We start from the raw sequence: 57,333 nt of genomic DNA, 5'->3' as shown, positions 1-57,333 counted from the left end.
GATGAGCGACTTCAAAAATGAAGGCGTCGTGGCCTCCAGCGCCTGGCCGTATCAGGCGAATGCGCTGAAGGCTGAGAACCAGCCCGTTGCTACCGTCTTCCCGAAAGAGGGAGTGACCGGCTGGGCGGACACCACCATGCTGCACGCCCAGGCAAAGCACCCGATGTGCGCCTACAAGTGGATGAACTGGTCGCTGACGCCGAAAGTGCAGGGCGATCTGGCGGCATGGTTTGGCTCCCTGCCCGTGGTTGCAGAAGGGTGTAAGGCCAGCACGCTGCTGGGTGATAAAGGCTGCGAAACAAACGGTTATAACGAGTTCGACAAAATCATGTTCTGGAAAACCCCCATCGCCGAAGGCGGCAAATTTGTCCCATACAGCCGCTGGACGCAGGATTACATCGCCATCATGGGCGGTCGTTAATTGCCCGGGAGCAGAACATGACGTACGCGGTAGAGTTTAACAACGTTTCCCGTCTGTACGGCGACGTACGGGCGGTGGATGGGGTCACCATTGCTATTCGTGACGGAGAATTTTTCTCCATGCTGGGGCCTTCGGGCTCCGGCAAAACCACCTGCCTGCGTCTGATAGCGGGTTTTGAACAGCTGTCAGGCGGCACGATTTCTATCTTCGGCAAAGAGGCGAGCGAACTGCCTCCCTGGGAGCGGGATGTGAACACCGTCTTTCAGGACTACGCGCTGTTCCCGCATATGTCGATCCTCGACAATGTTGCCTACGGGCTGATGGTCAAAGGCATCGACAAGAAAAAACGCCATGCGCAGGCCCGTGATGCCCTGGAAAAAGTGGGCCTGAGTTTTGCCGTTGCCCGCAAACCTTCGCAGCTTTCCGGCGGCCAGCGGCAGCGTGTCGCCATCGCCCGCGCGCTGGTCAATGAGCCGCGCGTCCTGCTGCTGGACGAACCCCTTGGTGCGCTCGATCTCAAACTGCGTGAACAGATGCAGTTCGAGCTGAAGAAGCTTCAGCAGGAACTCGGCATCACCTTTATTTTTGTCACCCACGATCAGGGCGAGGCCCTTTCCATGTCAGACCGGGTGGCGGTGTTCAATAACGGGTGCATCGAGCAGGTGGACACCCCACGCGATCTCTACATGCGTCCGCGCACGCCGTTTGTCGCCGGTTTTGTCGGCACCTCTAACGTCTTCGATGCGGGCCTTGCGCAGAAAATATGCGGCATGGAAGGCAGCTATTCCCTGCGTCCGGAACATATTCGCCTTGATGAGGGCGGAGACGTTCAGGTTCAGGGTATCGTGCAGGCCGTTCAGTATCAGGGGGCGGCCACGCGGCTGGAGCTGAAACTTGCCGACGGTGCCAAGCTGCTGGTGAGCCAGGCCAATCTCAGTGAAACCTCGTCGCTGAGCGGCATTGCGCCGGGGCAGGCGGTGATGGCGTCGTGGTCACGCGAGGCGATGATTCGCCTGCACGAGGAGAGGTGAAATGTCTATGAGCGTTGCGCATCCTCCCGCCTCGCACGGCCGCTTAAGCCGCATGACGGCGCTGTTCTGGCGTAAACCGTCGCTCGGCCTGTTCCTGCTTCTGCTCGCACCGCTGATGTGGTTTGGCATCGTCTATTTAGGATCGCTTCTGACGCTGCTGTGGCAAGGGTTCTACACCTTTGACGATTTCACCATGGCCGTCACGCCGGATCTGACCCTGGCGAACATTCAGGCGCTTTTCAACCCGGCCAACTACGACATCATCCTGCGCACGCTAACGATGGCGATTGCGGTGACGATTGCCAGCGCCATCCTGGCCTTCCCGATGGCCTGGTACATGGCGCGATACACCCGCGGCAAGTGGAAAGCGTTTTTCTATATCGCTGTAATGCTGCCAATGTGGGCGAGCTACATCGTCAAAGCCTACGCCTGGACGCTGCTGCTGGCGAAGGACGGGGTGGCGCAGTGGTTTCTCAACCATATGGGGCTGGAGCCGATCCTGACCTCACTCCTTACGCTCCCGGCGATTGGCGGCAATACCTTGTCCACCTCCGGGCTGGGGCGGTTTCTGGTCTTCGTCTACATCTGGCTGCCGTTTATGATCCTGCCGGTTCAGGCGGCGCTGGAACGCCTGCCTGCCTCGCTACTGCAGGCCTCAGCCGACCTTGGCGCGCGCCCTCGCCAGACCTTTCGCTACGTCGTTCTGCCGCTGGCGATCCCGGGTATTGCGGCAGGTTCAATATTCACCTTTTCCCTGACGCTGGGGGATTTCATCGTTCCGCAGCTGGTGGGGCCGCCGGGTTACTTCATCGGTAACATGGTCTACTCGCAGCAGGGTGCCATTGGCAATATGCCCATGGCCGCCGCGTTCACGCTGGTGCCCATCGTGCTGATTTCACTCTATCTGGCGTTCGTGAAACGTCTGGGAGCATTCGATGCACTCTGAACGCGCACCGCTGTTCCTGAAAGTGGCAGCCTGGGGAGGCGTTATCTTCCTGCACTTCCCGCTGCTGATTATCGCGACCTATGCCTTTAATACCGAAGACGCTGCCTTCAGCTTTCCGCCGCAGGGGCTGACGCTGAAGTGGTTTAGCGTGGCGGCGGGGCGCGGCGATATTATTGAATCCGTGACGTTGTCACTTCAAATTGCCGCGCTATCCACCGCGATTGCCCTTGTGCTTGGCACGCTTGCTGCAGCGGCGCTGTGGCGAAGCGAGTTTTTTGGCAAGAATGCGATCTCGCTGTTGCTGCTATTGCCGATTGCGTTACCGGGGATCATCACCGGTCTGGCGCTGCTGACGGCATTCAAAACGATCGACCTTGAGCCGGGCTTTTTCACCATCGTGGTGGGACACGCCACCTTTTGCGTGGTGGTGGTGTTTAACAACGTGATTGCCCGTTTCAGACGCACCTCCTGGAGCCTGGTGGAAGCGTCGATGGATCTCGGGGCCGACGGATGGCAAACCTTCCGCTATGTGGTGCTGCCCAATCTGGGTTCCGCGCTGCTGGCCGGGGGAATGCTGGCGTTTGCCCTGTCGTTTGACGAGATAATCGTCACAACGTTTACGGCGGGACACGAGCGCACGTTACCGCTGTGGTTGCTCAATCAGCTCGGTCGTCCGCGCGACGTGCCGGTCACCAACGTCGTAGCACTGCTGGTGATGCTGGTGACAACTATCCCCATTCTGGGAGCCTGGTGGCTAACCCGCGACGGCGAGAACATCGCCGGCAGCGGGAAATAACAGTGAATTCAACAGGAAAATGCTATGCAAACACAACTGCTGATAGAGGGAAAACTGGTAACCGGAGAGGGAGAAAAACAGCCGGTCTATAACCCGGCCACTGGAGAACTCCTGCTGGAGATTGCTGAGGCGTCAGCGGCTCAGGTCGACGCGGCGGTTCAGGCGGCCGACCGTGCTTTTGTGGAGTGGGGACAAACCACGCCGAAGACCCGCGCCGAGTGCCTGCTGAAGCTGGCGGATGCGATTGAAGCGCATGGGGAGGACTTTGCCCGGCTCGAATCCCTCAACTGCGGCAAGCCGCTGCACTGTGCTCTGGGTGATGAAATTCCGGCGGTGGTTGACGTTTTCCGTTTCTTCGCCGGGGCCGCCCGCTGTCTTAACGGGCTGGCCGCCGGGGAGTACCTTGACGGCCACACGTCGATGATCCGCCGCGATCCGGTGGGCGTGGTTGCCTCTATTGCCCCCTGGAACTATCCGTTGATGATGGCGGCATGGAAACTGGCGCCCGCGCTGGCGGCAGGGAACTGCGTGGTGATTAAGCCCTCAGAGATCACGCCGCTGACCGCGCTGAAGCTGGGAGAGCTGGCAAAAGATATCTTCCCGGCAGGCGTCCTGAACGTGCTGTTTGGCCGGGGAAAAACGGTCGGCGATCCGCTTACCGGACATGAAAAAGTTCGTATGGTCTCGCTGACCGGTTCGATTGCTACCGGGGAACATATCATCGGCCATACGGCATCCTCCATTAAACGCACCCACATGGAGCTGGGCGGTAAAGCGCCGGTTATCGTCTTTGATGATGCCGACCTGGATGCGGTTGTCGAAGGGGTGCGGACGTTTGGTTTCTACAATGCCGGGCAGGACTGTACGGCGGCCTGCCGTATTTATGCCCAGAAGGGCATTTATGCCGCGCTGGTGGAAAAGCTGGGCGCAGCGGTCGCCAGCCTTAAAATGGGTGCGCCGGAGGATGCCTCGACCGAACTGGGCCCGCTCAGCTCCGCCGCCCATCTTTCACGCGTCTGTCAGGCCGTCGATGACGCGAAAGCGCTCGGTCATATCCGCGTTGTCACGGGCGGGAGCAAAAAAGAGGGGGCAGGCTACTACTTCCAGCCAACCCTGCTGGCGGGGGCAAAACAGGACGACGCCATCGTTCAGCGGGAGGTGTTTGGCCCGGTGGTGAGCGTCACCGAGTTTGATGACGAGGCGCAGGTGCTGGCCTGGGCGAACGATTCGCAGTATGGCCTGGCGTCATCGGTCTGGACCAAAGACGTGGGCCGCGCCCATCGCCTGAGCGCGCGGCTGCAGTACGGCTGTACCTGGGTGAATACCCATTTTATGCTGGTGAGCGAAATGCCGCACGGCGGCATGAAATTATCCGGCTACGGTAAAGATATGTCGGTCTACGGGCTTGAGGATTACACGGTCGTGCGGCATGTCATGATCAAACACTAAGCCCGTCATGCCTGGTCGCATGCGCGGCCAGGCGTTCGCCACGCCCGCCATGAGTGTTACGCAAGATACTCAATTGTTATTATCCGTAATCTTTAAGTGGTTATTCTGTAACGAAAAAACTTGATCTGTATCAACATATGACGCATATTGCGTGCGGTTATTTTTTCGGCTCTGGTATACAGAATGACGTTGTATCAAAAGATGTTGGTTTTTTACGCAATCATGGCTTCAATCTGCGCATTAATTACCTGGTTCCTCTCTAAAGACCGCAAACGTATCCGCCTGCTCAGCGCTTTTCTGGTGGGGTCAACCTGGCCAATGAGCTTTCCCGTTGCGCTGCTGATCTCGCTTTTCTGAAGCACGCTTCCATTTTTAAAAATGAATATGGCATTCCAGATACGGCAACTGTATAAATACACAGTACATCGTAAAAGGAGTGCTTATGAACAGTTTTTACTCGCAGCAGGCCGGTTGTACCGTGCGCTGGCATGACCTGCCCGGCACCGGCGATCCCATGGTGTTCATTCACGGGCTGGGCTGCGCCTCTTCCTATGAATATCCCCGTGTCGTTCATGATCCGCTGTTTGGCGCGCGCAGAGCGATTCTCATCGACTTGCCCGGCAGCGGCTACAGCGACAAGCCTGAGCACTACAGCTATAAAACCACCGACCAGGCGCACGTTGTGGCGGAACTGATTGACCACCTTAAGCTGGATGCCTTCTGGTTATACGGCCACAGCATGGGCGGCAGCATTGCTATCGAAACGGCCGGGCTGCTGGCGTCGCGCGTGAAAGGGCTGATGGTGTCAGAGCCCAATTTTCATTCGGGTGGAGGGATGTTCAGCCGGTCTATTGCAGCGCAAACCGAGCAACAGTTCCTGAGCCAGGGCTATGACGCCATGCTCAGCGCGGAAAAAACGGCGTGGGCGGGATGTCTGAAGAGCAATGCGCCGTACGCCGTCTGGCGGGGCGCATCGAGCCTGGTGGCGGGCGTTGAGCCCGAATGGGAAGCACAGTTCCTGTCACTTCCTTGCCCGGTAACGTTGATTTTCGGCGAACTGTCTCTGCCGGATGACGATGTGGACAATCTGAAGCAAAAGGGCGTTGAGGTAAAAATCATCCCTGCGGCGGGGCACTCGATGTCGTGGGAGAATCCGTCTGCGCTGGCACAGACGTTAGCCGGGTGTATGACGGAGTGATGTGCGCAAAAGTTTCGCCCGGCGGCGCTACTCTTGTTCGGGCCTGACAACGATGAAGAATGTAGGCCGGGTAAGCGGCAGCGCCACCCGGCAAGAAATGCGGCTACATTGTTAATCAGCGTTCAGCGCAATAACGCGTGTAAGGCCTGACGCGCACCGGGCTGAACATCATGCGGATGCTGGTAATCAATGTTCTCTATCGCGCGGCTATAGAGTGCGACCAGCCAGTCGTATACGTACGCGGTGGCCGCATGCACAGGCTGTTCTCCCAGTCGCGTCAAGCGAGGCTCGGCGCTGCTGACCACTGGCGTAACGAAGATTGCCTGCCCCTTGCGGATGCGGCTTGCCGGACGTACCGCCACGGGCGTTTGGTCGTAACCCAGCCAGCCAATGAAATTGCCCATCACGGCATGCAGCTGTGCAGCGCTGCTTTTATCCGCTTCGACGATACGCTGAAGCTGTTGAGGCAGATCGAGCCGGTAGCTGGTGACCACCAGCACATCCGCGATTTGCTGTAACACCGCAGGCTCCAGCCCAAGGCGCGCGGCCGTGGCCTCATTGCGGCTCCACTGACGCAGATGATTTATCCAGACTCTGTGCGCCAGACGCGCTTTGTCTTTTGTCTGGAACAGGCCGGTGCTTTCCTGGGTATTCTCGGCAAACAGGTCAATAGTGTCCGTAAACAGCCCGTTCACGTGCTCCTCGCGCGGCTGCTGAACGGGGAGCAGCGTTTCAAAGGCTTTCAGCGGCGGCAGGAGGCCTTCAAGCAGTTCGCCGTGGCGGGCGGCGCTGTTTTGCAGCGTGCGCACCATGCTTTCGGCCTGAACACGCCTTGTCCCCGGTTCCTCAACCAGCGGTGCCAGATAGCTCTGCATCAGCGATGAGAGCTCCTGTCGCAGCAAGCCTTTCAGCGTGCTGAGACGCTTCTGTCGCTGGGCGGGCAGCGTGGCCTGAGACAGCCATTCGATGACACGCTGCATGCTATGGCTGTCCAGCGCCTGAAGAGTGCCCCAGCGTAAACCCGGCTTTCCGAGCAGATGCTGTACGGCTTCATCGAGATTCTGTCGGGTGGTAAAGCGGGCATCGTGTGGGGTAATCGCCCATACCAGGCCGGGCAGGGCAGATTCTTCAGCAGGCTGCGTCTCCTTGACCCAGTTCATCAACACTTTTGCTTTTTTGGCCGTCTGCTCGTGCTGCGCCGTCGCATTGCAAATCACCAGCACATCCGGCTGAAGCTGCTGACGGTAATGCTCGAGCAGCCACTGGGACTTCGCCTGGCGTAGCGGGTCGGCACGGTTATCTTCAAAAACCGGAATATCAATAATATCGACGTTATCCAGCGCGCCGTTCTCAACCGGCAGCACCAGCTCGCGGGTCAGGAAGGCCAGCACGTCGACGGGGATGCTGATGGCGTTTAGCATTTCACCGCTGTTCAGCGGATGAAGCAGCGTCTCCTGCGCGTCCTGCAGATCTAACGTGCCGTCGTGCGTCAGGAACCCTTCACCCGGCAGGCCAAAGCTGTCCACCAGCAGGCTAAGCGGAGCAGCAAGCTCGCCGGCATGGCTGGTCTGGTGCAGCACATGGGCCAGTTTTAACCACTGCTGGGTCAACTCCTGCTGCTCGCCCCACAGCAGCGACCAGACGCTGGCCCGCGTGCTGAGATCGAGAGAAGGCACCAGCCGGGCGAACTCATGCCACAGGGCATCATCAATTTGCTGTTTCGCGGCGGGTACGGTGCTTTGCCAGAAGCGGGCAATCGCACCCACTTCCTGAGCCGTGATGCCGGGCACGCCCTGCGGCTGGCGCAGCCCGCGCCATTTCTCCAGACGTGTCTCAATGACCGCCTTATCTACCGCGCGCATCTGCGGATGCAGCGTTGTGCGGGCAATAAACAGCTGTACCAGCTCGGCCTCGGTGACCAGGCTCAAACGCAGCGGGAACGCCTCATCCGCCACCTCCGGGCTTTCCGGCGTGAAGCGGACGGCCATGTTGGTCAGGGCATGTCCCGGATTGATATGCGAAAAATAGTCAAAGGTGCGCTGGCCCGGCGTCACGTTCAGGCGTCCATTACCGCTGCCGCACAGGGATAACAGCAGATGGGCTTTCGCGCTTTGCGAATGACCGTAAAGCCCAATGCTGCTCTGGCGCGTCATGGCGCGTTCAATGGCCTGCTCCCGCGCCTGCGCCGCGTTGATGCGAGCAAGCAGGGCGTCAGCATCGTTATCCAGCACAGGGGCGTTCAGGCGCGTCTCATTAATCCACCCGATTAAGGCCTGAGTGGTGGTCGTCGTCGCTGTCATTTCAGGTATACGCTCCCGCTGTCGATCCAGTAGTGGCTACCGCTGTGTCGGCGATCGGCCAAAGTATTCAGTTTGAAGGTTAATGCGTCAGGGGCAACCGGCGTGCCGTCCTGCAGCCAGGCATCGCTCAGCTCGAAGGCCTCAGGGCCTTCCTGCTTGCTGCCGCCGCAGAGCTTCAGCCGCACGTTCAGCACGCCGTCACCGGCAATGGCTTTCGCCAGTTCAGCCGAGTTGATGCTGAGCGTGTAGAGCGGCGTGGCAGGCCAGCGCGCGTTCGCCAGCTGGCGGAAGCCGAGGGTGACATTACCGCGCAGCGGGAAGTGCAGACGCGCGTCGAGCTTCGCGCCCGGCTTATCGAGGTCGATATCCTGATACCAGACGTTTTCTTCGCGCAGGGTATTAACAGTGTTATCCAGCACGCCGAGATACCGTACGGTGGAATACGCGCCAATGTCCGCGGCTTTAAAGTTGAAGCGCGGCAGACGCAGGTCGAGCGCCAGGCTGCAGAGCATTGCTCCCACGGCGGCCGTCGATTTCGGGTTGCCAATGCGCCCCTGCTGGCTGAACGGATACCACTCGTGCACCTGGTATTTATCCAGCCAGACGATGCGGTTAACCGGCACCGGCTGCAGATGGCGAATGAGCGCCTGAACGCCAGGCAGGCAGCCGGGGCGTCCGGTGATCAGCAGAATATCGCAGCTGTAATGGGATATCGCCTCGCACACCGAGTGAAGCGGCGAGGCCAGCGTAAACTGCCCGGCCAGCATCGCATCCTGCATTTCGCGGAAATTCACGTGCAGCGGCACCGCGAACAGGTCAAAAGCGTCTGAACCCGCAGGCAGGGCATGGTCGATCGCCTGCTGCAGATAATTCATTACGTTACGGGTCGGTTTCTGCGGCAGGAGATCGCCAAAGGTGGCATGCAGACCGGCCAGCGGATCGTCAACGTCGCTCGATTCCCACGCGGCAAGAATAGCGTGGCCAATCGGCATAAAGAGCTGAAGCGTCGTTTGCTGACGGAGTACCGCCTGGGTATCGATGCGCCCGGAGTCACCGAATAGCGACGCCATAAGCAGCGAAGCGTCCGCGATACCGGATTTTTGCAGCTGCGTTTGCAGCGCGGGCAACACGTAGCGCTGAATCACGTCCAGAAGCGTGTCGTCGCCCGCGACTTTAAAGCCTTCACGGAACAGCAGCTGCGGGGTGATTTTGACGTTATTGCCGGAACCGTCATCCAGCTGATAATGGGTGATCGCCATATCCGTTGTGCCGCCGCCGATGTCGATGGACGCGACGCGCAGCGCGCGGCCCGGCTGGCTGCCCGGCTCAGGCTCACGGTCCGGGCGGGCCAGGGAGGCGAAGAAGGCTTCGGTCTGACCGCCAAAGCGGGAGATCGCTTCGTTATACAGCCAGACCAGTTGACCGCAGCTGGCTTCATCCCACTCCATCTGGATTTCAGGAACAGGCACCACGCTTTTATCCTGCTGTTTGCGGGTGACAAAATCCTCATCCTGCGGGTGCCAGCCCATCGCTTTCCAGACGATGGCGATGGCTTCAAACATGCGGCGACGGAAAATCTCGCGCTCCTGCTTTGGCATGGCCGAGGGCAGGGTCAGGATCAGGGTGCGCAGCTGGCGCGGCGATGCCGGGAAGCCCAGGCGCAGGCGCGTGGCGACGCTGTTGATCTGCCCCAGCGCCTGCGCCAGCAGCTCGCACAGCATGTGCGTCATCAGCGTACTGCGGCTGTACTGCGGCGAGAAGACCGGCAGCCGCTCGTCCTGCGGCAGCGTGAAGAGCGGCTCGCCGTCATCGTTCATCAGGTTCATCAGCGGAAACGCGGTGGCAAGCGGCTCACGCTGAGTTTTGCTGTTCATCTGGCTAAAGCGCCAGTCCTGTACGACCGGCGTTTCATCCCACAGGTAGCGACGCGGGCTGGAGATGCCGCTGTTGCCTTCGGTCCCCAGACGCTGCATTGCAAGCTTGCGGGCTTCATCACCCACGCGAACAATCGACGGCCAGACAAAGGCGTCTTCGCGGCCGCTTTCAACCGAGAAGTGCTGCTTGCCAAAGCGCGCTTCCGAAAACTCGAGACGGCTGGTGAACAGCGGCGCATTCAGGAACTGCGGCTCGCTTAGCGAGCGGACCTGCAGCTCGGCGGTCTGTCGCAGTCCATCGTTCGCATCGCCGTGGTCTTCAATAATGACGCCGCAGGTGTGGGTATTGCCCACATCGAGGATCAGGTCGACCGGAATGGCAGGCGTGCTGAGCGTATGGGTAACAAATTTCACTTCCGGCACGGTGAGCTGTTCACCGAGCATGGTCATCAGGTTGAGCCAGTGGGCCTGATATTCAAACCCGCGCATCGCCTGCTGGAGATCGCGTTCTGAGCGGTTTTCAACGCCGTCGGCATACTGGGTAAATGCCTCGCGCAGCCAGCCGTCGATCCAGGTCTGGTCGAGGAAACTTTCAACTTCGTTGTCTCGCCAGGCCAGCGCGAAACGGGTCCCGTTCAGAATATCGTTTTCAACCGGAGACAGGGCGGACGTGGCGTGTTCAGCTATCTGGCTGTCGAGGGCGAGGGTCACGCGGTGCGTATTGCCTGCCGTATCGGGTGTATCCAGCCTGCGCACCTGAACGCGGGCCCAGTTATCCGGCCCCTCAACAAAGGTGCGCGGTGGGTTGAAGCGCTGGAACGGAACCGGAAGCCAGACGCCGTCCAGCACCGCCAGGGACTGATGCAGCGGGATGGTGGTTTCCGGTTTAACCACTTCAGGCTGTCCGCCGTTCGTTCCCGGCACGGTATAGCGCCCGTTAACCAGGTCGAAATCGAGCCGCAGCAGCGGGCCGTTCGCGGTTTTACGTACGAAGCGCCCGTTGCTAGCGGTGTCCTGCGGCGTCAGACCGAAATCAAGGAACTGCACGCCGCTGTTGGCAATAAGCGTGACGCTTTGTTTATAGTCGCAAAGATTAACCAGCATAGGATCAGGCACCTGCTTTCTTGAACGTCAGGGGAACGACGGTATTGGCATCATAACGGGCGCGACATTCTGCGATATCGCTGGCGCCTGCTTTACAGGCAACCTCCGGCATCGGGTAGCGGGAGCCGTCGGTGCAGCGGGCAGTACCGCGACTTTTAATCATCAGCTCGCCGTTGCTGTGCAGGCCGGAGAAGACCTCCGCGCGGCAGACAACGTTGTCGCCATGGACAACCCGGGCGAAGCCCTTATTGTTCTGGATCTGATAGCGCATTGACGGCGGCTTGCCGGTAACCGGATCTTTCACGTCCAGAACCGCACGCCAGGTGCCGTTCAGGAAACGCGTCGATCCCGCTTTCACCTGATTCGCTTCCATCACCATGGCATCTTTCGGGATGGCGACAATCACTACCGGGGCAGGCTGTGGCGCAGGTGCAGGCTCTTTTTCTTTGCTTGCCAGGACTTCAGCCTGATGCAGCGGTAACTTCATTGCCAGCGGCTCAACCGCTTTGATCGGCTTAGGCGCAATCTCTACGGGCTGAGGTGCGGGCACAGGGGCGGGCTCAGCGGAAGGCGACTGTTTTGGCCACAGCAGCGGTGCGGCAATGGCGGCAACGATCGCGAGGGCAACCGGCAGCGTCCACAGGGGAACGCGGCGCTTTTTCGCGACGATCGGCACAGCCGGTTCCTGAACGGGTTGCGCAACGGCCGGGGCCGGCTCCGGCTCATACAGTTCTTCCGGCGTGATACGCACCACCGTGGAAGGGGCGATCAGCGGCTCGTCGGCATGTTCAAAGGCCACCACCGGTTCTGGCTCAGGCTCGGGCTCAGGATCTTCAATCAGAACGGGGGCAGGCTCAGGGACCAGCGATTCACGCAGGCAGTCGAGGGCATCGTCGCGCGCATTTTCGTTCAGGTTTACAAACCCCCAGAAGCTGATAACCGGCTTTCCGTCCACGAGGAAGAGGAAGTTTTCACCCGGGAACTGAAACGCCTTCGACAGCAGAGAACCAAAAAGCTGCTGCGCGGTTTTGGGAGACTGGAGGCATTTTTTGCTTAACGACTCAACGCTGGCTAGCGTGTTTTCCAGATAGCGCAGGGCGCGATAGCGGTCATCCTCATCGGCCGCTTTCCAGCTGGTTACGCTCCCTTCAACAGGGGAATACCAGTCCACGCGGTCACCGCTGTCGTTGACCTGCGGAATAGCCAGACAGTCGACGATGGCCTGTTGTTTGCGCAACCGGAGCGCTTCCCGGATTTGTAACGCTGATTCAAAAACGGCTTGTCCGCCGCCGCCAACGGCCTGAAAGTCATCCAGGTTACCGCTGCGTAAAAGAGTTTTTGCCACGATTTGATCCCATATACTTCTTCACACCGTTACTTTAACGAAACGAGGAAGCAACCAAACGGGGGAAGAGACGCTAAAAGGACCGATTTCTTGCGGCATAGAAAGTGACGGTTGTGCTTGACGAATAATGGCCCTTAAGGCAAATCACCTTTTCGGACGCTGGCTGTTAAAACAGCAAAAAACGCGGCTTTAGAATATCCTGATAGTGTTTCGTTATTTGCCAGGTCATATCGCCTGTGCTGTTATTACTGTCTTATATAATAAAACTGTCAGGGTTATAACCATGTCTACAGGGAAAACACTGCTCGCCCTTGCGCTGAGCGCGCTGTTACCAGCCGGTGCCGCATGGGCGGCAAACAGCGACACCCTTATTTACTGTTCTGAAGCGTCCCCCGAGTCCTTCAACCCGCAAATCGCCAGCTCTGGCCCGTCTTTTGTGGCCAGCTCTCAGGTACTTTACAATCGCCTGATCAATTTTGACCCGGTGAAAAACACCCCGGTCCCGTCGCTGGCGGAGTCCTGGACGATTTCGCCGGACGGCAAGACCTATACCTTTGCCCTGCGCAAAGGGGTGAAGTTCAACAGCAACAAATACTTCAAACCGACGCGCGACTTTAACGCCGATGACGTTATTTTCTCGGTTTTGCGTCAGAAAGACCCTAAACACCCGTATCACAACGTGTCGCAGGGCAACTACGAATACTTTAACGATGTCGGGCTCGATAAGCTGATTCAGGACGTGAAAAAGGTCGACGACTATCACGTTCAGTTCACCCTCAGCGAGCCAAACGCCGCGTTTCTGGCCGACTGGGGGATGGATTTCGCCTCGATTCTTTCCGCCGAATACGCCGACGCGATGCTGAAAAAAGGCACGCCAGAAAACGTGGACACCTGGCCGATTGGCACCGGGCCTTATGTCCTGCAGCAGTACAAGGTGGATTCGCTGATCCGCTACGTCGCTAACCCGAACTACTGGGAAGGCGAGGTGCCGACGAAGCATCTCATCTTCTCCATCACGCCGAACGTAGAAACCCGTCTGGCGAAGCTGCAGACCAACGAGTGCCAGATCATCCCTGCGCCGTCCCCGGTTCAGTTTGACGCGATCAAGAACAACAAAGACCTGACGCTGCATTCGGTCGATGCGCTGAACGTCGGCTATCTGGCGTTCAACACCGAGAAAAAACCGTTTGATAACGTGCTGGTGCGCCAGGCGCTTAACTACGCGACCGACAAGAAGGCGATCGTCAATGCGGTCTTTATGGGTTCCGGTACGGTGGCAAAATCGCCGATCCCGCCAAATATGCTGGGCTTTAATAAAGACCTGAAGGACTACAGCTACGATCCAGAAAAAGCGAAAGCGCTGCTGAAGCAGGCGGGGCTGGAGAAGGGGGCGGAAGTCACGCTGTGGTCAATGCCGGTTCAGCGTCCGTATAACCCGAACTCGCGCCGTATCGCAGAGATGATTCAGAGCGACTGGGCGAAAGTCGGCGTGAAGGCCAAAATTGTCTCTTACGAGTGGGGCGAATATCTCTCCGGAATGCGTAAAGGCGAACATGACTCCGCGCTGTTTGGCTGGATGTCCGATAACGGTGACCCGGACAACTTTGCCGACGTGCTGCTGGGCTGCAACAGCATTAAAACCGGATCAAACGCCGCGCGCTGGTGCGATAAGGGTTATGATGCTCTGGTGCAAAAAGCGAAGCTGACCAGCAGCCCGGCCGAGCGCGCGAAACTCTACGGCCAGGCACAGGAGATTTTCTACCAGCAGGCGCCGTGGATCGCACTGGCAAACGGGAAAACGTTCTATGCAACCCGCAGCAACGTGACCGGATACAGCGTCAGCCTGATGGGCAGCGATTTCTCTAAGGCGAAGCTTAACTAATATGTTGCCCGGTGGCGCTGCGCTTACCGGGCCTACGGTTTCCCTGTAGGCCGGGTAAGGCGCAGCCGCCACCCGGCGATTCACAAGGAGTGACAATGTCACATTTAAACGAAGTTACCGCCCGTGTGGATGCCGCTATTGAAGAGAGCGTCATCACCCATATGAATGAACTGCTGATCGAATTAAGCGATGACGCAGAGCTCAGCCGTGAAGAACGCTACACCCAGCAGCAGCGTCTGCGTACCGCGATTTCGCACCACGGTAAGCAGCATAAAGAGGAGTTGGACGCGCGGGAGGAACAGCTGACCAAAGGCGGCACCATACTGTAACGATCAAAACTGGCGTCGCGCCACCAGCCAGGCCCCGACGACCAGCATCACCGCGCCGCATACCGGGCCAATCAGGGCGCGGAGCGGAACGCCGTGGCTCCTCAGCACGTCCATCACCAGCCCGCCAATTAGCTGGCTTGCCACCAGCACGGCGATAGTCGTCGCCGCGCCAACGTTCTGATACCCGCTAATGCTGGCAAACACGAAAAACGAACCCAGCAGCCCGGGGATAAGCGTCCACCAGCGTACCGTTGCGGCCAGCTCGCTAAATCCGGCGACGCCCTGTTTTAGCAGCAGAATGCTGATAAACAGCACAATGCCGACCAGGGAGTTCAGCAGCATCGCGATAAGAATGGTGGAGGAGGACTGGGTGATACGCACCATTAAGGTGTTTTGCACCACCAGACCTATTCCCGCCGCCACCAGAAACGCCAGCGTCAGTGACTGATTCATGGGATGGCGTCCGGATCGCTGCGCTCGTCCAGCTGCAGCTGCATAAAGGTCAAGTCCAGCCAGCGGCCAAACTTGGTTCCCACCTGCGGCATCTGCCCCGTGGTGACAAAACCAAGCGTTTCATGGAGATGAATCGAGGCATGGTTTTGCGCTTCAATACCGGCCACCATCACGTGTTTGCCGATGGCGCGGGCCTCGTTAATCAGCGCGATCATCAGCGTGCGGCCAATGCCTTTGCCCTGATGGTCCGGGTGGACGTAGACCGAATGCTCAACCGTATGACGGAAACCGTCGAAGGCGCGCCAGTCGCCGAAAGAGGCGTAACCGGTGATAACGCCGTTTTCTTCACTCACCAGAACCGGGTAACCCGCGAGCGTGCGCGCCTCAAACCACGCGATTCGGTTATCGGTATCGACGGTTTTATCGTTCCAGATCGCGGCAGTATGCAGCACCGCGTGATTGTAGATTTCTCCTATCGCGGCGCAGTCTTCTTTGCTGGCATGACGAACGATCATGATTAACCCTCTGTGTGTTGTTCACTATAGTATTACGTTATTCCTACGATATTACACAATCGTATCGCCCGATCGCTACGGCATAAGCCATATTTTTTTGTTATCAAAACCCCATTGAAATGCCGTTCATACACTATAGTATGACGTCATGAACACCATAACAGACACGATGAATCAACGGATTAGCGCAAGAATTCGCCTTGAACGCGAATCTCGCGGATGGTCCCTGAGCGAGCTTGCTGACCGGGCAGGGGTTTCGCGCGCGATGATCCACAAGATTGAACGCGGAGACAGCAGCCCGACGGCCACCTTGCTTGCTCGCCTGTCTGGTGCGTTTGGCATCAGCATGTCAACGCTTATTGCCCGGGCCGAAATGCAGGAGGGCAAGCTGCTGCGCCTTGCAAACCAGCCCGTCTGGCGAGATCCACAGACGCACTATCTCCGCCGCCATGTTTCTCCCCGCACCGATCTGCCCATCGACCTTGTTCAGGTTGAACTGCCCGCGGGCAGCGATGTTCCGATGCCTGCCTCTTCTTACGCGCTGGCTCGTCAGCTTATCTGGCTCCAGTCCGGCGAGCTGGTGTTCCAGGAGGGCGATACGCGCCACGAAATGCACGCCGGAGACTGTCTCGAGCTGGGGCCGCCAAATGACTGCCGGTTCATCAACGAAACGAATGAAACCTGCATCTATCTGGTTGTACGGCTTAACCAGTCTGCCTCGTAATGCTAATGCGATAACGCCGATCGTGAGCCAGGCTGTAATGACATTTGTACCAGAAGGAGATCCCGATGAATCAACCTGTTTCGCAAAATCGCCGCTGGGTACTGGCCTCTCGTCCGCAGGGTGCGCCGGTCGCGGAAAATTTTCGTCTCGAAACGCAGCCTGTTCCCGCCCCTGCTGAGGGACAGCTTTTGCTGCGCACCGTCTGGCTGTCGCTGGACCCTTACATGCGGGGGCGCATGAGCGATGCGCCATCCTATTCACCACCGGTTGAGCTGGGCGCGGTGATGGTGGGGGGAACGGTTAGCCGCGTTGAGCAGTCAAATCATCCCGATTTCAAACCGGGTGAGTGGGTGCTGGGCTACAGCGGCTGGCAGGAATATGAACTCTCGGACGGCAGCGGCCTGGTGAAGCTGGGCGAAAATCCGTCACATCCTTCCTGGGCGCTGGGTATTCTGGGCATGCCGGGCTTTACCGCCTATATGGGGTTGCTGGATATCGGGCAGCCAAAAGCGGGCGAAACGCTGGTGGTCGCCGCGGCGACAGGCCCGGTTGGCGCGACCGTCGGGCAGATCGGTAAAATCAAAGGTTGCCGGGTGGTCGGGGTCGCCGGTGGGGCTGAAAAATGCCGCCATGCCGTTGAGGTCCTCGGGTTTGACCTGTGTCTGGATCACCACGCGGCCGATTTTGCCGAACAGCTGAAACGTGCCTGTCCGCAAGGAATTGACGTCTATTATGAAAACGTCGGCGGGAAAGTATTTGACGCCGTGCTGCCGTTACTGAATACCTCCGCGCGCGTGCCGGTGTGCGGCCTGGTGAGCGGCTACAACGCGACGGGCCTGCCCGAGGGGCCGGATCGCCTGCCGCTCCTGATGGCGACCATCCTGAAGAAACGCATTCGTATGCAGGGCTTTATCATCGGCCAGGATTACGGTCACCGCATTAAGGAGTTCCAGGAAGCGATGGGACGCTGGGTGCAGGAGGGCAAAATTCACTATCGTGAACAGATAACGGACGGGCTGGAGAACGCGCCCGAGGCGCTGATTGGCCTGCTTGAAGGGCGTAACTTCGGCAAAGTCGTGATTCGCGTCGCGAGTGACAATAAATAAACAGCATTATGGCGGGGTTTCCCGCCATATTTATTTGTGAAGATACGATATATTGTCTTTAATTAATGGACATGGCATTTCGCGCCCGCTTCCCGGATGGGCCCGAAACCAATAAAAAAAACAAATTTTGCTTTTTTGATGTTTTTACGTACTTCCCACCACCAGGCATGACGATACAGGATATATCGGACCAGCGTCGTTTTATTAAAACTGGCGTTTAAAAATAGCATTAAGTTTTAGCTACAGGAATTGAACATGCTTGATTTGGACCACTTAGAAAAAGCCCAAAGGGTCAGTCTTACCATGCAAGTTGAACACAGTTTGAAAGGAGCGTTAATTACAGGCTCACTCAAACCTGGGGCACGACTGATTACGAAAGAGATCGCCGATAAATTAGGAACCAGTATTACCCCGGTTCGCGAGGCGCTGTTGCGCCTGGTGTCATCAGGGGCGTTACACGCCACGCCGGCGCAGGCATTTCTGGTTCCGGAGGTCACGCTGGAGCGCTATAACGAGATTAACGCCATTCGCAAGCAGCTTGAGCCGATGGCGGTCGCCGCAGCCTGTCAGAATATGTCTGATAGCAAACTGGAGGCGTTGCGCAAATTGTCGGATGCCTTTCATGAGGCAATGCGCAACGGGAACGTCCAGCAGGCATTGCATGCGAACCGCGTCTTCCGGTTTACGCTTTATCAGTATGCGGAAATGCCAACGCTTAATGCATTAATTGAGCAGCTGTGGGTACGCATCGGGCCCTGTATGAACTATCTGCATCAGGAGCTTAACGACATCAAAGCCTCGACATATCACTATGACGAACTGCTTTCCGCCCTTGAGCGAAGAGATGTTGTTGCCTGCCAGAAGGCGATTGATAAGGTGATTGATGAAGCGAATTTGCTTTTACAGCGACAATATTTTAACTAAGAGATTATTTAGCAGAGCGACTATATTCCGCACCTAATTATTTATCCGGTGAATAACTCCTGATGGTTTATTGCCATCAGGAGCGTTATTTCATTAATAAAATAAACTTTTCTTTTCGCTTACTCGAAGCGATAAGAGACCGACAGCCCGACCCCGTAGTTGCGGCCTGGTGCAGGCTCGTAATAACGACCGTTAGACTCGTTGACAATAACCGAGCCCGCGTACTCTTTATCGAACAGGTTATCGACGCGGCCAAAGACGTCCATGCCCCAGCTGCCGTAGTTGAATTTGTACCCGGTGTTCAGCCCGACCACAGTATAGGACGGCGCTTTCGCCGTATTTTCGTCGTCGGCCATGATATCGCTCATGTAGCGCACGTCTGAGCCCGCGTACCAGCCTTCCTCTGGCTGCCAGCCAAACGAGGCGTAACCCATGTTGCGGGCAATGCCAGGCATACGATTACCGTTACAGTCTGCGTCGCTGCACACGTTAGTCCGGTAGGTGGCATCCAGATACGTCCATGCCATCTTCAGCTTCCAGTTCTCAGCAAACTGCTGGTCGAGGAAGACTTCCACCCCCTGACGACGGGTTTTACCGGCATTTTTATAGCTGGTACGCCCGCCAGAGCTGGCATCCACCACGATCTCATCATCCGTATCGGTGCGGAACAGCGCCGCGGTCAGCAGGCCATTGCCGATGCGGGTTTTGCTGCCCACTTCATACGTGTTGTTGGTGGACGGCTGCAGGCCGATGTTCAGGCCGCCCTGGTTATCGGCACGATAGGAGAGTTCGTTGATGGTTGGCGTTTCGAATCCACGTCCTGCGGCAGCGTAGAGGTTCCATCCGTCCGTCACCGCATACTTCACGGAACCGGCCGGGAGCCACTTGTGATAGCTCGCGTCACCGCTGTCGTCACCGTTGCCCGGCGTAACGTAATGGTCGTTGGAATCAAACCACACCGAGCTGTAGCGCACCCCCGCATCCACCGACAGTTTCTGCGTCAGCTGCCAGCTGGTTTGCAGGTAAGGGTCAACGTTCCACATCAGGTTACGTTCGTTTCGACGCTTGTCACCCTTCACGCCGTAATCCGGCACGCCGTTGTTCATCACGAAGTTCTCGTATCCGCGACGATCTTCGCTCAGGTTTTCGTAGTTCAGGCCGGTAGTAAACGTCACCGGCACCAGCAGCTCGCCACGGTGCGTCCAGCGGGTATCGATACCCTGATAATGACGCTGCATATCAATCACGCCGCCGGAGTGGGAGGCTTTTAGCTGCGGCTGATACGGAATCGACTGGTACTGCGTCATTTCACGCTCGCCGGCGTACATCATCACGCTGAGGTCGTCCTGGGTGCTGAGCTGACGATCGTAGCGCAGACCGGCCTGGGTCTGTTTGATGGTCTTGCGGGTGTTGTACTGATCGCCGCGCGGAGACTGACGCGGATTGTTCTGCCACTCCTGATAGCTCAGCCCGCCCGGATCGTTGGCCTTCATGTCCACGCTGTTAAAAATCAGCGTCAGCTTGCTGACGTCGTCAATGCGCACGCCCAGCTTGGCGTTAGCGAGGTTCTTCCGCGCGCCGCTGTGGTCGCGGTAGCCTTTGGTGGTGAAACGGGTGGTGGAAACGGTGTAATCCACATCGCCCGCGTGGGTGCCGTCACCCATCGCGCCGGTGGCCTTCATGCCGTAGCGCCAGGTACCGTAGCTGCCGTAATAGCTGCTGGCTTCAATGGTCGGCGGCTGCTGACCGGTCTGGGTGTTGATGTTAATCACTCCGCCGGAGGCGTTGCCGTACAGGGCTGAGAAGGGGCCGCGCAGCACTTCAACGCTCTCAACGCTGGAGAGATCGATGTTGGAGGTCTGGCCCTGTCCGTCCGGCATGGTGGCAGGGATACCGTCGACATACATACGGATACCGCGCACGCCAAACGTTGAGCGGGCACCAAACCCGCGCATTGAAAGCTGGAGGTCCTGGGCATAGTTCTGGCGGTTCTGAATTTGCAGTCCCGGGACGCTGCCCAGAGATTCAGACAGGTTGATGCGCGGCGCGGCGTGGCGCATGTCATCGCCATTGACGACGCTGACCGCGGCCGGGGTATCCAGTTCCGATACGGTTTGCGGCGTGGCGCTGACGATCATGGTCTGTTCCTCCGCGCTAATTGCGGTTAGCGGCGCGAAAATAACGGGAACCAGCAGCAGCGGGAGAGAAGCCTTACGGGCAGAAATGATTTTCATGAATAAAACCGGTTGTGGTGTATAAACGAACCAAATGGAACATGTCCATACATGTTAAAGGTTTTGTAAATGTTTTGAAAACTATAACCGCACATTGCGTTAATGAAAGGCGAGACGCGAAAGAAAAACTCCACATTCAGTTCATTAATGATTACTATTCTCATTATCAAAAGGCAATGCCATGACGTTGCCTGCCGGAAGTGATGTCAGCGGAAACCCCTCTTTTCAGAAAAGGAATTGTTATGTCTTTACGTCATCTGTGCTCGCCGCGTCTGAGCCTGTCACTGCTGTCTGCCACTTTACTGCTTGCCGGGACGTTCCAGGTGCATGCCGCCGAAGAGGTGCTGCGTAAAGCGGTGGGCAAAGGGGCGTATGAAATGGCGGTCAGCCAGCAGGAGAATGCGCTGTGGGTGGCGACCTCGCAAAGCCGCAAAACCGATAAGGGCGGGGTTATCTATCGCCTTGATCCGGTCACGCTGGACGTGACGCAGGCGATTCACAGCGATCTCAAACCCTTTGGCGCCACGCTCGACGGCGCGACGCAAACCCTGTGGTTTGGCAACACCATCAACGGCGCCGTGACGGCCATCGATGCGAAAACGGGCGACGTGAAAGGGCGACTGGTGCTCGATAATCGCCAGCGCAGTGAAACCGTCAAACCGCTGCAGCCGCGCCAGCTGGTGGCTGATGACGCGAGCAACACGATTTACATCACCGGTGTCGGCAAAGAGAGCGTGATTTGGGTGGTGGATGGCGCGACCCTGAAGCTGAAAGAGACCATTGCCAATACCGGTACGTACAGCACCGGCCTGGCGCTGGATGCGCAGGCAAAACGCCTCTACACCACGAATGCGGACGGCGAGCTGGTAACCATTGATACGACCACGAACAAAATCCTGAGCCGTAAAAAAGTGCAGGATGACGGTAAAGAGCACTTCTTCCTGAACCTCAGCCTCGATACCGCCGGCCAGCGCGCGTTTCTGACCGATTCAAAACAGCCGGAAGTGCTGGTGGTGAGCCTGAAAGACGGCAGCGTGATGGAGAATATCGCTGCGCCTGAATCACTGGCGGTCCTGTTTAACCCAACGCGCAATGAAGCCTACGTGACGCACCGTGAAGCCGGTAAGGTGAGCGTGATTGATGCGAAAACCTACAAGGTGACCAAAACGTTCGATACGCCGGTTTATCCGAACAGCCTGGCGCTCTCTGCGGATGGCAAAACCCTGTACGTGACGGTGAAACAAAAATCCACTCGCCAGCAGGAAGCCACCCAGCCTGACGACGTTATTCGTATCGCGCTGTAAGATAAAAAAAGGGAAGGCATTTGCCTTCCCTTTTTAACGCTTACCGGATGCTTAACGCGAGGTTTCTTCCACCAGCGGTGCGTCGTGTTTTTCATCGTCGTGATGAACCGGCGCTGTGCTGTGGATCTCGTGAACGCGCTTACGCACGCCGAACCAGCCGGCAATCAGCAGCACGGCCAGCAGCGGAATGGTCGCGATGGTGTAGGTACCGTTCGGGTAGTCGAACGCCATCAGCACCAGCACGCTGAACAGGAACAGCAGGGTGAGCCAGGAGGTCACCGGTGCGCCCGGCATCTTGAAGCTCACATCAGCCGCTTTGCCTTCTTTGATCGCTTTGCGCAGACGCATCTGGCAGACCACAATAAAGGCCCAGGAGGCGATAATCCCCAGTGCAGCCACGTTCAGAACGATCTCAAATACGCGGGACGGCACCAGATAGTTCAGGAACACGCCAAATACGTACACCACCAGCGTCGCCAGAATACCGGCGTACGGCACGTGCTGCTTGCTCATCTTCGACATGAATTTCGGCGCAGAGCCGCCCATCGACATAGAGCGCAGGATACGACCGGTAGAGTAAAGGCCGGAGTTCAGGCTGGAGAGCGCCGCCGTCAGAACCACGATGTTCATGATGCTGCCAACGTATGGCACGCCCAGCTTAGAGAAGAAGGTCACAAACGGGCTCTGACCCGCCTGATAGGCAGTCCACGGGAGCAGCAGAACCAGCAGCACCACGGAACCGACGTAGAACAGACCGATACGCCAGATCACGCTGTTAATGGCTTTTGGCACCATGGTCTGCGGATCTTTACATTCACCTGCTGCGGTGCCCACCAGTTCGATGGAGGCGAAGGCAAACACCACGCCCTGAACCAGGACCAGCGCAGGCAGCAGACCGTGCGGGAAGAATCCGCCGTTATCGGTAATCAGGTGGAAGCCGGTGGCATTGCCGTCCAGCGGCTTGCCGCTGCCGAGGAAGACGGTACCCACGACCAGGAAAATCACGATGGCCAGCACTTTTACCAGCGCAAACCAGAACTCCATCTCCGCGAACCACTTCACGCCGATCATGTTCATGGTGCCGACAATCGCCAGCGCGCCAAGCGCAAAGACCCACTGCGGCACATCGCCGAACGCGCCCCAGTAGTGCATATACAGCGCAACGGCGGTGATATCGACAATGCCGGTCATCGCCCAGTTGACGAAGTACATCCAGCCCGCAACGTAGGCCGCTTTTTCACCGAGGAATTCACGGGCGTAAGAGACGAAGCTTCCGCTGGAAGGGCGATGCAGTACCAGTTCACCCAGCGCACGAAGAATAAAGAAAGAGAAGATCCCGCACACCAGATAGACCAGGGCGAGAGCCGGGCCAGCCATTTGCAGACGCGCACCCGCACCTAAAAACAGACCCGTTCCGATAGCGCCGCCGATGGCGATCATTTGAACCTGACGGTTGCCCATCGCTTTGTGGTAGCCCTCTTCGTGGGAGTTCAACCAGCGACGTTTAGCAGCATGATGATCGGCTGCGCTTTTATTGCTTGTTTTCATTGAGTTACCTGTTTGCCTGTCTGAACCATTATCGTGATAGTCCTGCCTGGCAGAGCGCAATACAAACGATTGCTTCTGCGCAAACACATGTCGCCTTCCCAGTCATTCTGCGTATGGATAAGGCGAAACATGGCGAGGCATCCTACCTGCAATTCATAAGCGACGCAAAATATAACCGTGCCGAAAGTGATGCACGTCGAAGGAAATCGTGTGGTCAGAGCAGACGGCGATCACAACACGCTGAATCGTGATGAGTTTTTAGACAAAACAGTTGGAGGGTTGATTATTTAATCATCAGATTTTCTTAATTATTACCAGGTGGTCAAGATTTTGACTGCAGGAGAGCATCTAACAGTAACCTGAAAGCGGTAGTGTGCTGGCGACGGCTCGGATAATAAAGGTGATACCCCTCGAAAGTAGGGCACCACGATTCAAGGACCCTGACCAGCCGTCCGTGATTAAGCGCCTCCAGAACCGACGCCTCCGGTACGTAGGCGAGTCCGAGTCCATTCTCAGCGGCGTCGATGCGCTGCGACAGGCTGCTCAGCGTAAGCTGCCCATCAACCCGAACGCGAAGCTCGCGCCCGTCGCGTTCAAATTCCCAGTGATACAGTCCCCCGCGCGTGGGCAGGCGCATGTTGATGCAGCGGTGGTCAGCGAGCTGCTCCGGCGTCTGCGGCACGCCAAAGCGAGCCAGATAATCCGTAGAACCGACCACGGCCATGCGCATATCCGGCGCGATCCGTACCGCAATCATATCTTTTGCCACCTGTTCACCCAAGCGTACTCCCGCGTCGAAACGGCCATCCACAATATCCGTCAGCCCGTTATCTACCGTTACTTCGACGTTAATCTCAGGATACTGCACCATAAACGCCTTCAGCACCGGCCAGAGCACGGCGTCCATCGCATGCTCGCCGGCGACGATGCGAACAGAACCTGCGGGTTTGTTGCGGGTGCTGCGAAGCGCCGTGAGCTCCTGCTCAATCTCAAGCAAATGCGGGCTTAAGCGCGTAAAGAGCTGTTCACCCGCCTGGGTGGGAACAACACTGCGGGTTGTGCGGGTTAAAAGGCGAACGTCCAGTCGCGCTTCAAGCTTGCGCATGGCATGACTCAGCGCCGATTGCGAGACGCCCAGCTGCGCCGCCGCGCGCGTAAAGCTGCGCTCGCGGGCGACTACCATAAAAGAGAGCAGGTCGTTGAAATTATCTTTTAGCATCGCGATTGCCTCTATTTATGAATTTCAATCATATTTCCTATCTGATTATGCACGCTAATGCTCCGGATTGCTTTGCGCTACTGTTAACGCAACAGTAAACGAGGAGCATAAGATGAAAATTATCCGCAGCGGATCATTACCTTCAGCAAAAGGACCGGGAGCCTGGTTCACCGGCACCGTCCGCATTGACGCGCCATTTCAGGCGAGCGAACCTGCCAGCGTCGGCGGGGCAACCGTGACCTTTGAGCCGGGCGCGCGCACCGCGTGGCATACGCATCCCCTTGGGCAAACGCTGATTGTGACGCAGGGTCGCGGCTGGTTACAGGAATGGGGCAAAGCGGCGGAAATATTGAATCAGGGCGATATCGCCTGGATCCCACCCGGCGTAAAGCACTGGCACGGCGCAAGCGCGCAAACGGCGATGACGCATATTGCCATCGCCGAATCCGTTAACGGCAGCCCGGTTACATGGCTGGAAAAAGTCACCGACGAGCAGTATCCGAACGGTTAACCGCCAAAAACGGCAATCGCCTGCTGCAGGCGCGTGGTGCGCTGCGTCAGGTGATTCGCCGCGTGAGTGACGTTATCCACCATCCCCGTATTGTTGTGGGTCATTGCGCCGATACGGGAGATGGAGGCGTTGATGAGCGTCAGGGCCTGGGTTTGCTCCTGCGTGGCGTGGCCGATCTCCTTAATCAGGGAGGAGACCCGCAGCACGTTGTCGATCATAACCGTCAGCTGCGTTTCGGTCTGTTCCACTTTTTCCACGCCAGCGTTGACGCTGGCGACGTTTTTCTCAATCAGCGCTTTGATCTCTTTCGCCGCCGTCGCCGAGTGCTGCGCAAGGTTGCGCACCTCAGCCGCCACCACGGCAAATCCGCGCCCGGCTTCACCTGCGCGCGCCGCTTCCACGGCCGCATTCAGCGCAAGAATGTTGGTCTGGAAGGCAATACGATCGATAACGCTGATAATATCGACGATCTGGCTGTTATCCTGCGACACGGATTGCATCATACCGATCGTTTCTTTCATCATCGCTTCACCGCGGTGGGCGCTGTCGCGGGTGCGATCCGCCATCTCCGTGGCTTCTTTCGCGGTTTCTGCCGTCTGCTTCACCGCGCTGGCGATCTCTTCTACCGCCGACGCGGTTTGCTGCAGAAAGTCTGTGGTCTCTTCTGAACGCGTCTGCAGCGCCGCGCCTTCTTTCGCGACCTGCTGGCTGATGGTGCCAATCCCGCTGATTTGCGCCCCAACATCGTCAACCAGCGAATTCAGGTTCAAACCTGATTGATTGACCAGGCGCATCATCAGCCCGATGTCATCGATCCTGTCAAAATGGTAATAGTCCGTTTTACGTCCTGAAACCACGCTCTGCATCTGTTGCACAATAGATTTTACCGGACGGGCGATCTGCGCATGAAGATAATAGGCCAGGGAAGTAAACAGCAGTACCAGACTCCCCGACTGCACAAGTTTATCAGGGAATAAATACACCGCCAGGCAGGAGAGTAACGCCGTCGTCGCTATACCCAGATGGATTCGTTTACTGGTGCTAAGACATTTAAAGAGCGACATAAACGAAAATAAACCGCGCCGTACCAGTAAGCCTTTATAAAAGCGGTAATGTTTTAATTCGTTATTACGCACTTTTGCGTACAGTTTTTCACTGGCCGCAATCTCTTCCCGTGCGGGGATATTTCGCACGGAAATATACCCCGTCAGGGATCCACCCTGCCAGACCGGCGTCACGTTAGCCCGCACCCAGTAGTGGTCGCCATTATGACGACGGTTCTTCACCAGCCCCGTCCAGGTCTCACCTTGCTGCAGGGTAAACCACATGTCGCCAAAGGCCTCGGCAGGCATATCGGGATGCCGGATGAGGTTATGCGGCTCACCCAGAAGATGTTCTTCTTTATATCCACTGGCTTCAATAAAAGCGGAATTAGCATAGGTAATATGGCTTTTGGTATCGGTGGTCGACATTAACGTCGAGCCATCGTTAAGTAAATACTCGTTTTGTGTAACGGGACTGTTACGCCTCATGAGTAACTCCATGATGATGTGCAAGAATAAAAAATGCCCGGAAAAAGCTCCGGCAAGATTAATGTGATTATTTTTATATAACGCTCTGCAGCATATTCTGTCTGAAATTATGACTGCCTGAAATACCCGTCGTTCATTATTTTTAATCTGTTAATGCTATCGAATGTAATAAAAATGAAAATATTTTCAGGGGCGTATTCTGGAGTCGCTGCAAATAAACGACATAAGCCAAACTGAAAGAGGGAGATCGTCTCTCAGGAAAAATTGCCATGCTGAAATAGCGTTTCGTTAACAGGATGAAAACGCTATGATTTGGTCAGTTTTCGTTATTACAGTGAGGCTGAGGTGAAAATTAACGTCATCGGAACCAGCGGGAGCGGAAAAAGCACGCTGGCGAAGCAGATTGCTACCGAACTGGCTATTCCCTATATCGAGATGGACAGACTCTACTGGCGACCTGACTGGCAGGGAACGCCGGACGATGTGTTTCAGGAAAAGCTGGAGCAGGCGCTACAGGCTTCGCCAGACTGGGTGCTTGACGGCAACTATAACCGCACGCGGCCGGTGAAATGGCGTAATGTCGACGTTGTGGTGTGGGTCGATTATGGCTTTGCCCGCACCCTCTGGCAGGCCGTCACCAGGGCAATCAAACGGGCCTGGCATAAGCACGAGCTCTGGCCCGGAACCGGGAACAAAGAGAGTTTCCGGCGCGCGTTTTTCAGCAGAGAGTCCATCCTCATCTGGACGATGAAAACCTGGCGTAACAACCGCACGCGTTATGAATCCGATCTGCAAAACCCGCAGTATGGGCATATTCGCTTCATCCGCATTACCCGCCGCGGGCAGGGGAAAACGCTGATTGCCGACTTAAAGTCTTATTCTTAGCATGGTTTTATATATCTGATTTCCGGCAAACTAAATGTAAATTAATTGTTTCTCAGTGGTGAAATGCGCCTTTAATAATGTCGACATGTTAAGTCAAACGAGAACGCAACATGTCATGGCGAATCAGCATTCTGGATAAAAGCCCCATCGCTGAAAACGAAACGGCTGCCGATGCGCTGGCGCGTACGCTGGCGCTGGCGCAGCAGGCAGAAAATCTGGGCTATCACCGCTTCTGGATTGCCGAACACCACAATACTCCCCACCTTGCCAGCCCCTCGCCGGAGCTGCTGATTGCCTGGATCCTCGGGCAGACAACGCGCATCCGCGTCGGATCCGGCGGCGTGATGCTCCAGCACTACAGCCCTTATAAAGTCGCCGAGAATTTCAACGTGCTGGCCGCGCTGGCGCCGGGCCGCGTGGATCTCGGCGTCGGAAAAGCCCCCGGCGGGCTGCCGCTCTCAACCCGCGCGCTTCAGCAGGGTCTGAATCAACAGGAAAAGGGCAGCTTCGCCGAACAGCTGGCCCAGCTCGATCGCTGGATCCGTCCTGAGCATCAGTCTCATGAAGAGGCCGTTCGCGCCACGCCGCTGCCGCCGCTGCCTGCAGAGGGTTTCCTGCTGGGCGCGAGTATCGATAGCGCGCTGCTGGCCGCCGGGCTCGGCTGGCACTTTGTGTTTGCCGCGCATCTGAACGGTGACCCTGAGCTGCTGCGCGAGGTGGTCTCGACCTGGCGTAAGAACAGCGCGCGGGACGTGATTGTGGCGGTACAGGCGATTGTCGCGCCGACGCAGGCAGAGGCGGAAGCCCTGGCGCAGAAGGTCGAAGTGTGGGGCGTTGAGCTGGCAAACGGCCAGCGTGTCACCGTGGCCAGCGAAGAGCAGGCCTACGCCTTTGCGCGTCAGGCGGGCAGCGAGCCGGTGCGCATTGCACGTCGGGCGCAGTCGCTGCTGGCGGGTACGGCTGAGTCGGTGCTCGAACAGCTTAACGCCCTGCATGAAAAGTGGGGTATTGACGAATTTATCATCGACACGCCGGTAGCGGAGGGGGCAACGCGCGTCGCGTCGCTGCGCCTGCTTGCCGAGGCGCGTCTTAACAAGGAGGTCACCGTATGAGCTTTGGCGAACAGCTGATTGCCTGGCGTCGCGAGCTGCACCAGAACCCGGAGCTCTCCGGTCAGGAAGTGGAGACCACGACGCGCCTGCGCCAGTGGCTGACGAACGCCGGGATTACTCCGCAGCCTTACGACCTGTCGACCGGGCTGGTGGCGGAAATCGGCTCGGGCAACAAACTGATTGCGCTGCGGGCGGATATCGACGCTCTGCCGATTGAAGAGCGCAGCGGCGTGCCGTTTAGCTCCCAGCGTGCAGGCGTAATGCATGCCTGCGGGCACGATATCCACACCAGCGTGATCCTCGGCGCCGCGTTAAAGCTGAAAGAGCGGGAAGCGTCGCTTAACGGCCGGGTGCGGATCCTGTTTCAGCCTGCCGAAGAGAACTTTGGCGGTGCGAAGAGCATGGTGCGGGCCGGTGCCCTGCGCGACGTCAGCGCCATCTTCGGCATGCATAACGAGCCCGGCCTGCCGGTCGGTGAGTTCGCTACCCGCGGCGGGCCGTTTTATGCCAACGTCGATCGCTTCGTGATCCGCATTACCGGTAAGGGCGCGCACGCCGCACGTCCGCACGAAGGCAACGACGCCATCGTGCTGGCGAGCCAGCTGGTAACGGCGCTGCAAAGCGTCGCCAGCCGCAACGTCAACACGCTGGACTCGGTAGTGCTGAGCGTGACGCGCATTGCAGGCGGTAACACCTGGAACGTGCTGCCGGAAAGCGTCGAGCTGGAAGGCACGCTGCGCACCCACCGCACGGAGGTGCAGCAGAACGTGAAAGCCCGCGTGGGCGAAATCGCCGCCGGGTTTGCCAGCGCCTTTAGCGCGCAGATTGATATCACCTGGTATGCCGGGCCCACCGCGCTGGTGAACGACGAGCGCTGGGCCGATTTCGCCACCTCGGTCGCCAGAGAAGCAGGCTACGAAACCCGGCACGCCGAGCTGCATATGGGTGGGGAAGATTTCGCGGTCTACCTCCAGCAGATCCCGGGGGCGTTTGTCAGCATCGGCAGCAACAGCCCGTACGGTTTACATCATCCGGCATTTAATCCGGATGAGGCATTAATTGAGCCCGCTGCCCGCTATTTTGCACAGCTTGCGGAAAAAGCCCTGCAACACGTTTAATTCTGGAGAGGTGAATATGTCTGCACATCGTCAACTGCGGCTCGGGACCATTTTGCATGGTGCATCCGGAAATATGTCCGCCTGGCGTCACCCTGAGGCCGTCGCCGATGCCAGCATCAATTTTGATTTCGTCAAAGCGACGGCGTTAAAGGCGGAGGAGGGCAAACTCGATTTTTTATTCGTTGCCGACGGTCTCTATATCAACGAGAAATCGATCCCGCATTTTTTAAACCGCTTTGAACCGCTGACGGTGTTATCCGCTCTCGCCAGCATCACCTCGCGCCTGGGGCTGGTGGGAACCTTATCAACCTCCTACAGCGAGCCTTTCACCACGGCGCGCCAGTTCGCCAGCCTCGACCACCTCAGCAACGGACGCGCGGGCTGGAACGTGGTGACCTCACCGCTGGAAGGGTCAGCAAAGAACTTTTCCCGTGAAAAACACCCCGAGCACGCGCTGCGCTATCGCATTGCGGATGAGTATCTCGACGTGGTGAAAGGGCTGTGGGATTCCTGGGAGGGCGACGCCTTTGTGCGCAATAAAGAGAGCGGTCAGTTTTTTGATTCGGCCAAACTGCATACCCTGGAGCACCACGGTGACTTCTTTCAGGTCGCCGGGCCGCTGAATATTGGTCGTACGCCACAAGGCCGACCGATTGTCTTTCAGGCGGGCGCGTCGGACGACGGGAAAAAGCTGGCTGCGAAACATGCCGACGCCATTTTTACCCATCACGAAACGCTCGATGAGGCAAAAGCCTTTTACCGCGACGTGAAGCAGCAGCTGGAAATTAACGGACGACGCACGTCAGATTTACATATTTTCCAGGGCGTCAGCGTGATTGTGGGTAAAGACGCCGACGACGTGGAAAATCAGTACCAAACCACGGCGGCGCTGGTGTCAATTAATGATGCCCTCAACTACCTCGGACGCTATTTCGAACATCACGATTTCAGCCAGTATCCGCTCGACGAGCCGTTCCCGGATATCGGCGACTTAGGCAAAAACAGCTTTCGCAGCACCACCGATGAAATTAAGCGCAATGCCCGCGAGCGCAGCTTAACCCTGCGTCAGGTAGCGCTGGAAGCCGCCTCGCCGCGCCCGCGCTTTTCCGGTACGCCGGAAGAGGTGGCCGACGGCCTGCAGGCCTGGTTTGAAGGCTATGCCGCAGACGGCTTCATCATTCAGGGCGGTACGCCGGACACCTTCCCGCGTTTTGTTGACCAGGTTGTGCCCGTTTTACAGGCGCGCGGCCTGTTCCGTACCGACTACCCGGGCAACACGCTGCGCGAAAGCCTCGGCTTAGACGAACCCAAAAACCAGTTCACACAACAATAAAAGAGAACCCCGCTATGCAGAAAACATCGCTTATTCTGGCGCTCGCGCTGGCCTTTACCCCTGCCGTCTGGGCAGAGAATGTGAATATTAACGGCACCGGCGTGAGCATCGAGGCCAATAAAACGCCTGTTAATACCGCCAAAAACAATGATGCGGTGGCACAGCTGCCAAAAGATTATCGCTTTGCCGTCCCGGGGAAATTTACCGTGGCGGTGGCGGGGCTCAATCAACCGCCGCTGACGGTTTTCTCCGACGATAACAAAACGCTGCTGGGAAGCGAGGTTGACGTCGCCCGTCTGGTCGCAGACAGCCTGGGGCTGGAGCTGAACGTGGTGCCGACCTCCTGGGAAGACTGGCCGCTGGGCGTGGCCTCCGGGAAATATGATGCCGCCATCAGCAACATCACCGTCACCAAAGAGCGTAAAGAGAAGTTTGACTTTGCCACATACCGCAAAGATTCCCTCGGGTTCTACGTGAAATCAACCAGCCCGATCAAGTCGCTTCAGAAGGCGGAAGACATCGCCGGGCTGCGGATTATCGTCGGCTCCGGCACCAACCAGGAGGCCATCCTGCTGGCCTGGAATGCCGAAAACCTGAAGAAGGGGCTGAAGCCCTTTACCCCGATCTACACCAAAGACGATGCGGCACAAACTCTAGCGCTGCAGTCCGGGCGCGCGGATGCCTACTTTGGTCCGAACGTGATTGGCGCCTGGAAAGCGGCGCTGAATGGGAAAACCAAACTGGTGGGTAGCGTCGACGGCGGCTGGCCGAAGGCGGCGCACATTGCGGTCACGCTGAAGAAAGGCAGCGGGCTGGTTGAGCCGGTACAAACCGCGCTGAACGGCGTCATCAAAAACGGCGACTACGACAAAGTGCTGAACCGCTGGGGGGAAGGCGTTGAGCGTATTCCTCAGTCAGAAGTGAATCCGGCTGGCCTGGGCGATTAAGGAGGCGTGATGAGCGAACGATTTCGTGATGTTTCACCGGAAGACGCCGAGCTTCAGCCCATTATCGAAGGGCTGTTCGGTGAATATGCCGCCCGCTACGGGGACTACTTCTCCAAAGACGCGGAGGTTGAGCTTACAGAGTGGTATTTAGCGCCGCAGGGGCTGTTTATCGTTCTGGAGCGCGACGGGAAGATTATCGCCACCGGCGCGTACAAACCTTTCGACGAACGCACCGCGGAAATCAAACGCATCTGGACGGACAAAACCCTGCGTCAGCAGGGGCTTGCCGGGCGCGTGGTGCACGAGCTTGAGCGCAGGGCGGTGCTGGCAGGATACAGCCAAATTTACCTGACAACCGGCTTTCGCCAGCCGGAAGCGGTCAGGCTCTATCTCAGCCAGGGCTATCAGCCGCAGTTCGATCTGAACCGGGATCCGGAAGAGTACAGCCAGCCGCCGTTTGACGGTCGGCTGCGCTTCACCAAAACGCTGGTACGCGAAGCGTTCAGTAAAACCGCATGAGGAATGACGATGAGCAACGTTGAAACCATTAAGGTGGTCCCGGCGCGTTATCCGCTGCGGGCCGTTGGCGCCGCGGTGGCGCTGTTTGTCCTGGCGGTCGTGATTCAGTCCGTGGCCTTTAATCCGCGCTGGGAGTGGGCGGTGTTTGCCCGCTGGTTCTTTGACCCGGTGATCCTTGAAGGTGTCGGGCAGACCCTGCTGCTGACGCTGATCGGCACCGCGCTGAGCGTGGTGCTTGGCGGCATGCTGGCGCTGGCGAGACTCTCTTCATCCTGGCTGCTGAGCAGCCTGGCGTGGGCCTACATCTGGCTGTTTCGGTCGCTGCCGCTGATTGTGGTGCTGATCGTTCTGTACAACTTTTCCTATCTCTACGACACGCTCTCTCTCGGCGTGCCGTTCACCGGCATAACCTGGGGCAGCTTTGAAACCATCAACGTGCTGGGGCAGTTTTCTACCGCCGTGGTGGGGCTAACCCTGGTGCAGAGCGCCTATACCGCCGAGATCATTCGCGGCGGATTCCTCGGGGTCGACCACGGGCAGTACGAGGCCGCCGCCGCGCTCGGCCTGCCCGCCTGGCGCCGCACGGTGCGCATCATTTTGCCTCAGGCGCTGCGCACCATTCTGCCGTCGGGGTTCAATGAAATCATCAGCCTCGCCAAGGGCACGGCGATGGTGTACGTCCTGGCGATGCCGGAGCTGTTCTATACCATCCAGATGATCTACAACCGCACGCAGGAGGTGATCCCGCTGCTGATGGTCGGTGCCGCCTGGTACCTGGCGATCACCACCGTTCTGTCCGCTATCCAGTACGGCGTCGAGCGCGCGCTTGCCCGCAGCGAACGCCGCTCTGCCGTTAATCAGAACCGTGCCGCCCGTCGTACCCGTTCTGTCACCACCACGCCAGCACAGGAGCCCGTTCATGCAAGCCTCTCCTGAAGGACATATTTCGATTACCGGCGTCAGCAAGTTTTTTGGCCGCCATAAGGCGCTCGATAACGTTTCACTTGAGATCCCGCCCGGGTCCGTGACGGTCATCCTCGGGCCGTCCGGCTCGGGTAAATCGACGCTGCTGCGCACCATTAATCACCTTGAGCGCGTCGACGAAGGCTTTATCCAGATTGACGGGGATTACATTGGCTATCGTCGTCAGGGCGATAAGCTCTATGAGCTAAAGGAGAAGGAGATCCTCAAACAGCGCGTCAACGTGGGCTATGTGTTCCAGAACTTCAATTTGTTTCCCCATCTCACGGTGCTGGAAAACCTGATAGAGGCGCCCATCGCGCATAAAAAGCTCAGCAAAAAAGAGGCGGTGGAAAGGGCGTACAGCCTGCTGGACGTGGTTGGGCTGCGGGATAAAGCCGATGCCTGGTCACGCCATCTTTCCGGCGGTCAGCAGCAGCGTATTGCGATTGCTCGCGCGCTGGCGCTGCGTCCCCGCGTGATGCTGTTTGATGAGCCCACTTCGGCGCTGGATCCGGAGCTGGTAGGGGAAGTGCTGGACGTGATCAAAAAGCTGGCCCGGTCCGGCACCACGCTGGTGGTGGTGACCCACGAGATCGGTTTTGCCCGGGAAGTGGCGGATCAGGTGGTGTTTATGGTCGACGGAAAAATCGTCGAGCAGGGAAGCAGTGACGAGGTATTAAACCGTCCGTCACATGCGCGAACGCGCCAGTTCCTCTCCAAAGTCTTGTAAGGAGTGCCAATGAAATATGGACTTCTGGCGGGGCTGGTCTTTACGACGGCGAGCCACGCCAGCATTGATTTGAAAGCCAACGAACAGCCGCTGCCGGTGACGGTGGATCGGCAGGCCGTGGAGAAAATCCCCGCCAATTACAAATTCGTTGAGCCGGGTACGCTGACGGTCGCCGTTTCGGCGCTGAATTCTCCGCCGCTGGCGCTGCTGGCCAGCGATAACCGTACGCGCATTGGCAGCGATCCGGATATCGCCCGCCTGCTGGCGGGCAGTCTGGGGCTAAAGCTGAAGCTGGTGCCAACGGCGTGGGAAGACTGGCCGCTGGGGATCGCCTCCGGGCGCTACGACGTGGCGCTGGTGAACATTGCGGTGACCGAACAGCGTAAAGAGAAGTTTGATTTTGCGACCTACCGCGTCGATTCGCTGGCGTTTTCGGTGAAATCCACCAGCGAGATCCAGTCAATCAAAAGCGCGGAAGATCTGGCAGGGAAAAAGGTGATTGTCGGCTCCGGTACGAATCAGGAGCGCATTCTGCTGGGCTGGAACGAAGAGAACAAAAAGGCGGGGCGGACGCCTGCGCTGCCGGTCTATCTCCACGACGATGCCTCGGGCAATCTCTATATTCAGTCCGGCAGGGCGGACGTGTTCTTTGGCCCTCAGTCGGTTTCAGCCTACAAAGCGGCGCTCACCGGCAAAACCCGCGTTGTCGGTTTAGGGCCGAAAAAAGCCTATGTCGCGACCACCACCAAAAAAGGCAATGAGCTGGTGTACGCGCTGCAGGCCGCGCTGGACGGCGCGATTAAGCGCGGAGATTACCAGAAGGTGCTGGCGCGCTGGGGCGAGCAGGGCGAAGCGGTGGCGCAGTCGGAGGTCAACCCGCCTGGGATAACCTACTAATGGTGCTCTACACTTAGGGTTTTCATCCCGCAGGGGGCAACATGATTAAACTCTATGGCGTACCCGGCTGGGGCTCGGCAATCGGTGAAGTGATGCTAACCCTGGCAGATATCCCTTATCAATTTATCAACGTGGACGGGTTTGACCAGCCCGGTCCGCAGCGTGAGCTGCTGCAAAAGCTCAACCCGCTGTGTCAGGTACCCACGCTGGAGCTGGAAAATGGCGCCATCATGACCGAAACGGCGGCGATCGCCCTGATGGTGCTCGACAGATGCCCCGATCTCGCGCCGCCCGTGGGGCAGGCCGAACGCCAGCAGTTTCAGCGCTTGCTGATCTGGTTTGTGGCCAACGTCTATCCCACGTTTACGTATGCGGACTATCCAGAACGCTGGGCGCCGGATGCGCCTGAACAGCTGCAGAAAAACTGCATCGAATACCGGAAGTCGCTTTACTTGTGGTTCGAAACTCAGCTCAAGGCCGCCCCGTTTGCGTTGGGTGAACGGCTGACGCTGCTGGACGTGTATATCGCGGTGGCGCGCACCTGGGGGCCACGCCATGACTGGTTTGCGACCAATACGCCGAGGTTTACGGCTATTGCGGACACCGTATGCCAGCTGCCGGAACTGCACAAGGTGTTAAAGGCCAACGGTATTATCTGATAACGTGGAGCCCTGACTCACAACTGGAAGCCTGCATATGCCACACGTAGATATCAAATGTTTTCCCCGCGATTTGAACGACGAACAAAAAACCGCACTGGCCGAGGATATTGCTGAGGTCATTATTCGCCATTTCAACAGCAAAGACAGTTCGGTGTCTGTTGCGTTGAATCAGGTGAACCAGGAGGACTGGAAAGCTCAGGTCTGGGATACCGAAATAGGACCGAAGCTGGACGAGTTAATCAAAAAGCCAGGCTATTCAATGTAAGCGCAACTGCCGGGGGGAACTCTCCTCCCCGGTTTTCCCGTCTCGTCTTCCCGCTTTTTCGCAAAAATCGATAAAAATGCGTTTTATCTTATCCGTTACACTTTACGTTTCTGGCTGACAGCCCATCAATCCTTAGGAAAGATCTCAAACAGAATCAGTTAAGGACAGACACGTTAAAGGATAATTTTCTCATGACAAAATTACCCCGTTTTTCACTCGCCTTTCTTCACCCTCGTTACTGGCTAAGCTGGGCTGGCATCGCCGCGCTGTGGCTCATCATGCTGCTCCCTTATCCGCTGCTGTTCCGAATCGGCCACGGCCTTGGACGGCTGGCGATGCGCCTGCTTCCGCGCCGCGTCGAGATTGCCCGCCGCAACCTGGAGCTCTGTTTTCCGGAGATGAAAAAGGCGGAGCGAGAGTCGCTGCTGCAGCGTAATTTTGAATCGGTAGGAATGGGGGTAATCGAAACCGGGATGGCATGGTTCTGGCCCTCGTGGCGGGTGAAGAAATGCTTTACCGTGCAGGGGTATGAGCACATGGAAAAGGCGCGGGCAAAGGGCAATGGCGTGGTGCTCGTTGGCATGCATTTTCTCACCCTCGAGCTGGGCGCGAGGATCTTTGGCATGCTTAATCCCGGCATTGGGGTGTATCGTCCGAATAATAACGCGCTGCTGGACTGGCTTCAGACGCGCGGACGCCTGCGCTCCAATAAAACCATGCTCGATCGTCATGATTTAAAGGGCATGATCCGCTCGCTGAAGCAGAATGAGATTTTGTGGTACGCCCCGGACCATGACTATGGCAAAACCAATAGCGTCTTTGTGCCGTTCTTTGCGGTTCCGGATGCCGCCACGACCGCGGGTAGCTACATGCTGGTCAAAAGCGCTAAGCCTGCCGTCATTCCCTTTGTGCCGCGCCGCAGGGCGGACGGCACCGGCTACGAACTGATTATTCTGGAGGATATCAGCGAGTCGCTGCAGGGAGGAGATAAAGAATCTGTTGCGACGCAGATGAACAGGGCGATTGAACAGGCGGTACGGATGGCGCCAGAACAGTATATGTGGCTGCACCGGCGCTTCAAAACGCGTCCTGAAGGTCAGCCTGACCGGTATGCCCGCCGCAAGAACGTGGCACCACGGGCTGATATCCTGTCTGCCGCCGATCTTTCCGAACGGTCGGGCATCCAGCACTAAGGCAGCAATCCTGCCCTCACCGTGCAGTGAGGGCAGGATCGAGGCTTACAGCGCAGACCTGCGGTACGGCGCATAGTCCGCCTGCCACCAGGTCTTCTCAATACGCGCCATCAGCGTCTCATCATCTATCGCCGGAGCCACGCCCTGTTCAATCGCGGCCCGGGCGACGGCGACGGCAATCTGGCGTGATACCGTTTCAATCTGATCTACCGGCGGCAGCAATCCACCTTTTTCCGTGGTGACCAGCGGAGACTGCGCGGCCAGGCTGCGGCTTGCTGCCATCAGCATCTCTTCAGTCACCCGGCGCGCGTTACAGGCCAGCACGCCCAACCCCAGACCCGGGAAAATATAGGCGTTGTTACACTGGGCGATCTCGTAGTGTTCATTCTCCCAGAATACCGGGGCGAACGGGCTGCCGGTGGCCACCAGTGCGGCACCCTGGGTCCAGGCGATAAGATCCTGCGGCTGGGCTTCCGCCCGCGAGGTCGGGTTAGAAAGCGGCATGATGATCGGGCGCGGACAGTGGCGATGCATCTCTTTGACAATCTCTTCGCTGAACAGCCCCGGCTGGCCTGAAACGCCGATCATCACCGTAGGATGCGCGTTCTTCACCACGTCCAGCAGGGAAATATTTTGCGAGTCTACCTGCCAGCTGCAAACGGCGTCGCGCGCGGTAAGCAGGTTTTTCTGGAAATCGAGCACATTGGTCATGTCGTCGGTCAGCAGGCCGAAGCGATCGACCATAAAGATCCGGCTGCGCGCTTCGGACTCGGTCAGGCCGTCATCCATCATCAGCGCCACAATTTTTTCAGCTATCCCGCATCCGGCAGAACCGCTGCCCAGGAAGACCACGCGCTGGTTGCGAATGCGCGTGCCCGCCGCATGCGCCGCCGCCATCAGCGTACCGGCGGTGACGGCCGCCGTGCCCTGGATATCATCATTGAAGCAGCACAGCTGGTCGCGGTAGCGCCGGAGCAGCCTGGTGGCGTTTTTCTGCGCGAAGTCTTCAAATTGCAGGAGCACATTGGGCCAGCGCGCTTTAACGGTGCTGACAAACATATCCATAAACTCAGCGTACTGATCGTCGCTGATGCGCGGGTGGCGCCAGCCCATGTACATCGGGTCGTCGAGGTGGTGCTGATTATTGGTGCCGACATCCAGCATTATCGGCAGGGTAGAAGCAGGATGGATCCCTCCGCAGGCGGTATACAGCGACAGCTTGCCAATTGGAATGCCCATGCCGCCAATACCCTGATCGCCCAGCCCTAAAATACGTTCCCCGTCCGTCACCACAATCACGCGAACGTCGTTGCGCGAAAAACTTTGCAGCATCTCATCAATACGATGTCGATTCGGCCATGAAATAAACAGGCCGCGCGCGCGTCGATAAATCGTGGAGAAATGCTCGCAGGCTTCACCGACCGTCGGGGTATAGATAATCGGTAACGTCTCTTTCAGATGCGAACGCAGGAGGTTATAAAAGAGCGTTTCGTTGGTATCCTGAATATTTCGCAGGTAAACATGACGCGAAATATCGCTTTTAAAATGGCAGAACTGCACCCAGGCGCGCTCGGTTTGTTCTTCAATAGTTTCAACGTTGTGCGGCAATAATCCATGCAGGTTAAAATTGTCACGCTCTTCTTTAATAAATGCGAGTCCTTTATTTAGCAGCGGATTTTCCAGCAATACGGCCCCGTTATAGGGGGTGTACAGAACTTCTTTCCGGGACATGGTTAACTCCTGAGTTTTTTAAATAAAATAGATTAAGAGATGAAATAGATCATAATGCCTTCGGTCACGACCCCGACGGCAGTGCCAATTAATATGGAAGAGGATGCGGTATCAATATAGGTATCGCTGCGTAAGGCAAACATCCCTGCGGCAATCGCGGAAGGCGTTGCGCCAATAATGACGACCTGCTGCAGTAAGGTGTGGCTCAGGCCAAAGGCGAGTCCAGCGGCGGCCATCATTGCCGGCTGAATAAGGTTTTTAATACTGATATTGGTAAACGTCTGCACGTTAAGTTTTGGACGTTCACCGTAAAACAGCAGGCCGAGGGCAAACAGGGACAGCCCGCCTGAAACCTTTCCGACCATCTCAATAGGCATGCTGAGAATAGAAGGGATTTGCACGCCGGCCAGACTGAGCAACACGCCGGAGACCGGGATCCAGACGATAGGATTGCGCGCCGCTTTGATGAGGTTTTGCACAATCATCGCGCCCGGGTGCAGCGCCTCCAGGCCGTCATGACCATTTTTATCACCCATACGAATCAGGACGATAGTCAGAGGGATCATGATAACGCTGGTAATAATATTGCCAATCAGCACGCCGATAAATCCTTCCGGCCCAATCAATACCGCCAGGACCGGTGCGCCAAAGTAGGCCATATCGGGAAAGGCGCAAACCAGAGACTGAATGGCGCTGGTTTTGATATCGTGGCGAAAAACGTAGCGCGAAATAAATAGCGTCAGTAAATACGACCCCATTAAACCGACAACTAAAACGGCCATAAAGGTCAGGTTCTTAATTTTATTGGGATCGGTATGCAATGCACCGATAAAAAGATGGAAAGGAAGGGCGAAACGAATCACCACGGTTGCCATGACGTTTGCATCTTCACGCCGGGAATATCCCAGCTTTCCACTTAGCCACCCAAGTAACATTATAAAGACGAGCGGAAACAGTGACTGTAATAGTAATGAAGGCATAGTATTTCCTGTAGGGTATTTTATGTGTTTTATTGCAGCGCTAATCTAGCGCTTAGAAAGCAGGGCAGGAGTGACAAGAGTCACACTCTCTCTGGTTTTATTAATTTCAAAAAGATTGCATTAGTTGGATAAGTAATACTTTCGTCAAATATTGATAAGACGCAAGAAAGCAACATTAGCTGTTATAAATAACTTTAGTTACTTAACGCTGAATTAAGTTATTTAAAAGCAAAGAGCCAGATTGTTCACATTTCTACCCGCAGGCCCGTGATAATTTCATCGTGAGCCTGTTTTTAGAAAAGGCCATCTAAGTCTTTATTTATATTTAAGAACATTTATTCGTATCAGGAATAGTTTCAGTTATTCCTTTCTCTGTTTATCCGAACACAAATTCAGGTGATTATATGAAAGATAATCCTGTACCGACTTCTGAGCTGTCGACCTCGCGTTTTGCCTTTGGGCTCAACAATACCGAGGTGGGCACGGTCCCGTTGATGCTGTTCGTCGGGATTGCCGCGATTGTGGCGACGTCCGCCTGGGCAGGGCTGCTGCCAAAAAATATGATTGGTGGACTTGCGGTCATCATGACATTCGGCTTCGCGTTTGCCAAAGTCGGGCGTCAAATCCCGGTGCTGAAAGATATCGGCGGCCCGGCGATCCTGTGCCTGATGGTCCCCTCCGTGCTGGTCTATTTTGGCGTATTCGGGAAACATACCCTTGATACCGTGCATCTGCTGATGAAAGAGGCGAATCTGCTCTATTTCGTCATCGCCTGCCTGGTGGTCGGCAGCATTCTGGGGATGAACCGGGTGCTGCTGATCCAGGGGATGATGCGCATGTTTGTTCCGCTGGTGGCGGGAACATGCATGGCCGTGCTGAGCGGCCTCATTGTGGGCTCACTGTTTGGTTATACGCCTTACCACACCTTCTTCTTCATCATTGTGCCCATCATCGGCGGCGGAATTGGCGAGGGGATTTTGCCGCTGTCCCTGGCCTATTCGGCAATACTGGGGCAGACGCCGGACGTCTACGTTGCACAGCTGGCACCTGCTGCGATCGTCGGGAATATCTTCGCCATTATTTGTGCGGGCTCGCTGGCGCGTCTCGGCGCGAAACGTCCTGCGCTTTCGGGAAACGGCATGCTCACGCGGAGTAAAGACGACGCCAGCCTGTTTGCCGGGGCGCAGAGCACGCAGCAGACGGATTTTCATCTGATGGGGGGCGGATTGCTGATGGTGTGCGCGTTTTTCATCGTCGGCGGATTGTTTGAAAAACTGGTACACATTCCCGGCCCGGTGCTGATGATCCTGATTGCCGTCCTGTGTAAATACTTCAGGGTGATCCCGGCCTCAATGGAGCAGGGCGCGCACAGCTGCTATAAATTCGTCTCGGCTGCGCTGGTCTGGCCGCTGATGATCGGCCTCGGGATGTTATACGTGCCGCTTGAGAGCGTGGTGTCGGTCTTCTCGGTGGGATACGTGGTGGTGTGCGGTTCGGTTGTAATTGCGATGGCGCTGAGCGGCTACTTTATTGCGTCGCGTCTGAATATGTATCCTGTGGAAGCGGCGATTGTGACCTGCTGCCACAGCGGGCTGGGCGGAACGGGGGACGTGGCCATTTTGTCCGCGTCAAACCGAATGTCGCTCATGCCGTTCGCGCAGATTGCCACCCGCATCGGCGGAGCGTCGACGGTGATTTTCGCCACGCTGCTGATGGGCTGGATTATGGCGCGCTGATCCGATACGTCAGGATGCTGAATCGCAACGACATTTTCAGGGTGTCGCTGCGGTTCAGTCCTTTATAAAACTCACCGCGCTGTATAGAATTACCGCACCCACAGTGACGGGATACCACACGATGACCGGAAGAGTTGATTATCAGATTGAAAAATATCTCCTTACCGAAGCCGCCGAGCCGGAGCGCCTGACGCGCCAGTGGGCAGAGGTGATGGAGGAGTGTCGTGAGCAAAAGTCCGGTGCTGAGGAGCGGCTGCGCCTCGCGTTGCTTAATGTGGATTACGTCACCAGCTTCGAGCTTCCCTTCAGGCTGCTCCTTACCCGTGCGCCCCAGCTCATAGACGCTGTCAGAAAAGAGCTTCAGCTCAGTCAGAAAAATGTTCTGTTTAACGGCAAGCGCTTTGGCTGCGTCTATAGCCTGAAAAAAGATCTGGACGGAATACCCGACGAGTTTACCTATCAGCTGAAAACGCGGATCCAGCGCAGTGACGCGACGGGATGTAATGAATTACCTTACAGGCAAATTGCTCAGCAGGTTAAAGTCCCCCGCGAACGACTTAAGCTGGCGCTGGAAAATGGGTTAGCGGTAACGGCACTCGACGGGCTTTTCTGGTTTGGTATTCAGCGCATTGCGGCCGATGTGCAGAGATTACGCAAAACAGGGATAAGGATCGTGACGTCCGACGCCGAGGTGTTTGATACGCTCACCAAAACAACCCGGCGGATCCCGGTCTATCGCCTGGAAGGGACTGAAATTATTTAACCTGCAGTAGTATCTCCATCAGCCCTGGAAAACGGGCATCAAGATCCTCTCGGCGTAACGAAATCATGTTCTCCCGCCCCTGCGGGCGCTGCCAGATAACGCCGCTGTCGCGCAGTACGCGCCAGTGGTGTGTCATTGTCGATTTTACTACATCCTCCGGGCGCAGCGCGTTACAGCTGAGTTCGCTGCCATCGGCCAGCCGGCGAATGATCGACAGCCGGAGCGGATTGCCGAGGGCAAACAGCACATTTTCCAGCAGTATTTGTTCAGTTTCAGGGTGGTTTGGGATCATCGTTTTCCTGCGTTTGGCGTCAGATTGAGCTATATCAACAATAGGTCAACCGTTAAAAAATAGTTCGATAATACTCGTACAATAGGACTATTATAGCAAACGAACGAATGCACGACCATCCTGGTCGTCACAGACAAGTCATAGTGACTAAGGAAATATCATGCCCCGACCCATCCCTCTCGAACGTTATCGCAACATCGGTATCTCCGCGCATATCGATGCCGGTAAAACCACCACCACTGAGCGCATCCTGTTTTATACCGGGATGAGCCACAAGCTGGGTGAAGTACACGATGGCGCGGCAACCACTGACTGGATGGCGCAGGAGCAAGAGCGCGGGATCACGATTACCTCCGCGGCGGTCAGCTGCTTCTGGCCTGGTATGGATAGAGGCTATGAGCCGCACCGGATTAACATCATCGACACTCCGGGGCACGTGGATTTCACCATTGAGGTGGAACGTTCCATGCGCGTACTCGACGGTGCCGTGATGGTGTATGACTCCGTGGGCGGCGTGCAGCCGCAGTCGGAAACCGTCTGGCGTCAGGCCAATAAATATCACGTTCCGCGTCTGGCCTTCGTCAACAAAATGGACCGTCCGGGCGCTGATTTCTTCCGCGTCGTACGCATGATGCAGGAGCGCCTGAAGGCCAATCCGGTGCCGATTGTCATTCCGGTGGGTGCAGAAGATCATTTCACCGGCGTGGTGGATCTCATCAAGATGCGCACCATTCTGTGGGACGACGCGACGCAGGGCATGGTGTTTACCTATGCGCCCGTGCCGGATGATTTGATCAGTACCGCCCAGGAATGGCGGGAAAAAATGGTCTCTGCGGCGGCAGAAGCCAGCGATGAACTGATGGACAAATACCTGGAAACCGGCGACCTGACGGAAGCGGAAATTATCAAAGGGCTGCGTATTCGCACCATCTCGGGTGAAATTCAGCCGATGCTGTGCGGCAGCGCGTTCAAGAATAAAGGCGTGCAGCGCATGCTTGATGCGGTCATTGAGCTCATGCCGTCGCCGCTGGACGTGCCGGCCATTGATGGCGTGGATGAAAAAGGGCAGCACGCGGAGCGTCATCCGAGCGATGATGAGCCGTTCTCGGCCCTGGCGTTCAAGCTGATGAGCGACCCGTACGTCGGTCAACTGACCTTTATCCGCGTGTACTCTGGCGTGCTGCGCAAAGGTGACGCGGTGTACAACCCGGTGAAAGGGAAGAAAGAGCGCATTGGACGAATCGTGCTGATGCATGCCAACGATCGCCACGAGGTGGACGAACTGCGTGCGGGAGACATCGCAGCCTGCGTTGGGCTGAAGGACGTGACCACCGGCGACACGCTCACCGATCCGAATGCAGTGATCACGCTTGAACGCATGGAGTTCCCGGACCCGGTTATCTCGCTGGCGATCGAGCCGAAAACCAAAGGCGACCAGGAGAAAATGGGGATCGCGCTGCAGCGTCTGGCGGCGGAAGATCCGTCTTTCCGCCTGCATACTGACGAAGAGTCCGGCCAGACCATTATCTCCGGGATGGGTGAACTACATCTTGAGATTATCGTCGACCGCATGAAGCGCGAGTTTGGCGTCGAGGCGAACATCGGTCGTCCGCAGGTGACCTACCGTGAAACCCTGCGTAAAACGGTGAAGGATATCGAAGGTAAATTTGTTCGTCAGTCCGGCGGTAAAGGGCAGTACGGTCATGTGGTGCTGAGCCTGGAGCCGCTGGAGCCCGGAAGTGGCTTTAAATTTGAAGATGCCACCAAGGGCGGCGTAGTGCCGCGCGAGTATATCCCGTCCGTTGAGAAAGGGCTGCGGGAAGCGATGAACAGCGGCGTGCTGGCGGGCTATCCGGTCGTTGATGTCAAAGCGACGCTGACGTTTGGCTCGTATCACGACGTCGACTCCTCGGAGATGGCGTTCCGCATGGCGGCGATCCTCGGCTTCAAAGAGGGCGCCCGCAGGGCGGATCCGGTGATTCTTGAGCCGATCATGCACGTAGAGGTGGAAACGCCGGAAGAGTACGCCGGTAACATCATGGGCGATCTCTCCTCCCGCCGCGGAATGGTGCAGGGGATGGCAGAGCAGTACGGAAGCCAGATTATTCGCGCTGACGTGCCGCTGGCAGAGATGTTTGGTTATGCCACAACACTGCGCTCGATGTCCCAGGGGCGCGCGACGTATACGATGGAGTTCCATCATTTTGCGGAAGCCCCGCGGAATGTTGCGGATGAGATTATTTCACGACGTGCGAAGTAATTAATTAATTGCACACGGTAGCCGCTGGGCTATCGTGTGCTTTTTCTTCTGCAACAGAGGGCGTTTCCTTTCATATCACGTTTTTACTTTATCAGCGTGGCCGAGCGAACTTTCCATACGCCTTTTTCCTGAACGAGACAATCTGCTACAACGTGATCTTGTTTCTTCCCAAACGCGATATAGACGTTTGTGCAAACGGCATCAAAATCAGAATGTAAGACGGTTATTTGATTCCAGTCTTCATCCCAATCCTGCGATTTGATGAACATATCCGCATCTGGCATGTCTTTTTCGTTACTGTCTCCAGAGTACATTTCTTTAATTGCTGCAATGGTCCCTGAAGCTACGAACTCGTTCATGATGTCTGGATTAAGTACTGGCGGTTTGTTCTGATCTAACTGCGCGATATACCATTGATTGAATTTAAGCGCCGCCTGACCCGGTGCATAAATGTTATCTGCGATAGCGAACGGAGACAGTGCGAAAAGTAAAAAGAAGAGTGTTTTCATTAGTCATGCCTGAACAGCTCGTAATGAGGCTGTATGTTTCGGTAAGCCGGTCCTGGATACAGAGCGTTGTACAAAATCGCTGATCCACTGCTGACCATCGTATATGCAAACGTGCCCGCTATCGTGGCCCACAATATTTTGGATAACGGCTACGTCACCGGCATGAGGTTGATCGTATACCAGGCGGAATCCAGCATTGACCAATGTCCGCCCCATGTCTTTTGCCAGACGCGTATTGGGGATTTTTAATCTTCCACCCGTTCTGATCGCTTCGGTGACGTAGTGAGCACAATAACCCGTGCTCTTCGATTGGGCGTGTGATTTGGCATATGAGATTGCGCCATCTTTATTCCATGTCATTGATATTTCCTTAATGCGAGAGTGCTAATGCAGCAACTCCGGAAATATCCTCCGTTTTAAAAAGTAATAGTAAACATAAAATGCCATAGAAATTTACTATAATTCAGTAGGATATGATTAAGTAAATCAATCCGGCGCCTTCACCATCTTCCCGCTCGCGACAAACGTCCCGGCCCCAAGATGATGCAGGGTATTCAGCTTATCCCCGTCAAACTGCCAGCGGCCGGCGATAAACGCGCGTTCATCGGCTGCCGCTGAAACCACTTCACCAAACAGCGTATCGTATTTTTCTGCCGCTGAGGTGACGGGTAATAACCGACACTCCATCCACGCCAGACATTTTTCTTCAATCACCGGCAGGCCAAGTTCAGGACCGTTCACGACCGGGATCCCGTAGCAGTTGAATTTGTCTTCATCGCGCCCGCTGACGCTACCGACAGCGTATGTCCAGTTGGCCGCCGCCACGCCGGGGATGACGATCCCAAATTTTCCGCTGCGTTCAATCAGCTCTCGCGACCAGGTGCTTTTATCCACGACTATTGCGACGCGCGGCGGTTCAAACTCAACGGGCATTGACCATGCGGCGGCCATCACGTTGCGTCTGTCGAGGCTTTCATCCCGACTGGTGATAAGCACAGTTGGGCCGTGGTTCAGCAGACGGCTGGCGTGACGTAATTCAACAGGGCGAAAGTGGCTCATAGGATCTCCTCATCTACACCGATGAGTATGACGAAAAAGCACGTAAATCAAAGTGGGTGCGTAAAATTAGTTTATAAACAGAACATCTCATTCAAAGGAAACTGATGTATGTCCCCATTTCTGACCGCCTATTTTGCCCGCATCGGCAGGGCGCAACCGACGCGGGTGGATATCGATACCCTGCGCGCGCTGCATTTACATCACAACTGTGCGATCCCTTTTGAGAATATTGATGTTGTTCTGCCGCGCGAAATCCAGCTTGACGATCGGTGTCTGGTCGACAAACTGGTCACCGCACGTCGCGGAGGGTACTGCTTTGAGCAAAACGGCCTGTTCGAGCGCGTCCTGCGTGAAGTCGGGTTTACGGTGCGTAGCGTGCTGGGGCGGGTGGTATTAGCGAATCCGCCGCAAATGCCGCCGCGCACGCACCGCCTGCTGCTGGTTGAGCTTAACGGTGAGCGCTGGATTGCCGATGTGGGGTTTGGCGGCCAGACGCTGACGGCGCCGATTCGACTGCTCGCTAATGAAGAACAGGAGACGCCGCACGGGCTGTATCGTCTGCTGAGCGAGGGGAACGACTGGGTGCTGCAGTTCCGTCACCACGAGCACTGGCAGTCGATGTACCAGTTTGACCTGACGACGCAGTATTTCAGCGATTACGTGATGGGGAATTTCTGGTCGGCGCACTGGCCGCAGTCGCATTTCCGTCATCATCTGTTGATGTGTCGCCATCTGCCGGACGGCGGCAAGCTGACGCTAACCAACTTCAACTTTACCCACTGGCAGAACGGCCACGTAGAAGAACAGATCCTTCTGCCGGATGCTGAGGCGCTCTACCAGCTGATGCAGGAACGCTTTGGTATTGGGGTTGACGATGCAAAACACGGATTTTCACTGGCGGAGCTGACGGCGGTAATGGCGGGGTTTGATACACATCCTCAGGCCGGGAAATAATGCGCAAAGGGGCTGGCCCCCTTTGCCGTACCGTAGGCCGGATAAGGCGTCTCCGCCACCCGGCAACATCACTGATGAAGCGGGCTAGAAAACAACTCGAGCGTGATGAGTTTATCAAGATGATTGTTAAAGGCGGCTTCGTCCATTTCGGGCATGTTTAAGATATACATTCCGTCAAGGCCGCACACCAGACCTATCAAGCGCCAGGCAATATTTTCCGCCCGATCGCCCGGATTCAATTCTCCGGCCTCCGTTCCCGCTTTGATTAGCGCCACCGTTTCCTGGTGCCACATCTCCATAGTCATCACATAGGCGCCTTTGATGTCGGCATCGCGGCTGGCCAGGATCTGCGCCTCACGCCACAGGCGAATATAGGGCTCAAACCTTCCGTCATCGCTGCCGAGCATGCCATGAAGCTGCTCCCGCCATCCGGCCTGTTTACCCGCGACGTCCGCATCCAGCAGTTCGCGAATCAACCGTACGAAGGCCAGCGATTTTAGTTCGCCACCGGACGTAAAATGATGATGCACCTGGCCGGTGGCGACTCCGGCCTCGGCGGCAATACGGCGTACCGTCATTGCCGCCAGTCCTTCAGCCAGCGCCACGCGCATGGCGGCCTGTAAGATGGCTTCCCGCCGTTCATCCTTGCTCAGATATCGCATGTTTACTCACTCTCAATGGGAATGAAACGAGTGTAACAAAAAGCTGGACATGCGTTCAACTTTACGTAGGATCGCATCCTGGACATGTGCCATGTTTTAAAAGAAAAGGAAATTTATGTTTCGTCAGTGGTTAGCGTTAGTGATTATCGTGCTGGTGTATATCCCGGTGGCGATCGACGCGACGGTGCTACACGTGGCGGCGCCGACATTGAGCATGACGCTGGGCGCCAGCGGCAATGAATTGCTGTGGATCATCGACATTTACTCGCTGGTGATGGCGGGAATGGTGCTGCCGATGGGCGCCCTGGGTGACCGCATTGGTTTTAAACGATTGCTGATGATTGGCAGCACGCTGTTTGGCCTGTCGTCGCTGGCGGCAGCGTTTGCCCCGTCAGCAGGGTGGCTAATTGCGGCGCGCGCCTCGCTGGCAATCGGCGCGGCGATGATTATTCCGGCTACGCTGGCTGGGATCCGCACGCTGTTTATCGACGCGCGGGATCGTAATATTGCGCTCGGCGTCTGGGCCGCGGTGGGGTCAGGTGGCGCGGCGTTTGGCCCGCTGATTGGCGGTATGCTGCTTGAGCATTTTTACTGGGGATCGGTGTTTTTAATCAACGTGCCGATCGTGCTGGTGGTGGTTTCGCTGGCCGCGCGTTTTGTGCCTCCTCAGCAGGGCCGCCCGGAGCAGCCGCTGAATATTAGCCATGCCATCATGCTGATTGTGGCGATTTTGCTGCTGGTCTACAGTGCGAAAACCGCCCTAAAAGGCGTCCTGTCACCGTGGATAGTCGCGTCCGCGCTGGTGACCGGCTCGGTGCTGCTGTTTATCTTCGTGCGTATTCAGCTCCGCGCTCGCGTACCGATGATCGACATGCGTCTGTTCTGCCATCGCATCATTTTGAGCGGCGTGGTGATGGCGATGACCGCCATGATTGCCCTGGTCGGGTTTGAGCTGCTGATGGCTCAGGAGCTGCAGTTTGTTCATGGCTTTACGCCGTTTGAAGCGGGAATGTTCATGCTGCCGCTGATGGTGGCGAGCGGGTTTAGCGGCCCGATCGCGGGTGTGCTGGTCGGGCGTTTAGGGCTACGCATTGTGGCGGCCGGCGGAATGGGGCTCAGCGCCGTCAGCTTTATCGGCCTGTCGATGCTCGACTTCAGCACGCAGCAGCTGCTGGCTTCTGCCCTGATGGTGCTGCTCGGCTTCAGCGCCGCCAGCGCGCTGCTGGCCTCGACCTCGGCAATTATGGCGGCCGCGCCGAAAGAGAAGGCCGCTGCCGCAGGGGCGATTGAAACCATGTCCTATGAACTGGGCGCCGGGCTGGGGATCGCCATCTTTGGTCTGCTGTTGGCCCGCAGCTTCTCGGCGTCAATTGACCTGCCGCACGGGCTGAACGCCTCGCTCGTCGATAAAGCCTCGTCATCCATTGGTGAGGCGATGAAGGTGGCGCAGGATCTGACCCCGACGCTGGCGGAGTCGGTGATTGAGGCGGCAAAAAGCGCGTTTATCACCTCGCACAGCGTGGCGCTGGGCAGCGCGGGCGGAATGCTGCTGCTGTTGGCAGTGGGGATCTGGTTCAGCCTGGCGAAGGTCAAGCCGCAGTAATACAGGGCGCGCGGTTGGCGCGGGCGGGGCAGATGGGCTATGTTTTTTATAGGATTATCTGACTCTTGCTGGAAAATATGAGCCCTCGCCACAGCAGTGAACCGTCTCAACCGCTCTCCCGGTTAACCCTGCTTGCAGGAGGCGCGCTGGGCGTCGTTTTTGGTGATATTGGCACCAGCCCGCTCTATACCTTCCGCACGGTGCTGTCGCTCTCTGAGCATGACCCTACGCCCGGTGTCATCCTGGGACTGCTCTCCCTGATTACCTGGACACTCATCCTGGTAACGTCCATAAAATATGCCGCCTTCGCCATGCGAATTGATAATCATGGTGAGGGGGGCATCATGGCCTTGATGTCGCTTCTGGTGGAGAAAGGCAAAGGCGGGCGCTGGGTCATTTTTTCCGCCCTCATTGGCGCAGCGCTGATTTACGGTGACGGCGCGATAACCCCGGCTATCTCCGTGCTTTCTGCCCTTGAAGGGCTGGAGATGGTCATTCCTGAATCTCAGCCGTACATATTACCCCTGACGGTGGCGGTTCTGCTGGCGCTGTTTCTTCTTCAGCCTTTTGGCACTGCGCGAATAGGGAAAATATTTGGCCCGGTCATGGCGCTGTGGTTTTTGGCGATTGCTGCGCTGGGCGTGCGAGGGATCGTTCAACACCCCTCGGTACTGCTGGCCCTCAACCCTGCGTACGGCATCGCGTTTTTGTTTTCGAACGGGTACACCAGTTTCCTGGTCCTGGGCGGCGTTTTTCTCTGCGTGACGGGGGCCGAGGCCCTGTATGCAGACATGGGGCACTTTGGCAAAAAGCCGATCTGGCTTGCCTGGTACGGCATCGTCTTTCCTTCGCTGCTGCTCAACTATGCTGGCCAGTCAGCGCTGATTCTGGCCGGTGCCGACAGCAAACAAAACCTTTTCTACACGCTCTGTCCGCCGGTGCTGCAGGTTCCGCTCATCGTTCTTGCCGCGCTGGCGACGATCATCGCCAGTCAGGCGATTATCACCGGCGCTTTTTCCATGACGCGCCAGGCCATTCAGCTTGGCTGGTTACCCCGATTACGCATCAAACAGACGGCGGCAGAAAGCTACGGCCAGATTTATATCGGGATAATCAACTGGCTGCTGATGGGGGTGACCATCGGGCTGGTGGTTTTCTTTAAATCCTCCGATAAGCTCGCCGCCGCGTACGGCATCGCCGTGTCGTTAACCATGCTGATGACCACGGGGCTGCTGTTTGTGGCAATGCGCGAAGTGTGGCGCTGGAGCCTGGCCAGCAGCGCGGTGATTGCCCTCTGCTTCCTGGTGATTGATGCCACCTTCTTGTTTGCCAATCTGATTAAGGTCCTGGAGGGCGGCTATATTCCGCTGCTGATGGCCGCCGCTATTTGTACGGTGATGCTGATCTGGCACCGCGGCGTTAAGGCGGTATCCGCATCGGTTGGCGAGAAGGGCGTCAGCGTGGATGCGTTCTTTGCCCAGCTTCAGCAAAAAACGGTGCCCAGAGTCGCGGGCTCCGCCGTCTTTTTGACCCGGACACAGAACAATATTCCGCCGGTCATGCGCTGGCACGTCGCGCGAAACCGGGCGCTACAGCAGGACGTGTTGTCGCTTACCATTGATATTCTGAATGTGCCCTACGTGGGGGAAGAACAACGCATCAGGGTAGAGCAGCGTGCGCCGGGCTACTGGCACGGCGTGGCGCAGTATGGCTTTATGGAACACCCGGACATCCCGCGTTTGTTGCAGGGTGTTAGCGAGATTAACGCGCTTTTTGCCACGGATGACGCCACCTGGTATGTCGGGCATGAAACTATTGTGGCAGGCGAGGGTGAGGCAGGTATGGCGGCATGGCAACGGCACATCTTTGCTTTCATGAAGCGCAACTGCACGCACGTCATCAACCACTATCACCTTCCCAGCGATCGGGTTGTCGAAATCAGCCGACGCGTTGCCGTGTAGATTCTGGCGAAAGCAGAGGTCCTCTGCTTTCGCACCGTTCTATCTCTCAAGGGCCGCAGACAGGACGCTATGCAATAACACATTCGCCCCTTTTTCTGACCATTCCGGCAGGATCCTTTCCGCTTCGTTATGGCTGACGCCTTTCACGCAGGGAATAAAGATCATGCTGGCCGGCGCAATTTTGCTGACATAGCAGGCGTCATGTCCCGCACCGGAGACCATCGGTTTCGACGTATAGCCCAGTGCCGCTACGGCCTTCTCCGTACGAGCCAGGCATTCGGCATCAAACGCAATTGGCGCGTAGTCAAAAATGCGCTCGACGTTAGCCGTCACGCCGCGGGCGGCCAGGCTCTCCGCAGCCTGATGCAGCGCCGCCTCCATCGCTACCAGCGCATCCGATGCCGGATGGCGAAACTCAACGCTGCATTCCACGCGGGACGACACAACGTTGCGCGAGTTTGGCGTAACCTTCGCCATACCGATCGTCGCGCGTCCGTCCGGCGCATGCCGATAGCCAATCTCTTCCACCTTCAGCGCCAGCTCTGCGAAGGCGGTCAGCGCGTCGCGGCGGCTGTGCATCGGCGTCGTGCCCGCGTGGGCGGCGAATCCGTCCAGCGTCAGGATAAACCAGCGCTGGCCCATTGCCGCGCGGACTAACCCGATATCGATGGCTTCATCTTCCAGGATTGGGCCCTGTTCGATGTGCAGTTCGTAGCAGGCGTGAACGGGAAACGCGCGGGCAGGGGTTTCACCCCGGTAGCCAATGCTCTCCAGCGCTTCGCCCACGGTAGTGCCATCGTTATCCGCGCGGGCATGCGCGTACGCTTCGCTAAACTGTCCCGTCCAGACCCCTGAAGAGAGCATGGCCGGCGCAAAGCGCGCGCCTTCTTCGTTAGTCCAGTTCACCAGCACCACGTCACGCTCGGTCTTAACGTTATGATCGTTAAGGGTTCGCAGCAGCTCCAGCCCGGCCAGCACGCCGTAAACCCCGTCGTAATTACCGCCCAGCGGCTGGGTATCCACATGCGAACCCGTCATGACCGGGGCAAGCTGCGGGTTTTTCCCCGCGCGACGGATAAACATATTGCCCATGCTGTCGACCTCACAGGTGAAACCCGCGTCCAGCGCCCAGTCGCGCAGCAGGTTACGCGCAATGCGGTCTTCCTCGCTCAGCGCCAGACGGGTCACGCCGCCGGCGGGCGTGCCGCCGATCTGCGCCATCATCTCAAGCGTTGACCACAGCCGTTCGGCGTTGACGCGGATCATGTCTTGTCCTTACTGCTGCGGTAGCGGAAATCACAGCACGAACCGCCCTGCATGATGGTGGTCGTGCGGGTCAGCTTCACGTCCGGCGCATAGCCAACGATGAATTTTTCATCGCGCGCGCAGGAAAGCAGATGACCAATCTCGCCCAGCCCCATTTCGTGATACATCTCCGCGTAGCGGCAGCGGGTTACGTTGTAGTTGTACTGCTGGTCGTTGGCTTCGATCACCTTCACGTCAAGCGCGTTATCTTTTTCCCACAGATACTGCAGAGCGATGAAGCTCCTGACGTCCGCGCCGTTGGGTTCTTTGCTGGCAAACGCTTTGCCTGCGTCAATCGCGGCCTGCTCGATAGCCTCGCCAATGACCGCCTGGGCGCGGGTTTTCCCTATCTCGCGCACCAGGATTTCATAAATTGGCTTAATAATTTCTGCTTCAATTTTGCGGCGGGCGAGAATGCCCAGCTCGTTATTATCACTCATCACATTGCCCTCGCTGCGTTACTTCGCTTTTGCGCCACCCAGCACGGTCTGCGGCTGCCATTTGCCGTCGACAACTTTGTAAACGGTGAAGGACGGCGATTTCAGGTTACCTTCTTTATCAAACGCGATCTGTCCAGTGACGCCGGAGTAGCTGATGGCGCGCAGGGCGGGCAGATAGTCGGACGGCTCAACGGAGTCTGCTTTTTCCATCGCCGCAACCAGCACGCGGGTGGCGTCATAGGCGAACGGGGCGTGCAGTTCGATATGGGTGTGGTAGCGTGACTGGTACGCCTGTTCGAACGCTTTACCGCCCGGCATCTGCTCAACGGGCAGACCTGGTTCGAGGGCAACCACGCCTTCGCCTTCTTTCTGCGCCAGCTGCAGGAACGTCTGGCTGACAAATCCGCCTGCGCCCATCAGCGTGGCGTTCATGCCCAGCTGTTTGATACGACGCGCCAGCGGTGCGGCCTGGCTGTCGACGCCGCCGAAGAAGATCAGATCGGCGTTTTTACTGCGAATAGCGGTCAGCACGGCGCTGAAGTCCACCGTTTTGTCATCAACGTACTGACGATCGACAACCTTCACGCCCTGCGCTTCAAGCGATTTAATAAACTGGTCCGCCAGTCCCTGACCAAAGGCGGTACGGTCGTCGATCACCGCAATGCGTTTGGCTTTCAGGGTATTAACCGCGTACTGGCCGGCTAGCTGACCGCCGTCGTCGTCGTGGCCCATCACGCGGAAGCTGGTATCAAAACCCTGTTTGGTATAGGCGTGACCGGTCGCGACCGGTGCCACCTGTGCGATGCCCGCATCGTGATAGATACGTGCGGCAGGAATGCTGGTACCGGTGTTCCAGTGGCCGACCACGCCCGCCACGCCGCTATCCACCAGACGCTGCGCCACGGCCACGGCGGTGCGCGGGTCGGACTGATCGTCTTCGGACTGCAGTTTGAAGGTCACCGCTTTGCCGCCGATGGTCGGGTGCTGCTTGTTAATATCGTCAATGGCCAGCTGCGCGCCGTTCTCCAGATCTTTACCGATACGGGCGGACGGGCCGGTGAGCGGGCCTGCCAGACCGATAACCACGGTTTCACCGTCGGCTGCCCACGCGGCCGTCGAGGCAAAACTGCCGAGGAGGATAGCGGCGCTGAGCGCACTGATTTTTACTGTTTTCATTGTTTTTCCCTGATGTTGGCTGGTGTTGTTAAACGGGCATTTCGCCCAAATAAATCTGTGCAATCTGGTCATCATTGAGCAGCGCTTTCGATTCGCCATGATGAACGATGCTGCCGCTGTCCATCACCCACGCGCTGTCGGTGACTTCCAGCGCGAGACGAGCGTTTTGTTCGATGAGCAGCAGGGCAACGCCGCGCTCGCGCAGGCTGGCAATGACGGCAAAAATGTTTTCGACCATCTTCGGTGCAAGGCCCATCGAGGGTTCGTCGAGGATCAGCAGGCGCGGGCGGCTGAGCAGGGCGCGGTTAAGGGCCAGCAGCTGTTGTTCTCCGCCGGAAAGCAGGCCGGCGAGCTGATGCTGGCGTTCTCCCAGGCGCGGGAAGCGTTCGAAGATCTCGTTCATCTCGCGCTTAACGGTGACAGCGTCACGTCTGAGCCAGGCGCCCATCTGCAGGTTTTCCAGCACCGTCATTCGGGAGAAGATCCCGCGTCCTTCCGGGACCATCACCAGTCCGTCACGGAGCAGGGTTTCGGGCCTGTGCTTACGCACCGTTTTACCGTTGAATTCAATACGGCCGCTAAAGCTTTCCAGCCCGGTAATGGCGCGCACGGTGGAGCTTTTCCCCGCGCCGTTAGCGCCGATCAGCGTAGCCTGTTCGCCCTCGTGCAGGGTAAAAGAGACATCGCGTACGGCCTGAATTCCGCCGTAATGCACGTCCACGCGTTCCACCTTCAGTAATTCAGACATGGGCGTTGCCTCCAAGCCAGGCGGCGATCACTGCCGGGTCGCGGCGCACGCTCTCCGGCGTGCCGCTGGCGAGCGTTTTACCGTAATCAAGCACCGTCAGGCGATCGCAGATGCCCATCACCAGCTTGACGTCATGTTCAATCATCAGCAGGGTTTTGCCGTCGTCGCGCAGGCGGATAAGCAGCTCCCCGAGCGCCACTTTTTCCGCTGCGTTCATCCCGGCGGCGGGTTCGTCCAGCGCCAGCAGCAGCGGTTCCGTTGCCAGCGCGCGGGCAATCTCCAGACGGCGCTGATGGCCATAGGCCAGATCGCAGGCGCGGTAGTGCGCAAACTTCGCAATGCCGGTGTACTCCAGCCAGTGCCAGGCCAGCTCCCGGGTCTGCTTCTCTTCCGCGCGAGCGCATTTGTGGCGGCTCAGCGCGGCCCACAGGCCGTTACGGGTGCGCACGTGGCGACCCACCATCACGTTTTCCAGCACCGACATGTCGTTAAAGAGGCGCACGTTCTGGAAGGTGCGCGCAATCCCGGCGGCGGTGACTTTCTCAATGTGCTTTGGAAAATAGGGCTTATCGGCAATTGAAAATTCACCGCTGTCCGCCGGATAAAGCCCGGTGATCAGGTTAAAACAGGTGGTTTTTCCCGCCCCGTTAGGACCAATCAGGCCGTAGATCTCGCCCTTGTTCACGGCGATCGAAACGTCGTCCACGGCGGTAAGCCCGCCGAAGCGTTTTGATATGTTGCGTACGGTTAATAGACTCATGTATTCACCTCCTTGTGGCGTACCGGCCAAATCCCGGCAGGACGCACCAGCATGACCAGCACCAGCGCCAGGCCGTAGAACAGCTGACGCAGCACTTCCGGGTCAATCAGTACCGTACCGAACAGCGCCTGCTGAACCGGGGCTGCCTGACTGCGCAGCAGTTCCGGCAGGGCGGTAAGCAGTATCGCGCCGAGGATCACGCCCGGAATATGTCCCATCCCGCCCAGCACCACCATCGCCAGCACGGCAATGGATTCCTGTAACGTGAAGGATTCCGGGGAGACAAAGCCCTGGAACGCGCCGAACAGGGCTCCCGCCACGCCGCCAAAAGAGGCACCCATCGCAAAGGCCAGCAGCTTATAGTTACGCACGTTAATGCCCATCGCGCGGGCCACATCCTCATCTTCACGGATGGCGTGCCAGGCGCGACCAATACGGGAATGCTGCAGGCGCAGGCAGACAAAAATAATCGCCACAATCACCAGCATCAGCAGGTAGTACCACAGCCACAGGGCGGGCACTTTGAAACCAAACCAGTGGTATACGCCGCTGAACTTCAGGCCGAACAGATTCAGCGTATCCATCCCGGTGATGCCCTTCGCACCGTTGGTGATGTTCACCGGACGGTCGAGGTTGCGCATCAGGATGCGGATGATTTCGCCAAAGCCGAGGGTCACTATCGCCAGATAGTCCCCGCGCAGCTTCAGCGTGGGAGCACCCAGTAAAATGCCGCAGACCGCAGCGACGAGCGCCGCCAGCGGAATAATCAGCAGATATGAGGTGTGCAGCCCGTCCGGGAACCAGACGCCGAGGAGAGGAAACACCTCCAGCAGGTGCGGCGAGGCCATCAGTGCGGCGAGATAGGCGCCGACCGCGTAAAAGGCGATAAACCCCATATCCAGCAGTCCGGTATAGCCCACCACAATATTTAGCCCCAGCGCCAGCATGATGTAGAGCAGGGCGAAGTCGATAACGCGCACCCAGTAGTTGCCGCCAAGCTGCGTGGCCACCGCGGGCGCAACCAG

The 57,333-nt window shown here is 57.3% G+C and carries 52 protein-coding genes and 1 pseudogene (2 of these 53 only partly in view); 31 read left to right on the top strand and 22 right to left on the bottom strand.

Going from position 1 to position 57,333, the window contains the following annotated elements; translation table 11 throughout:
• The 7 genes from ydcS to BJ885_RS08535 form a co-directional block, all read left to right on the top strand.
• On the top strand, window positions 1-421 hold the 3' portion of the coding sequence (ydcS, locus tag BJ885_RS08565; protein ID WP_029741508.1) for a putative ABC transporter substrate-binding protein YdcS. Its footprint begins 725 nt before the window's first position; the window shows 421 of its 1,146 coding nt (coding positions 726-1,146); the start codon falls outside the window, past its left edge; it ends in the stop codon at window positions 419-421.
• Between the two features lie 17 nt (window positions 422-438).
• A complete protein-coding gene (locus tag BJ885_RS08560; RefSeq protein WP_121931711.1) occupies window positions 439-1,452 on the top strand; it encodes an ABC transporter ATP-binding protein in 1,014 nt (337 codons plus the stop codon).
• Window position 1,453: 1 nt separating this feature from the next.
• Window positions 1,454-2,398 carry an ABC transporter permease gene (locus tag BJ885_RS08555; protein ID WP_023311994.1) on the top strand — a complete coding sequence of 315 codons (945 nt, stop codon included), beginning with the start codon at window positions 1,454-1,456 and terminating at the stop codon, window positions 2,396-2,398.
• Window positions 2,388-3,194 (top strand): ABC transporter permease, encoded by an 807-nt coding sequence (locus tag BJ885_RS08550; protein WP_029741505.1) that lies wholly within the window; start codon window positions 2,388-2,390, stop codon window positions 3,192-3,194. Before BJ885_RS08555 ends, BJ885_RS08550 begins: the two co-directional genes overlap by 11 nt.
• Window positions 3,195-3,218: 24 nt before the next feature.
• Window positions 3,219-4,643 (top strand): aminobutyraldehyde dehydrogenase, encoded by a 1,425-nt coding sequence (gene patD, locus BJ885_RS08545; protein WP_121931710.1) that lies wholly within the window; start codon window positions 3,219-3,221, stop codon window positions 4,641-4,643.
• Between the two features lie 183 nt (window positions 4,644-4,826).
• Complete coding sequence (locus BJ885_RS08540) at window positions 4,827-5,000, top strand: GhoT/OrtT family toxin (RefSeq protein WP_003856960.1); 174 nt, start codon at window positions 4,827-4,829, stop codon at window positions 4,998-5,000.
• 85 nt (window positions 5,001-5,085) lie between these two features.
• Window positions 5,086-5,841 (top strand): alpha/beta fold hydrolase, encoded by a 756-nt coding sequence (locus BJ885_RS08535; RefSeq protein WP_121931709.1) that lies wholly within the window; start codon window positions 5,086-5,088, stop codon window positions 5,839-5,841.
• 122 nt (window positions 5,842-5,963) lie between these two features.
• Here the strand turns inward: BJ885_RS08535 and BJ885_RS08530 are convergent, their stop codons facing one another.
• The 3 genes from BJ885_RS08530 to BJ885_RS08520 are packed head-to-tail and all read right to left on the bottom strand — an operon-like array spanning window position 5,964 to window position 12,464.
• Window positions 5,964-8,141 carry a virulence factor SrfC family protein gene (locus BJ885_RS08530; RefSeq protein WP_121931708.1) on the bottom strand — a complete coding sequence of 726 codons (2,178 nt, stop codon included), beginning with the start codon at window positions 8,139-8,141 and terminating at the stop codon, window positions 5,964-5,966.
• Window positions 8,138-11,119 (bottom strand): virulence factor SrfB, encoded by a 2,982-nt coding sequence (locus tag BJ885_RS08525; protein WP_121931707.1) that lies wholly within the window; start codon window positions 11,117-11,119, stop codon window positions 8,138-8,140. Before BJ885_RS08525 ends, BJ885_RS08530 begins: the two co-directional genes overlap by 4 nt.
• Before the next feature lie 4 nt (window positions 11,120-11,123).
• Window positions 11,124-12,464, bottom strand: coding sequence for an SrfA family protein (locus BJ885_RS08520; protein WP_121931706.1), 1,341 nt, complete (start codon window positions 12,462-12,464; stop codon window positions 11,124-11,126).
• Between the two features lie 283 nt (window positions 12,465-12,747).
• Between BJ885_RS08520 and BJ885_RS08515 the strand changes: the two genes are divergently transcribed.
• Window positions 12,748-14,346, top strand: coding sequence for an ABC transporter substrate-binding protein (locus tag BJ885_RS08515; RefSeq protein WP_059346832.1), 1,599 nt, complete (start codon window positions 12,748-12,750; stop codon window positions 14,344-14,346).
• A gap of 95 nt (window positions 14,347-14,441) precedes the next feature.
• Window positions 14,442-14,675 (top strand): YdcY family protein, encoded by a 234-nt coding sequence (locus BJ885_RS08510; RefSeq protein WP_047647612.1) that lies wholly within the window; start codon window positions 14,442-14,444, stop codon window positions 14,673-14,675.
• Between the two features lie 3 nt (window positions 14,676-14,678).
• Here BJ885_RS08510 and BJ885_RS08505 read toward each other — a convergent pair whose 3' ends face one another.
• Window positions 14,679-15,128 carry a DMT family transporter gene (locus BJ885_RS08505; RefSeq protein WP_121931705.1) on the bottom strand — a complete coding sequence of 150 codons (450 nt, stop codon included), beginning with the start codon at window positions 15,126-15,128 and terminating at the stop codon, window positions 14,679-14,681.
• A complete protein-coding gene (locus BJ885_RS08500) occupies window positions 15,125-15,643 on the bottom strand; it encodes a GNAT family N-acetyltransferase (RefSeq protein ID WP_029741497.1) in 519 nt (172 codons plus the stop codon). The genes BJ885_RS08505 and BJ885_RS08500 overlap by 4 nt, the downstream gene beginning before the upstream one ends.
• Before the next feature lie 148 nt (window positions 15,644-15,791).
• On the opposite strand from BJ885_RS08500, the gene BJ885_RS08495 reads away from it, so the two are divergent.
• From BJ885_RS08495 to BJ885_RS08485, 3 genes are all read left to right on the top strand, one after another.
• Window positions 15,792-16,367: a helix-turn-helix domain-containing protein gene (locus tag BJ885_RS08495; RefSeq protein WP_023311983.1), complete on the top strand. Its 576-nt coding sequence runs from the start codon at window positions 15,792-15,794 to the stop codon at window positions 16,365-16,367.
• 65 nt (window positions 16,368-16,432) lie between these two features.
• Window positions 16,433-17,473 (top strand): NADP-dependent oxidoreductase, encoded by a 1,041-nt coding sequence (locus tag BJ885_RS08490; RefSeq protein ID WP_054829639.1) that lies wholly within the window; start codon window positions 16,433-16,435, stop codon window positions 17,471-17,473.
• A 255-nt stretch (window positions 17,474-17,728) separates the two neighbouring features.
• A complete protein-coding gene (locus BJ885_RS08485; RefSeq protein ID WP_023311981.1) occupies window positions 17,729-18,397 on the top strand; it encodes a GntR family transcriptional regulator in 669 nt (222 codons plus the stop codon).
• A 119-nt stretch (window positions 18,398-18,516) separates the two neighbouring features.
• Here BJ885_RS08485 and pqqU read toward each other — a convergent pair whose 3' ends face one another.
• Window positions 18,517-20,631 (bottom strand): TonB-dependent receptor PqqU, encoded by a 2,115-nt coding sequence (gene pqqU / locus BJ885_RS08480; protein ID WP_121931704.1) that lies wholly within the window; start codon window positions 20,629-20,631, stop codon window positions 18,517-18,519.
• 242 nt (window positions 20,632-20,873) lie between these two features.
• Between pqqU and BJ885_RS08475 the strand changes: the two genes are divergently transcribed.
• Window positions 20,874-21,935: a YncE family protein gene (locus BJ885_RS08475; RefSeq protein ID WP_121931703.1), complete on the top strand. Its 1,062-nt coding sequence runs from the start codon at window positions 20,874-20,876 to the stop codon at window positions 21,933-21,935.
• Window positions 21,936-21,986: 51 nt separating this feature from the next.
• Here the strand turns inward: BJ885_RS08475 and ansP are convergent, their stop codons facing one another.
• Window positions 21,987-23,483: an L-asparagine permease gene (gene ansP / locus BJ885_RS08470; protein ID WP_029740259.1), complete on the bottom strand. Its 1,497-nt coding sequence runs from the start codon at window positions 23,481-23,483 to the stop codon at window positions 21,987-21,989.
• A 322-nt stretch (window positions 23,484-23,805) separates the two neighbouring features.
• Entirely contained in the window at window positions 23,806-24,702 is an 897-nt protein-coding gene (locus BJ885_RS08465; protein WP_121931702.1) for a LysR family transcriptional regulator, read from the bottom strand.
• Between the two features lie 112 nt (window positions 24,703-24,814).
• Between BJ885_RS08465 and BJ885_RS08460 the strand changes: the two genes are divergently transcribed.
• Complete coding sequence (locus BJ885_RS08460) at window positions 24,815-25,213, top strand: cupin domain-containing protein (RefSeq protein WP_121931701.1); 399 nt, start codon at window positions 24,815-24,817, stop codon at window positions 25,211-25,213.
• Here the strand turns inward: BJ885_RS08460 and BJ885_RS08455 are convergent.
• Window positions 25,210-26,745, bottom strand: a complete 1,536-nt coding sequence (locus tag BJ885_RS08455; RefSeq protein ID WP_121931700.1) for a methyl-accepting chemotaxis protein — start codon at window positions 26,743-26,745, stop codon at window positions 25,210-25,212. The two genes, BJ885_RS08460 and BJ885_RS08455, sit on opposite strands and share 4 nt — an antisense overlap.
• A gap of 345 nt (window positions 26,746-27,090) precedes the next feature.
• Here BJ885_RS08455 and BJ885_RS08450 point away from each other — a divergent pair, with 345 nt between their 5' ends.
• From BJ885_RS08450 to BJ885_RS08395, 11 genes and pseudogenes are all read left to right on the top strand, one after another.
• Window positions 27,091-27,630: an AAA family ATPase gene (locus tag BJ885_RS08450; RefSeq protein WP_121931800.1), complete on the top strand. Its 540-nt coding sequence runs from the start codon at window positions 27,091-27,093 to the stop codon at window positions 27,628-27,630.
• Between the two features lie 110 nt (window positions 27,631-27,740).
• Window positions 27,741-28,742: an LLM class flavin-dependent oxidoreductase gene (locus tag BJ885_RS08445; RefSeq protein WP_121931699.1), complete on the top strand. Its 1,002-nt coding sequence runs from the start codon at window positions 27,741-27,743 to the stop codon at window positions 28,740-28,742.
• On the top strand, window positions 28,739-29,860 hold the full coding sequence (locus BJ885_RS08440; RefSeq protein WP_039262859.1) for a M20 peptidase aminoacylase family protein: 1,122 nt from the start codon (window positions 28,739-28,741) through the stop codon (window positions 29,858-29,860). The genes BJ885_RS08445 and BJ885_RS08440 overlap by 4 nt, the downstream gene beginning before the upstream one ends.
• Before the next feature lie 16 nt (window positions 29,861-29,876).
• Window positions 29,877-32,140, top strand: a pseudogene (locus tag BJ885_RS23455) (NtaA/DmoA family FMN-dependent monooxygenase).
• A gap of 9 nt (window positions 32,141-32,149) precedes the next feature.
• Entirely contained in the window at window positions 32,150-32,659 is a 510-nt protein-coding gene (locus BJ885_RS08425; RefSeq protein WP_029740268.1) for a GNAT family N-acetyltransferase, read from the top strand.
• Between the two features lie 9 nt (window positions 32,660-32,668).
• Window positions 32,669-33,595: an amino acid ABC transporter permease gene (locus tag BJ885_RS08420; RefSeq protein ID WP_121931697.1), complete on the top strand. Its 927-nt coding sequence runs from the start codon at window positions 32,669-32,671 to the stop codon at window positions 33,593-33,595.
• The gene (locus BJ885_RS08415) at window positions 33,579-34,352 is read left to right on the top strand and encodes an amino acid ABC transporter ATP-binding protein (protein ID WP_023335851.1); all 774 of its coding nucleotides are present in this window, start codon (window positions 33,579-33,581) and stop codon (window positions 34,350-34,352) included. Before BJ885_RS08420 ends, BJ885_RS08415 begins: the two co-directional genes overlap by 17 nt.
• 9 nt (window positions 34,353-34,361) lie before the next feature.
• On the top strand, window positions 34,362-35,249 hold the full coding sequence (locus tag BJ885_RS08410) for an ABC transporter substrate-binding protein (protein WP_121931696.1): 888 nt from the start codon (window positions 34,362-34,364) through the stop codon (window positions 35,247-35,249).
• Between the two features lie 41 nt (window positions 35,250-35,290).
• Entirely contained in the window at window positions 35,291-35,908 is a 618-nt protein-coding gene (locus BJ885_RS08405; RefSeq protein ID WP_023311965.1) for a glutathione S-transferase family protein, read from the top strand.
• Window positions 35,909-35,945: 37 nt separating this feature from the next.
• Complete coding sequence (gene pptA / locus BJ885_RS08400; RefSeq protein ID WP_023335848.1) at window positions 35,946-36,176, top strand: tautomerase PptA; 231 nt, start codon at window positions 35,946-35,948, stop codon at window positions 36,174-36,176.
• A gap of 191 nt (window positions 36,177-36,367) precedes the next feature.
• Window positions 36,368-37,369: a Kdo(2)-lipid IV(A) acyltransferase gene (locus BJ885_RS08395; protein WP_121931695.1), complete on the top strand. Its 1,002-nt coding sequence runs from the start codon at window positions 36,368-36,370 to the stop codon at window positions 37,367-37,369.
• Between the two features lie 45 nt (window positions 37,370-37,414).
• On the opposite strand, the gene BJ885_RS08390 is transcribed toward BJ885_RS08395, so the two are convergent.
• Together BJ885_RS08390 and BJ885_RS08385 are read right to left on the bottom strand one after the other, a co-directional pair.
• Window positions 37,415-39,100 (bottom strand): NAD-dependent malic enzyme, encoded by a 1,686-nt coding sequence (locus tag BJ885_RS08390; RefSeq protein ID WP_121931694.1) that lies wholly within the window; start codon window positions 39,098-39,100, stop codon window positions 37,415-37,417.
• A gap of 32 nt (window positions 39,101-39,132) precedes the next feature.
• Entirely contained in the window at window positions 39,133-40,080 is a 948-nt protein-coding gene (locus tag BJ885_RS08385; RefSeq protein WP_121931693.1) for an AEC family transporter, read from the bottom strand.
• Between the two features lie 404 nt (window positions 40,081-40,484).
• On the opposite strand from BJ885_RS08385, the gene BJ885_RS08380 reads away from it, so the two are divergent.
• Both BJ885_RS08380 and BJ885_RS08375 read left to right on the top strand, forming a co-directional pair.
• Window positions 40,485-41,816, top strand: a complete 1,332-nt coding sequence (locus BJ885_RS08380; protein WP_121931692.1) for a 2-hydroxycarboxylate transporter family protein — start codon at window positions 40,485-40,487, stop codon at window positions 41,814-41,816.
• A gap of 121 nt (window positions 41,817-41,937) precedes the next feature.
• A complete protein-coding gene (locus tag BJ885_RS08375; protein WP_121931691.1) occupies window positions 41,938-42,579 on the top strand; it encodes a helix-turn-helix domain-containing protein in 642 nt (213 codons plus the stop codon).
• On the opposite strand, the gene BJ885_RS08370 is transcribed toward BJ885_RS08375, so the two are convergent.
• Entirely contained in the window at window positions 42,572-42,871 is a 300-nt protein-coding gene (locus BJ885_RS08370) for a helix-turn-helix transcriptional regulator (RefSeq protein ID WP_121931690.1), read from the bottom strand. The genes BJ885_RS08375 and BJ885_RS08370 overlap by 8 nt on opposite strands.
• Window positions 42,872-43,031: 160 nt before the next feature.
• Between BJ885_RS08370 and fusA the strand changes: the two genes are divergently transcribed.
• Window positions 43,032-45,131 (top strand): elongation factor G, encoded by a 2,100-nt coding sequence (fusA, locus tag BJ885_RS08365; RefSeq protein ID WP_121931689.1) that lies wholly within the window; start codon window positions 43,032-43,034, stop codon window positions 45,129-45,131.
• Window positions 45,132-45,214: 83 nt separating this feature from the next.
• Here fusA and BJ885_RS08360 read toward each other — a convergent pair whose 3' ends face one another.
• From BJ885_RS08360 to BJ885_RS08350, 3 genes are all read right to left on the bottom strand, one after another.
• Window positions 45,215-45,640: a DUF3828 domain-containing protein gene (locus tag BJ885_RS08360; RefSeq protein ID WP_121931688.1), complete on the bottom strand. Its 426-nt coding sequence runs from the start codon at window positions 45,638-45,640 to the stop codon at window positions 45,215-45,217.
• Between the two features lie 3 nt (window positions 45,641-45,643).
• The gene (locus tag BJ885_RS08355) at window positions 45,644-46,000 is read right to left on the bottom strand and encodes a CHAP domain-containing protein (protein WP_310886295.1); all 357 of its coding nucleotides are present in this window, start codon (window positions 45,998-46,000) and stop codon (window positions 45,644-45,646) included.
• Between the two features lie 126 nt (window positions 46,001-46,126).
• A complete protein-coding gene (locus tag BJ885_RS08350; protein WP_121931687.1) occupies window positions 46,127-46,699 on the bottom strand; it encodes a flavin reductase family protein in 573 nt (190 codons plus the stop codon).
• A 108-nt stretch (window positions 46,700-46,807) separates the two neighbouring features.
• On the opposite strand from BJ885_RS08350, the gene nhoA reads away from it, so the two are divergent.
• A complete protein-coding gene (nhoA, locus tag BJ885_RS08345) occupies window positions 46,808-47,653 on the top strand; it encodes an N-hydroxyarylamine O-acetyltransferase (RefSeq protein ID WP_121931686.1) in 846 nt (281 codons plus the stop codon).
• A gap of 68 nt (window positions 47,654-47,721) precedes the next feature.
• Here the strand turns inward: nhoA and BJ885_RS08340 are convergent, their stop codons facing one another.
• A complete protein-coding gene (locus tag BJ885_RS08340) occupies window positions 47,722-48,315 on the bottom strand; it encodes a TetR family transcriptional regulator (RefSeq protein WP_059346817.1) in 594 nt (197 codons plus the stop codon).
• Window positions 48,316-48,430: 115 nt separating this feature from the next.
• Between BJ885_RS08340 and BJ885_RS08335 the strand changes: the two genes are divergently transcribed.
• A complete protein-coding gene (locus BJ885_RS08335; RefSeq protein WP_121931685.1) occupies window positions 48,431-49,918 on the top strand; it encodes an MFS transporter in 1,488 nt (495 codons plus the stop codon).
• A gap of 77 nt (window positions 49,919-49,995) precedes the next feature.
• A complete protein-coding gene (locus tag BJ885_RS08330; RefSeq protein WP_121931684.1) occupies window positions 49,996-51,879 on the top strand; it encodes a potassium transporter Kup in 1,884 nt (627 codons plus the stop codon).
• A 39-nt stretch (window positions 51,880-51,918) separates the two neighbouring features.
• Here BJ885_RS08330 and BJ885_RS08325 read toward each other — a convergent pair whose 3' ends face one another.
• The 6 genes in view from BJ885_RS08325 to BJ885_RS08300 are tightly spaced (at most 28 nt apart) and all read right to left on the bottom strand, a layout consistent with a single transcriptional unit that may run on beyond the window.
• Window positions 51,919-53,145, bottom strand: coding sequence for a Zn-dependent hydrolase (locus tag BJ885_RS08325; RefSeq protein WP_121931683.1), 1,227 nt, complete (start codon window positions 53,143-53,145; stop codon window positions 51,919-51,921).
• Complete coding sequence (locus BJ885_RS08320; protein WP_121931682.1) at window positions 53,142-53,624, bottom strand: L-2-amino-thiazoline-4-carboxylic acid hydrolase; 483 nt, start codon at window positions 53,622-53,624, stop codon at window positions 53,142-53,144. Before BJ885_RS08320 ends, BJ885_RS08325 begins: the two co-directional genes overlap by 4 nt.
• Before the next feature lie 18 nt (window positions 53,625-53,642).
• Window positions 53,643-54,800, bottom strand: coding sequence for a branched-chain amino acid ABC transporter substrate-binding protein (locus BJ885_RS08315; protein ID WP_047647638.1), 1,158 nt, complete (start codon window positions 54,798-54,800; stop codon window positions 53,643-53,645).
• 28 nt (window positions 54,801-54,828) lie between these two features.
• Entirely contained in the window at window positions 54,829-55,548 is a 720-nt protein-coding gene (locus BJ885_RS08310; RefSeq protein WP_121931681.1) for an ABC transporter ATP-binding protein, read from the bottom strand.
• Window positions 55,541-56,308, bottom strand: coding sequence for an ABC transporter ATP-binding protein (locus BJ885_RS08305; RefSeq protein ID WP_121931680.1), 768 nt, complete (start codon window positions 56,306-56,308; stop codon window positions 55,541-55,543). The genes BJ885_RS08310 and BJ885_RS08305 overlap by 8 nt, the downstream gene beginning before the upstream one ends.
• Window positions 56,305-57,333: the 3' portion of a branched-chain amino acid ABC transporter permease gene (locus tag BJ885_RS08300; RefSeq protein WP_121931679.1), read on the bottom strand. The gene runs 78 nt beyond the window's last position; only the last 1,029 of its 1,107 coding nucleotides appear in the window; the start codon falls outside the window, past its right edge — the gene reads right to left on this strand; the stop codon is at window positions 56,305-56,307. The genes BJ885_RS08305 and BJ885_RS08300 overlap by 4 nt, the downstream gene beginning before the upstream one ends.

The sequence above is a fragment of the Enterobacter sp. WP_7_1 genome (genome assembly GCF_003688535.1).
Taxonomy (GTDB): Bacteria; Pseudomonadota; Gammaproteobacteria; order Enterobacterales; family Enterobacteriaceae; genus Enterobacter; species Enterobacter asburiae.
The sequence above is the reverse complement of the archived record's forward strand: the minus strand, read 5'-3'. Positions and strand labels throughout refer to the sequence as shown.

Bases quoted from the DNA above. Each gene is read 5' to 3' on its own strand.
- BJ885_RS08315 (WP_047647638.1), bottom strand. From the start codon at position 54,800: ATGAAAACAGTAAAAATCAGTGCGCTCAGCGCCGCTATCCTCCTCGGC.
- BJ885_RS08425 (WP_029740268.1), top strand. From the start codon at position 32,150: ATGAGCGAACGATTTCGTGATGTTTCACCGGAAGACGCCGAGCTTCAG.
- BJ885_RS08555 (WP_023311994.1), top strand. From the start codon at position 1,454: ATGTCTATGAGCGTTGCGCATCCTCCCGCCTCGCACGGCCGCTTAAGC.
- fusA (WP_121931689.1), top strand. From the start codon at position 43,032: ATGCCCCGACCCATCCCTCTCGAACGTTATCGCAACATCGGTATCTCC.
- BJ885_RS08535 (WP_121931709.1), top strand. From the start codon at position 5,086: ATGAACAGTTTTTACTCGCAGCAGGCCGGTTGTACCGTGCGCTGGCAT.
- BJ885_RS08490 (WP_054829639.1), top strand. From the start codon at position 16,433: ATGAATCAACCTGTTTCGCAAAATCGCCGCTGGGTACTGGCCTCTCGT.
- BJ885_RS08460 (WP_121931701.1), top strand. From the start codon at position 24,815: ATGAAAATTATCCGCAGCGGATCATTACCTTCAGCAAAAGGACCGGGA.
- BJ885_RS08325 (WP_121931683.1), bottom strand. From the start codon at position 53,145: ATGATCCGCGTCAACGCCGAACGGCTGTGGTCAACGCTTGAGATGATG.
- BJ885_RS08335 (WP_121931685.1), top strand. From the start codon at position 48,431: ATGTTTCGTCAGTGGTTAGCGTTAGTGATTATCGTGCTGGTGTATATC.
- pptA (WP_023335848.1), top strand. From the start codon at position 35,946: ATGCCACACGTAGATATCAAATGTTTTCCCCGCGATTTGAACGACGAA.
- BJ885_RS08350 (WP_121931687.1), bottom strand. From the start codon at position 46,699: ATGAGCCACTTTCGCCCTGTTGAATTACGTCACGCCAGCCGTCTGCTG.
- pqqU (WP_121931704.1), bottom strand. From the start codon at position 20,631: ATGAAAATCATTTCTGCCCGTAAGGCTTCTCTCCCGCTGCTGCTGGTT.
- BJ885_RS08500 (WP_029741497.1), bottom strand. From the start codon at position 15,643: ATGATCGTTCGTCATGCCAGCAAAGAAGACTGCGCCGCGATAGGAGAA.
- patD (WP_121931710.1), top strand. From the start codon at position 3,219: ATGCAAACACAACTGCTGATAGAGGGAAAACTGGTAACCGGAGAGGGA.
- BJ885_RS08515 (WP_059346832.1), top strand. From the start codon at position 12,748: ATGTCTACAGGGAAAACACTGCTCGCCCTTGCGCTGAGCGCGCTGTTA.
- nhoA (WP_121931686.1), top strand. From the start codon at position 46,808: ATGTCCCCATTTCTGACCGCCTATTTTGCCCGCATCGGCAGGGCGCAA.
- BJ885_RS08440 (WP_039262859.1), top strand. From the start codon at position 28,739: ATGAGCTTTGGCGAACAGCTGATTGCCTGGCGTCGCGAGCTGCACCAG.
- BJ885_RS08380 (WP_121931692.1), top strand. From the start codon at position 40,485: ATGAAAGATAATCCTGTACCGACTTCTGAGCTGTCGACCTCGCGTTTT.
- BJ885_RS08355 (WP_310886295.1), bottom strand. From the start codon at position 46,000: ATGACATGGAATAAAGATGGCGCAATCTCATATGCCAAATCACACGCC.
- BJ885_RS08475 (WP_121931703.1), top strand. From the start codon at position 20,874: ATGTCTTTACGTCATCTGTGCTCGCCGCGTCTGAGCCTGTCACTGCTG.
- BJ885_RS08310 (WP_121931681.1), bottom strand. From the start codon at position 55,548: ATGTCTGAATTACTGAAGGTGGAACGCGTGGACGTGCATTACGGCGGA.
- BJ885_RS08305 (WP_121931680.1), bottom strand. From the start codon at position 56,308: ATGAGTCTATTAACCGTACGCAACATATCAAAACGCTTCGGCGGGCTT.
- BJ885_RS08405 (WP_023311965.1), top strand. From the start codon at position 35,291: ATGATTAAACTCTATGGCGTACCCGGCTGGGGCTCGGCAATCGGTGAA.
- ansP (WP_029740259.1), bottom strand. From the start codon at position 23,483: ATGAAAACAAGCAATAAAAGCGCAGCCGATCATCATGCTGCTAAACGT.
- BJ885_RS08360 (WP_121931688.1), bottom strand. From the start codon at position 45,640: ATGAAAACACTCTTCTTTTTACTTTTCGCACTGTCTCCGTTCGCTATC.
- BJ885_RS08505 (WP_121931705.1), bottom strand. From the start codon at position 15,128: ATGAATCAGTCACTGACGCTGGCGTTTCTGGTGGCGGCGGGAATAGGT.
- BJ885_RS08340 (WP_059346817.1), bottom strand. From the start codon at position 48,315: ATGCGATATCTGAGCAAGGATGAACGGCGGGAAGCCATCTTACAGGCC.
- BJ885_RS08390 (WP_121931694.1), bottom strand. From the start codon at position 39,100: ATGTCCCGGAAAGAAGTTCTGTACACCCCCTATAACGGGGCCGTATTG.
- BJ885_RS08465 (WP_121931702.1), bottom strand. From the start codon at position 24,702: ATGCTAAAAGATAATTTCAACGACCTGCTCTCTTTTATGGTAGTCGCC.
- BJ885_RS08320 (WP_121931682.1), bottom strand. From the start codon at position 53,624: ATGAGTGATAATAACGAGCTGGGCATTCTCGCCCGCCGCAAAATTGAA.
- BJ885_RS08415 (WP_023335851.1), top strand. From the start codon at position 33,579: ATGCAAGCCTCTCCTGAAGGACATATTTCGATTACCGGCGTCAGCAAG.
- BJ885_RS08395 (WP_121931695.1), top strand. From the start codon at position 36,368: ATGACAAAATTACCCCGTTTTTCACTCGCCTTTCTTCACCCTCGTTAC.
- BJ885_RS08485 (WP_023311981.1), top strand. From the start codon at position 17,729: ATGCTTGATTTGGACCACTTAGAAAAAGCCCAAAGGGTCAGTCTTACC.
- BJ885_RS08540 (WP_003856960.1), top strand. From the start codon at position 4,827: ATGACGTTGTATCAAAAGATGTTGGTTTTTTACGCAATCATGGCTTCA.
- BJ885_RS08510 (WP_047647612.1), top strand. From the start codon at position 14,442: ATGTCACATTTAAACGAAGTTACCGCCCGTGTGGATGCCGCTATTGAA.
- BJ885_RS08330 (WP_121931684.1), top strand. From the start codon at position 49,996: ATGAGCCCTCGCCACAGCAGTGAACCGTCTCAACCGCTCTCCCGGTTA.
- BJ885_RS08370 (WP_121931690.1), bottom strand. From the start codon at position 42,871: ATGATCCCAAACCACCCTGAAACTGAACAAATACTGCTGGAAAATGTG.
- BJ885_RS08495 (WP_023311983.1), top strand. From the start codon at position 15,792: ATGAACACCATAACAGACACGATGAATCAACGGATTAGCGCAAGAATT.
- BJ885_RS08420 (WP_121931697.1), top strand. From the start codon at position 32,669: ATGAGCAACGTTGAAACCATTAAGGTGGTCCCGGCGCGTTATCCGCTG.
- BJ885_RS08455 (WP_121931700.1), bottom strand. From the start codon at position 26,745: ATGAGGCGTAACAGTCCCGTTACACAAAACGAGTATTTACTTAACGAT.
- BJ885_RS08385 (WP_121931693.1), bottom strand. From the start codon at position 40,080: ATGCCTTCATTACTATTACAGTCACTGTTTCCGCTCGTCTTTATAATG.
- BJ885_RS08550 (WP_029741505.1), top strand. From the start codon at position 2,388: ATGCACTCTGAACGCGCACCGCTGTTCCTGAAAGTGGCAGCCTGGGGA.
- BJ885_RS08525 (WP_121931707.1), bottom strand. From the start codon at position 11,119: ATGCTGGTTAATCTTTGCGACTATAAACAAAGCGTCACGCTTATTGCC.
- BJ885_RS08445 (WP_121931699.1), top strand. From the start codon at position 27,741: ATGTCATGGCGAATCAGCATTCTGGATAAAAGCCCCATCGCTGAAAAC.
- BJ885_RS08410 (WP_121931696.1), top strand. From the start codon at position 34,362: ATGAAATATGGACTTCTGGCGGGGCTGGTCTTTACGACGGCGAGCCAC.
- BJ885_RS08375 (WP_121931691.1), top strand. From the start codon at position 41,938: ATGACCGGAAGAGTTGATTATCAGATTGAAAAATATCTCCTTACCGAA.
- BJ885_RS08530 (WP_121931708.1), bottom strand. From the start codon at position 8,141: ATGACAGCGACGACGACCACCACTCAGGCCTTAATCGGGTGGATTAAT.
- BJ885_RS08560 (WP_121931711.1), top strand. From the start codon at position 439: ATGACGTACGCGGTAGAGTTTAACAACGTTTCCCGTCTGTACGGCGAC.